Here is a 55269-nt window from a genome sequence, read left to right on the forward strand (position 1 = left end):
AACAGGCTCGGCCCTTCAAGTGGACCAAAACCGCAGACCAGATCATCGACCGCATCTGCCGCTACTGCGACCGCATCTCCGGACCGGGACACTAGTAGGACTGCGGCGGGTTCGGGGGGTACGTCGGGTACTGCGGCTGCGGCGCGTACGTCGGTTCCGGCGCGTACGTCGGTTCCGGCGCGTACGTCGGCTGCGGTGCCGGTCCGCGTCCCAGTGCCGACCGCAGCGTCACCCCCCACCGCCGTTTCAGGCGCCGTATCTCCCACACCGACAGGGCCGTCACCGAGAGCGGGCCGCCGAGGAGGAAGGTGTAGAGGACCAGGGGCGGGGCGGCCACCTCGGGGTCGTCGAGCATGCCGAGGGCGAAGAGGGACCAGACCAGGAGCGGGGAGAGCAGCGGCGGCAGCAGCTCGTGGACGTCGCCCACGCGGAAGCTGGAGTTGACGCCGTAGACGATGAGCAGCAGCGTCAGCGGCACCGCGAGGAAGAGGGCGACGAGGCAGGCCAGGCCGCCGATCAGGAACAGCAGCATCACCAGCAGGCCGACGAGGATGCCGTGGTACCCGATGTCGGCGGTGGAGACGATGTCCCCCTTCAGGCACGCGACCAGGAACCAGCACGCCCCGAAGCCCCCGAGGATCGCGCCGACGGTCATCAGCGGGCCGGCCAGGCGGCGCGCGTACACACCGGTGAGCGGGGAGCGGGCCCCGCAGATGAACACCGTCACGGCGAGGAACGCGGTCGTGAACATGATCGCGCAGGCGAAGAGCAGGTCCTCCAGCTTGCCCATGACGAACTGCTCACGGCCCTCGGTGATCGGGTAGGCCATCACCAGCCACACCGTCGCCACCAGCCCGACGACGGTACGGGCCCACTGCAGCCCGCTGACGACAGGGTCCTCGATGCGGTCGGGCCGGGACGACGCGGCCAGGCGCGTGGCGACGGCGTGCGGGTTGGGTATGGAGCGGAAGGGCGCGGACAGGGTCCGGCCGGTGCTGTTCACGCGTGTGTCTCCCCCGAGTACGTGACGGTGGTTCACGTGTTCGCACGTGCCACGGCGGGACACCTTATCCGATCTTCACCTCTCGGGTGATCATGCGTCCGTCAGTCCGGCAGGGGCCCCGCCGCCCCCGACCGGAAGGCCCGCCGGTATCCCTGCGGGCTCGTGCCCACCACTTTGCGGAAGCGTTCCCGGAACGCCGTCGGCGAGCCGAAACCCGTCTGGACGGCGATCCGTTCCACGGGGTGCGCCGTCGTCTCCAGCAAGTGCTGCGCCCGCCGCACCCGCGCCCGGTGCAGCCACCGCAGCGGCGTCGTCCCGGTCTGTTCGCGGAAGCGGCGGTTGAGGGTACGGCTGCTCATGCCGGCCCGCTCGGCGATCCGGTCCAGGGTCAGGTCCCGTCCGCAGTTGTCCTCCAGCCAGGACAGCAGCGGTTCCAGGGTGGCTCCGGCGGGCGCGGGCGGCAGCTCGTGGACGATGAACTGGGCCTGGCCGCCCTCCCGTTCCAGCGGCATGACCGACATCCGCGCCGTGTGCGCGGCGACGGCCGAGCCGTGGTCCTTGCGGATCATGTGCAGGCACATGTCCATCGCCGCGGCGGCGCCGGCCGAGGTGAGGAGCCGGCCGTTGTCGACGTACAGGACGTTCGGGTCGACGGTGACCTCCGGATACCGTGCCGCCAGGTCCTGCGCGGCGATCCAGTGCGTCGTCGCGCGCAGGCCGTCCAGGAGGCCCGTCGCGGCGAGCAGGAACGCGCCGACGCAGATCGAGGCGATGCGCGTGCCGCGCGCCGCCGCGTCGCACAGCGCCTCGGCGACGCCCGGCGGCAGCACCTCCGGCGGGTCCACGACGCCCGGCAGCACGATCGTGTCCGCCTCCGCGAGGGCGTCCAGACCGTACGGCGCGCGCACGGTGAACGCGCCCGCCCGCACCTCCCCGCCGGGGTCCGGCGAGCAGACCCGCACCCGGTAGGCCTCGCGGCCGTCGGGCAGCCTCGCCCAGCCGAAGGTGTCGATCGGGACGGACAGGTCGAACGGGATGACGCCGTCCAGCGCCAGTACGGCCACGGTGTGCATGGCGAGAGCGTAGGCACGCGGCGGCCGACCGCCCACCGCGGCCTGCCCGTGCGGCCCCGGAGGCACGGGGTGCGGCCCCGGCAGGCCCCGGCCGGTGTGCCTGGCGAGAATCCGTCGGCTCCTGGCAGTCCCGCCACTTCTCCGAGATCCGCGCGCCGCCTAGCGTCGGCCCGTGACCAAGTTCCTCCTCGCCGTCCACGTCCTCGCCGCGATCGTCGCCGTCGGTCCCGTCACCGTCGCCGCCAGCATGTTCCCGCCCGCCGCCCGCCGGTTCCTCGCCGCGCCCGAGGACGAACGGGCGGGCGCGACCGTACGACTGCTGCACCGCATCTGCCAGGTGTACGCGGCCGTCGGCGTCGCCGTCCCCGTCCTCGGGTTCGCCACGGCGGGCGCGATGGGCGTGACGGGCGACGCCTGGCTGATCGCGTCGACCGTGCTGACCGCGCTGGCCGCGGGCGTGCTGCTGGTCCTGGTCCTGCCCCGGCAGGAGGTCCTGGCCGAGGGGCAGGGGACCCGGGAGACCACCGTCCGGCTCGCCATGTTCACCGGGATCTTCAACCTGCTGTGGGCGACGGTGACGGTGCTGATGATCGTGCGGCCGGGGTCCACCACGGGCGCGTGACGTTCCCCGGGCCGGGCGGGGTGCCCGCCGTTTTCGTTATCCGCGCGGACGCCGCCCGTCTCCCTGGGCATGCACCTGACTCGACCTCGACAGATCAGCCGCCGCAGCATGCTGAAGGCCGCGGGTGTGGCAGCCGGAGCCACCGCCGTCGGTGTGGCCGCCGCCCCGTCGGCGTCCGCCGCCGGCTACGCGCACCCCGGTCTGCTGCACACCCGCGCCGACCTGGACCGCATGGCCGCCAAGGTGAAGGCGGGGGCCGCGCCCCACACCGCCGGATACGCCAAGCTGACCGCCAACCGGCACGCGCAGAGCGGCTGGACGCCGAACCCGCAGACGACGGTGGTCAGAGGAGGGACCGGCCAGAACTACGCGATCCTCTACAACGACATCCACGCCGCCTACCAGAACGGCCTGCGCTACCACGTCGGCGGCGACAGCTCGCACGCCGACACCGCCGTCGCGATCCTCAACGCCTGGTCGGCGAAGCTCACCTCGCTCGCGGGCAGCGCCGACCGCTTCCTGGCCGCCGGGCTGTACGGCTACCAGGCCGCCAACGCCGCCGAACTCGTCCGCGACCGGCCCGACTTCGAGCTGGAACGCTTCCAGAAGATGCTGACGGCGGTCTTCGCCCCGCTCAGCGAGAGCTTCCTCACCGACCACAACAACGCCGTCGTCACCAACTACTGGCCCAACTGGGACCTCACCGCCCTGGCCTGCGTCCTCGCCACCGGCGTCTTCTGCGACGACAGCGCACGGGTGGGGCGGGCCGTGGAGTACTTCAAGAAGGGCGCCGGGCTCGGCTCGGTCAGGAACGCCATCCCCGTCGTACGGGAGGACGGCCTCGCCGAGTGGCTGGAGGCCGGCCGCGACCAGGGGCACGCGCTGCTCGGGGTCGGGCTGATGGGCACGGTCTGCGAGATGGCCTGGAACCAGGGCATCGACCTGTACGGCTACGACGACAGCCGCTTCCTCAAGGGCGCCCAGTACGTGGCCAAGTGGAGCATGGGCGGCGAGGTCGGGTACACCGCCAACACCCGCGCGAAGGGTGCGATCGGCGGGTGGTCGGGGACGGAGACCGCGTCCGGCGCGGCCGGTGTCGATCCGACGATGACCCGGCCCATCTGGGCGATGATCGCCAACCACTACACCAGGCGGCGGGGGCTCTCCGCGCCCTACCTCACGCGGATCGCCGCGAAGGCGGCGCCCGAGGGCGGGGGCGGGGACTACGGGCCCAACAGCGGGGGGTACGACCAACTCGGGTTCGGGACGCTGGCGTTCACGCGGGACAGGGCGACGACGTCTCCCTCCGGGGGTTCCGCCGCTCCTTCCGCGGCACCGTCGGTTTCGGCGGCCGCGGCGGCCTCGGGCGAGAGCGGTGATCTTGCGGCCACCGGGTCCGGCGATGTCGTCGCCTGGACCGCGGCCACCGGTATCACCGCTCTCGCGGGGGGTCTGCTGTTGCTGCGCCGCCGGGGCCGGGCCGGGGGGACGGCCGAGTAGGCACCGCCCGCCGGTGCGGGCCGGGGGGGTGGGTGAGCCGCTGCCCGCTGAAAGGTGCCTCCCCCACTCTCGGCTTCGCTCGAGCGGGGGGACCCCCATCGCCCACCCGTGCCGCCCCAGCGGCACGACTGCCCGCAGCTCCGGCAGAGCACAGCCCCGGCAGAGCTCAGCTCCGGCTTAGCGCAGCCCCAGCAGAGCGGGGCGCCGGTGTAGCGCAGCGCCGGCACAGCTCAGTTCCGGCGTAGCCGCCGAACGGCTAGGCCGGCTTCGCCGGGGAGGCCGGGCCGGTCGTCGGCGCCGGCTTCGCCCTGCTCTTCGCCGCGCCCTTCGCCTTCGTCGCCGCCGCTGTCAGGGGGCGGGCGATGTCCTCCAGCGAGCGGCGTTCGGCCTTGACCGCCAGGAAGACGGCGACCAGGCCCGCCGCGCACATCAGGGCCGCGCCGATGCAGAAGGCGAGGACCGTGTCGGCGACCCTGCCGGTCTCGGTGAGGTCGGCGAACAGCAGGGGGCCGCTGATGCCGCCTGCGGCGGTGCCGAGGGCGTAGAAGAAGGCGATGGACATGGCGCGGGTCTCCATCGGGAAGACCTCGGAGACCGTGAGGTACGCGCTGGAGGCGCCGGCCGAGGCGAAGAACAGGACCGCGCACCAGCAGGCCGTCATCGTGGTCGCGGTGAGCGAGCCCTGGTCGAACAGCCAGGCCGTGCCGAAGAGCAGGAGCCCCGAGAGCAGATACGTCGAGGAGATCATCACCCTGCGGCCGACCGTGTCGAACAGCTTGCCCAGCAGCAGCGGGCCGCAGAAGTTGCCGATCGCGATCACGGCGAAGTAGTAGCCGGTGTCGCCGCTCGGGACGTCGAAGAACTTGGTCAGGATGGCGCCGAAGCCGAAGGTGATCGCGTTGTAGAGGAACGCCTGGCCGATGAAGAGGGAGAAGCCGAGGATCGCGCGCCGGCGGTAGTCGGAGAACACCGTGCGGGCGATCTCCAGGAAGGTCACGCTGCGCCGCTGGTGGATCGTGAGCTCACCCTCGGGGCGGGCGAGCGGGACGTCCCGCTCGGCCCGCACCTGCCGCTCGATGGACGTCACGATCTCCTCCGCCTCCCGGTCCCGGCCGTGGATCAGCAGCCACCGTGGGCTCTCCGGCACGTGCCGCCGTACGAGGAGGATCACCAGGGCGAGGACGGCGCCGAGCGCGAAGGTCAGCCGCCAGCCCACGTCCGCCGCGAAGATCGCCGTGTTCAGCGCGACGATCGACAGCAGCGAGCCCGCGACCGCGCCCAGCCAGAAGCTGCCGTTGATGAGCAGGTCGACCCGCCCCCGGTACCGCGCCGGGATCAGCTCGTCGATCGCGGAGTTGATCGCCGCGTACTCGCCGCCGATACCGAAGCCGGTGAGGAAGCGGAAGAGCAGGAACCACCAGGTGTCGAAGGAGACCGCGGTCAGGGCGGTGGCCCCCAGATACACCGCGAGGGTGATCATGAAGAGTTTTTTACGCCCCCAGCGGTCGGTCAGACGGCCCCAGAACAGGGCTCCGAGGCAGGCGCCCGCGACGTACAGGGCGGCCGCGATGCCGGTGACCTGGCCGGAGGTGATCGGCAGGCCGCTGCCGGGCTCGGACAGCCGCCCGGCGATGTTCCCGACGACCGTGACCTCCAGGCCGTCGAGGATCCACACGGTGCCCAGACCGATGACGATCGTCCAGTGCCAGCGCGACCAGGGCAACCGGTCGAGGCGTGCGGGAATGTCGGTGGTGATCGTGCGACCGGTCTCGGCCTGCGCGGTGGTCATGGGCTCCCTCCCCATCGAGGCGAACTCATCGAGCGGACCCGTCGAGCGAACTCGTCGACGCGGACTCATCGAGCGGACCTCGATCGGGTGCCCGGGCCGGACCGCCTTACGCCCCCAGGGCCCGCGCCACCGTGTAGATCAGCAGGCCCGCCAGCGAGCCCACCACCGTGCCGTTGATCCGGATGAACTGCAGGTCACGGCCGATGTTGGCCTCGATCTTGCGGGTCGTGTGCTCGGCGTCCCAGCTCGCCACGGTGTCGGTGATCAGGGAGGTGATCTCCTTCCGGTAGGTCGTCACGACGTGCACCGCCGCGCCCTCGACCCAGCGGTCGACCTTCTCCTGCACCTTGGGCTCGGTCGCCATCCGGCGGCCCAGCGAGAGCAGCGAGGCGCGCACCCGCAGCCGCAGCTCACTGCGCTCGTCCTCCGCCGCCGCCACGATCATGGAGCGCACGGCGGTCCAGGCGGAGGCGATCAGGTCCTGGACCTCGCCCCGGCCCAGCACCTCGCCCTTGAGCCGTTCCACCCGCGCCCGGGTGTCCGTGTCGGACTGCAGGTCGGAGGCGAAGTCGGTGAGGAAACGGTCCAGCGCGGCCCGCGCCGGGTGGGACGGCATGTCCCGCATCTCCGCGCAGAACCGCAGCAGTTCCTTGTAGACCCGCTCGCCGACCTTCCTGTCGACGAAACGGGGCGTCCAGCCGGGCGCGCCGCCCTGCACCGCGTCCATCACGGAGTCCGCGTGCAGCACCAGCCAGTCGTGCGCCCGGGACACCACCAGGTCCACGGCCCGCCGGTGCCCGCCGTCCGCGACGACCTTCTCCAGCATCTTGCCGATGCCGGGCGCGACCTCCTGGGCGTCGGCCCGCCGGGTGATCGCCTCCCCGACCACCGCCTGCACGTCCGAGTCGCGCAGCACCGTCAGGGCGCCCCTGAGCGCCGTCGCCAGCTCCGCCGTCACCCGGTCGGCGTGATCCGGTTCGGCCAGCCATGCACCCAGTCGGGTGCCGATGCCGACGGAGCGCAGCCGCTGCCGGACGACGTCCTCGGAGAGGAAGTTCTCGCCGACGAACTCGCCGAGCGAGACGCCGAGCTGGTCCTTCTTGTTCGGGATGATCGCCGTGTGCGGGATGGGCAGGCCCAGCGGATGCCGGAACAGGGCCGTGACCGCGAACCAGTCGGCGAGCGCGCCCACCATGCCCGCCTCCGCGGCCGCCGCCACATACCCCGCCCAGGGACCGGCGCCGTGGTGGGACGCCAGCTCGGCCAGCACGTACACCACGGCGACGAACAGCAGCAGCCCGGCCGCGGTCAGCTTCATCCGCCGCACCCCGCGTTGCTTCTCCTCGTCGGCGGCGCTGAACACGGTCATCGCGCGATACGACGCGCGTGCCGGGTCGGTCATGATCGGTCCCGCTTCCGTACGATCCATCAACTCCACCCGTTCCCGATCCCAGGCGTCCCGCACGCCAACATTGTCCCTGCTCGACCGACTCCTGGAACGGAACAAGAGTTCCCGGCGTCTGACGGGTGGGGGAGCTCAACGGTGAGAACTCCTGCGCATGACTTCCGGAGCCTCACCCGGCTCCCTCACCGAGGAGAACCAGACCCGCATGACCAAGCAATACGGTTATGCCCTGCTGTGCGCGCTCGTCGCGCTTGTCGTGGCCCTGTCCGGTGCGCTGTACGTCGGAGTCGCCGCCGACCACGGCTCCGGCCACCGCACGAACAGCGCGCTGGCCGCACCGGCCGCACCCGGCAATTCCGCCGCCCCGGTCTCGGCCGGCGTCTGGGCCGGCACCTGGGCCGCCGCCCCGGTCGGCGGCGAGCCGGGCACCGAGACCACCGGCATGGCGGGCCGCACGGTCCGCAACGTCGTGCACACCAGCGTCGGCGGTACGAGTGCCCGTGTCACGCTGTCCAATCTCTACGGCACCCGCCCGCTGACCGTCACCCACGCCACCCTCGCCGTCGCCGCCGTCGACGACGGCCCGGCGGCGGCCGGCGGCACCCTGCGCCGGCTCACCTTCGGCGGTGCCACCACGGTCACCGTCCCGCCCGGCGGCCAGACCGTCAGCGACGCGGTCCAGGTCGTCGTCCCGCACGACTGCGACATCCTCGTCAGCACCTACTCCCCCACCTCCTCCGGCCCGGTCACCTATCACCCGCACGGCCGGCAGACCAGCTATGTCGCCGACGGCGAGCACACGGAGGACGAGACGGGCACGGCGTACACCGGCACCACCGAGTACTGGCGCTACCTGACGGCGCTCGACGTGCTCAGCGACGAGGCCGACGGGACCGTCGTCGCGTTCGGCGACTCCATCACCGACGGGATCACCTCGACGCTGGGCGCCGATCGGCGCTGGCCGGACGTCCTCGCCGACCGCCTGCGCACCGCCGTACGGTCCGGCGCCGACGCGCCCCGCTACGGCGTGGTCAACGAGGGCATCAGCGGCAACCAGGTCCTCGCCGACGACCCCCGCCGCGGCGCGAGCGGCCTCCACCGCTTCGAACGGGACGTCCTCGGCCGTACGAACGTCAAGGTCGTCGTCATCGACCTGGGCGTCAACGACATCCTGCGCAACCCTCGGCTGGCCGACCCCGAGGCGGTCGTGGCCGGGCTGCGCACCCTCGTGGAGCGGGCCCACGCCCACGGCGTCAAGGTCATCGGCAGCACCCTGACGCCGTTCCACGGCCACCGCGGCTACACCGACGCCCGCGAGGGCGTACGGCAGCGGATCAACGAGGCGATCCGCGCGGGCGGGGTGTACGACGCGGTGGTCGACTTCGACAAGGCGCTGAGGGACCCGTACGACCCCCGCAGCCTGCGCCCCGACCACGACTCCGGCGACCACCTCCACCCGAGCGACCGGGGCTACCGGGAGATGGCGGAGACGCTGGACCTGGAGGAACTCAAGGGCACGGTCGCGTCGGCCTAGCGGTACCCACCCCGGCGGCCCCGGTACGGGCTCAGTGCCCCAGGTGACGGCCCCCGTCCCGACGCCCCTCGCGCAGCTCCGCCCGTGCGGCCCTCCGCTCCAGCTTCGCCTGGCGCCGGGCCGCCCGCGTCTCCTTGCGCTCCACACCGACCCCGCCCCAGAAGGCGAACCCGGTCACCACCACCCGAGGCGCCCCCGGGCCCGCCGGCACCCCCGTCTCCCGCTGGTCGAAACCCCCCATGATCCCGATCCCCCGGACGACGACCTCCACCCCCGGCGGCACCACGATCTGCACCCCGCCCATGATCGCCACGCAGTTGATCTCGACCTCCCCGGCGGCGAAGTCCGCCTCCCGCAGATCGATCTCCCCACCGCCCCAGAAGGCGACGCAGTGCAACCGCCGGGGCACCGTCCAGCGCCCCTTGCGCTGGAAGCCGGACATCACGGCCACGGCCCAGGCCGAGGAGTCCTCGCCACCCACGATCCGCCCGGCCCAACTCCCCTCCGCGGCGGGCTCCTTGCGCAGCGACACGACGGGCGGCGGGGGCGTGACCCCGGCGACCGGCAGGTCCCGGGTGACCGGCGCCAGCTCCCCGTACGTCCGCGCGCTGTACGTCTGCTCCAGCCGCTCCTCGAACTCGTCGAGGTCGAGACGGCCCTCGGCCAGGGCGTCCCGCAGGACCTCGGCGACCCGCTCCCGATCGGCGTCGGAGGCACGGAGGTCCGGGACTGCGTCGTCGGTCATGTCAGCAGCCTACGAGCTCTGCGCGCCGGGCACTACGGTCTGCCGTTCCGGCGGGGGCTCGGGGGCGTCCCCCGTCGGGTACAGCATCCGGGCGATCACGGCCTCGATGTCGGGCTCGCGGACCGACAGGTCCATCAGGGGATACTCCGCCGCGATCCGGGCGACCAGCGGAGCCGCCGATTCCGACGCCGGGAACGCCAGCCACTGCCGCGGCCCCTCCACCTTCACCACCTGCGCGCCGACGACCTCGATCGGCGGCAGTTCCCGCTCCAGGTCCACCACCAGGGTCCGCTCGCTCTCGCCCGCCCCGTGCAGCCCGGCGAGCGCGCCGTCGTAGACCAGGCGCCCGTGGTCGATCACCATCACCCGGGAGCAGAGCTGCTCGATGTCCTGGAGGTCATGGGTGGTGAGCAGGACCGTCGTGCCGCGCTCGGCGTTCAGCTCGCGCAGGAACTCCCGCACCCGCGCCTTGGAGACGACGTCCAGGCCGATCGTCGGCTCGTCGAGGTAGAGCACCTCGGGATCGTGCAGCAGGGCCGCCGCGATGTCGCCGCGCATCCGCTGCCCCAGCGAGAGCTGCCGCACGGGGACGTCCAGCAGGGCCGAGAGTTCGAGCAGTTCGACCAGCCGGTCGAGGTTCTGGCGGTAACGGCCGTCCGGGATGCGGTACATGCGGTGCATCAGCCGGTAGGAGTCGATCAGCGGAAGGTCCCACCACAGGGTCGTACGCTGCCCGAACACCACCCCTATGCGGTGCGCCAGACGGGTCCGCTCCCGCGACGGGTCGATGCCCGCGACCCGCAGCCGGCCGCCGCTCGGCACCAGGATGCCGGTCAGCATCTTGATCGTCGTCGACTTCCCGGCGCCGTTCGGCCCGATGTAGCCGACCATCTCGCCGCGCGACACGGTGAAGGAGATCGAGTCCACCGCCCGCACCTGCCGCACCTCCCGCTTCAGGAAGCCGGTCTTCCTGCGCACGTCGAAGACCTTCTCGACGCGGTCCACCTCGATGAACGCACTCTCTTCCACGGCTAACTCCCCGTACTCCGATACGACCTGAGCCCCGCCCGCCACGCCAGCCCCGCCAGGACCCAGCACGCCACCGCCACCAGCGGCGGGGCGAACGCCGCCCACCCGGGCAGCCCCACGGGATACGGCCGGCCCAGCACATGGGCGGCGGGCACCCAGTTGACGAAGGCCAGCGGGAACATGAACGTCACCCCGCGCACCAGCTCCTTGCCGAACACCGTCGGCGGGTACTGCAACAGCGTCTGACCGCCGTACGTGAACGCGCTCTGCACCTCGGAGGCGTCCTGCGCCACGAACTGGAAGGCCGCGCCCGCCACGAACACCGCGGAGAAGATCACCCCGCCGCAGACCACCATCACCGGCACCAGCAGCACCTTCAGCGGCGTCCAGCCGACGTCCAGCGCGGCCAGCGCGTAGCCCAGCACCACGAGCCCCTGGGTGATGCGGCCCAGCCGGCGCAGCGCGAACCGGTCCGCGGCGACCTGCGCCAGCACCGGCGCCGGCCGCACCAGCAGCGTGTCCAGCGTGCCGTCACGCACCCGCGTGCCCAGCCGGCCCGCCGAACCGATCACCAGGTCCGCGAGCCCGAACGACGTCGCCGACAGCCCGTACAGGAGGGCGATCTCGGGCAGCGTGTAGCCGCCGAGCGTGTCCACCCGGGAGAACATCAGCAAGATCGCGACAAAGTCCAGCCCGGTCACCAGCGCCCCGCCGAACGCCGTCATCACGAACGACACCCGGTAGGCCAGCGTGGAACGGATCCACATCCCGGCGATCAGCCGGTAGGCCCGCAGCCCCTCCGTGACCCGGTGGTACCCGGTGAGCCGGAACTCCTCCGCCGGCCGGATGCCGTCACCCACCCTGCACCACCACCCGCCGGGTCGCCGCCGACTGCACCAGCCGCCCGGCCGCCAGCAGTGCCAGCGCCCACACCGCCTGGAAGGCGAAGACGGGCAGCGCGTCCGCCTCCCCCATCAGCAGATCCGCGGGCATCTGCAACTGCGCCGCCCACGGCAGCGCCCGTACGACCTCGCCGAGCCCGCCCGGGAAGGCGTTCAGCGGAAGTGTCATCCCCGAGCAGAAGATGCCGGTGACCATCAGCACCTGCAACGCTCCCTGGCTGTCCATCAGCCAGAACCCGCTCAGCGCCACCAGGAAGCGGATCCCGAAACTGACGAGCATCGCGAGCAGCAGCGCCACCGCGAACGCCAGCCACGTCACCGGATCGCGCGGAAGCGCCGACGGGAAGAACAACGCCCCGAACACGAAAGGGACCACCCCGCGCCCCAGGAGCTGGAACAGCGCCCGCCCCAGGTCGTTCGCCAGCCACCACGCCTGCAGGTCGGCCGGCCGGTACAGGTCGATCGCGATCTCACCCGTACGGACGCGTTCCATGAGATCGATCTCGAAGCCGCCGCCCTGGATCGCCAGCGTCGCGTACAAGGCCTGCCCCAGCCACACGAAGGTGACCGCCTGTGCCTGGTCATAGCCCCCGAGGTGCGGCCGCTCGTCCCACAACGCCAGGTATGTGTAGACGAGGATCAGGCCGAAAACGGTGTTGGTGAACACCCCCGCGGCAGTCGCCGCCCGATAGGTCGCGTACCTTCTGAAACCCCCCGCTGCGACGGCCGCGTACAACCGCGCCGAACCCACGGCAACCTTCCTCCTCGCCCGCTCGTCCACCTCTACGACACCGAAGCGCAGGAGCCTAGTCCGCAGGCACAGTGACGTGCTACGCGTTTTCCGGCACAACGCGTGCCGATTGCCGGGAACGGAACGCTTGGTGCGAGAGTCTTCAAGAGGGGGCGCAGAAGGCGTAACGAGGCGTACGACACGTACGACGCGAAACAGGAGTCCGAGCAGCACATGAGTGACGAGCCGCAGCCGCAGCAGCCGACCGAGGGCTGGGCACCGAGCGAACCTCCGGGGGACGCCGAGAAGCCCAAGCGCCCCAAGCGCACCGGCTGGCGGCGCCTGATCCCCACCTGGCGCATGGTGCTCGGCACCTTCGTCCTCGGTGTGCTCCTCCTCGCCGGCCTGTTCTACCTCGGCTACTCCACGGTCAAGATCCCGCCGGCCAACGCCCTCGCCACCAAGCAGTCCAACGTCTACCTGTACGCGGACGGCACCGAGATCGCCCGGGACGGCACCGTCAACCGGGAGAACGTCGACCTCTCGCAGATCTCCAAGGACGCCCAGCACGCCATACTCGCCGCCGAGGACCGCGACTTCTACACCGAGTCCGCCATCGACCCCAAGGCCATGCTCCGGGCCGGCTGGAACACCGCCACCGGCAAGGGCAAGCAGTCCGGCTCCACCATCACCCAGCAGTACGTCAAGAACTACTACCTCGCGCAGGAACAGACCGTCACCCGCAAGGTGAAGGAGTTCTTCATCGCGATCAAGCTGGACCGCGAGAAGTCCAAGAACGACATCCTCGAGGGCTACCTCAACACCAGCTACTTCGGCCGCAACGCCTACGGCATCCAGGCCGCCGCCAAGGCCTACTACGACATCGACGCCGCCGAACTCACCCCCGCCCAGGGCGCCTACCTCGCCGCGCTGGTCAACGCGCCCAGCGAGTACGACGTGATCGCGCATCCCGAGAACAGGAAGGCCGCCGAGGCCCGCTGGAACTACGTCCTGGACGGCATGGTCACCAAGGGCTGGCTCACCGAGTCCAGGCGCCAGGGCATGAAGTTCCCCACCCCCAAGGAGACCTCCGGCGCCGACACCGGCATGTCCGGACAGCGCGGCTACCTCGTCACCGCGATAAAGGACTACCTGAAGGACAACAAGATCGTCACCTCCGAGGACCTGGAGGCCGGCGGCTACCGCATCACCACCACCCTGCAGAAGAAGAAGCAGGACGCCTTCGTCGACGCCGTCGACGACCAGCTGATGGACAAGCTCGACAAGAAGAACCGCAAGGTCGACACCTACGTCCGCGCGGGCGGCGCCGCCGTCGACCCCAAGACCGGCAAGGTCCTCGCCCTGTACGGCGGCATCGACTACATCAAGCAGTACACCAACAACGCCACCCGCCAGGACTTCCAGGTCGGCTCCACCTTCAAGCCCTTCGTCTTCACCTCGGCCGTCGAGAACGACTCCACCACCCAGGACGGCCGCACGATCAACCCGAACACCGTCTACGACGGCACCAACAGGCGCCCCGTCCAGGGCTGGAGCGGCGGCACCTACGCCCCCGAGAACGAGGACTACGTCAACTACGGCAACATCACCGTGCGCGAGGCCACCGACAAGTCCGTGAACTCCGTGTACGCGCAGATGGCCGTCGACGTCGGCCCCGCCAAGGTCAAGCAGACCGCGATCGACCTGGGCCTGCCCACCGACACCCCCGACCTGCAGCCCTACCCCTCCATCGCCCTGGGCACCGCCACCGCCAGCGTCCTCGACATGGCCGAGGCCTACGCCACGCTCGCCAACCACGGCAAGCACGGCACGTACACGATCATCGACAAGGTCACCAAGGACGGCCGGAGCGTCGCCCTGCCCAAGCGGAAGACCACCCAGGCCGTCAGCCGCGAGGCCGCCGACACCACCACCTCCGTCCTGCGCAGCGTCGTCCAGAACGGCACCGCCACCGCCGCCCTCGCCGCCGGCCGCCCCGCCGCCGGCAAGACCGGCACCGCGGAGGAGGACCAGGCCGCCTGGTTCGCCGGCTACACGCCCGACCTCGCCACCGTCGTCGCCGTCATGGGCCAGGACCCCGAGACCGCCGCCCACAAGTCCCTCAAGGGCGCCATGGGCCTGGCCCGCATCAACGGCGGCGGCGCGCCCACCCAGATCTGGGCCCAGTTCACCAAGGAGGCCCTGAAGAGCACCCCGGCCCACGACTTCGACCTCGACGTCCAGGCCGGCTCCGCGGAGACCGCCCTCCCCTCCGCCCCCTCCTCCCCGGACGCCACGACCGGCGGCCAGGACACCACCACCGGCGGGCAGGACGACGGGCAGACGCAGGGCCAGACCCAGGGGCAGACCACCGGAGGCTCGACGGACGGCGGCTCGACGACCTCCGGCACGGACACCTCCGGCGGTACGACCGACGGCGGCACCTCCACGGGCACCACCGACGGCGGTACGACGGACGGCGGCACCTCCACGGGCACCACCGACGGCGGCACCTCCACGGGCACGACCGACGGCGGCACCTCGGCCGGCACCACCGACGGCGGCACCCCTGGAGGCTCGGCGGGCACGACGACGGGCACGGGCACCCAGCTCACCACCCGGCGGCAGACCGGCTAGCCAACCGGGCGAAACCGACGGCGGGAGGGGCCGGTGACCATGGTCACCGGCCCCTCCCGCCGTCGGTCTGCAGGCCGACGGTCGATCTACAGGTACAGGCCCGTCGTGTCCTCCGAGCCCTCGAACCGGTCCGCGGCCACCGCGTGCAGGTCGCGCTCACGCATCAGCACATAGGCCACGCCCCGCACCTCCACCTCGGCCCGGTCCTCCGGGTCGTACAGGACCCGGTCACCCGGCTCCACGGTCCGTACGTTCTGTCCCACCGCGACGACCACCGCCCACGCCAGGCGACGGCCCACGGCCGCCGTCGCGGGAATCAGGATCCCGCCACCGGAACGCCGCTCGCCCTCGCTCGTGTCCTGCCGCACGAGGACACGGTCGTGGAGCATCCGGATGGGAAGCTTGTCGTGCTGGGGACCGCTGTGGTCGCTTCTGTTACCGCTCACGCCTCGAACCTACCTGCCTTCGCCGTACGGGAACGCCGCCGGGTGGGCCGTCACGACTTCCGGCGCCGGGTGCTCAGGGCGAGCAGCCCGACCACGCCGACCACGACGAGCGCGACCGGCACGACCCGCTCCAGCCGGGCCGCCCCGTCCTCGTCGACGAACTGCGCCCTGACATCCGTCACGACCCGGTTGACCTGCACGTAGGCCTTCCCGAGGGTGTGATCGACGTTGGCGACGACCTTGGCCTTGGCGTCTCCGACGATGGTCTTGGGGTGCACCCGCACCCCGATCTCGTCCAGCGTCTCGGCCAGCACTGCGCGGCGGGCCCTGATGTCCGCCTCGATCTGCGCCGGGGTTCTGGTGTCCGACGTGTCCGCCACGGTAAGGCCTCCGAAATCACCGATGCCTGTTGCTGATACCTGATGGTGATACCTGCTGCTGATGCTTGTTCTGCACAGTCTGTCAGTTCCTGTCGTCGCCGCACTGTCAGGACCCCCGGTTACGCTGGACCGATGAGCGAGCGACTCCAGCCCGGCGACGTGGCCCCCGCCTTCACCCTCCCCGACGCCGACGGCAACGAGGTGTCCCTGTCGGACCACAAGGGCCGCAAGGTCATCGTGTACTTCTACCCGGCGGCCCTCACCCCGGGCTGCACCAAGCAGGCCTGCGACTTCACCGACAACCTCGACCTCCTGGCCGGCGCCGGCTACGACGTCATCGGCATCTCCCCGGACACCCCCGAGAAGCTCGGCAAGTTCCGCGAGAAGGAGTCCCTGAGGGTCACCCTCCTGGCCGACCCGGACAAGACCGTCCTCGACACGTACGGCGCCTTCGGCGAGAAGAAGAACTACGGCAAGACGTACATGGGCGTCATCCGCTCCACGATCGTGGTCGACGAGGAGGGCAAGGTCGAACACGCCCTCTACAACGTCCGGGCGACCGGCCACGTCGCCAAGATCATCAAGGACCTGGGCATCTGACCGGACTGCCCGGCGAGTAGCATGGCCGGGCAGCAGCAGGCGGCCGTGGTGGAACTGGCAGTCACGCTGGGTTTAGGTCCCAGTGGGGTAACTCCCGTGAGGGTTCGAGTCCCTCCGGCCGCACCTTCCTTCCTGCGCTTATCCGAGCAGTTCCCGTACGACGGGGACCAGTTGGCGGAACGCCTTTCCTCGGTGGCTGATCGCGTTCTTCTCCTGCGCGGTCAGTTCGGCGCAGGTGCGGGTCTCGCCGTCGGGCTGGAGGATGGGGTCGTAGCCGAAGCCGTTCGTGCCGGTCGGGGAGTGGCGCAGGATGCCCGGCAGGCGGCCCTCGACCACTCGTTCCGTGCCGTCGGGGAGGGCCAGGGCCGCCGCGCAGGCGAAGTGTGCGCCCCGGTGCTCGTCCTCGATGTCGGAGAGCTGGGCCAGCAGCAGGTCCAGGTTGGCCCTGTCGTCGCCGTGCTTGCCGGACCAGCGAGCGGAGAAGATGCCGGGGGCGCCGTTGAGGACGTCCACGCAGAGGCCGGAGTCGTCGGCCACGGCCGGCAGGCCGGTGGCCCGGGCGAGGGCGTGGGCCTTGAGGAGCGCGTTCTCGGCGAACGTCACGCCGGTTTCCCTGGTGTCGGGGATGTCGGGGTACGCGTCCGCGCCGACGAGGTCGTGGGTGAGGCCTGCGTCGGCGAGGATCGCCCGGAGTTCGGTGATCTTTCCGGCGTTGCGGGTGGCGAGGATCAGGCGGGTCATGCCCCCCAGTATCCCGACTCGCCTCGCCCGTCCGTCACGGTGTGCAGACCTTGGTCAGTTCTCCCGCGGCGTCGGTGACGGGGCTGAGGTCGGGCGTGGTGTCGCCCTTGTCCACGGCCGTGCGGACGTTGGCGACCGCCGTGCTCAGGTCGTCGACGGCCTTGTTGACGTCGGCGTTGTCGGTCTTGTCGCCGATCTTGTCGAGGTTGTTCTCGATGGAGGTGAGGGACTCCTGCAGCTGGGTCGGGTCGTTCGCGGCGCTCTCCACGGCCTGCTGGAGGTCGGTGACGCTGTCGGCGATGGCGTCGGCGGTCTGCACGCAGTCCAGGGCCTTGTTGACGGCGTCGCAGCCGGTGACGGTGAAGCCCAGGGTGAGCGCGACGGCCGCGGCGCTCGCGGCGATGGTCGTACGGCGGCCTCGGCCCCGGTGTCGGCGGCTCGCGGACATGGCCATTGCTGTGTTCCTCCCCGTTGGTGGTACTGCCGAAGACGCCGGGGGGCGCTGCCGGGTTGCGTCCGGTCAGCACCCCGCTTGGCACGCCCTTTACTTTGCGAGGACGGTATCAAGTGCCCTGCGCTGCAGCGCCGCCAGCTCCGTGCATCCGGAAACGGCCAGGTCGAGCAGGGAGTTGAGTTCCTCGCGGGCGAAGGGCTCGGCTTCGGCGGTGCCCTGGACCTCGACGAAGCGGCCGTCGCCGGTGCAGACGACGTTCATGTCGGTGTCCGCCCGGACGTCTTCCTCGTAGCAGAGGTCCAGGAGGGGGACGCCGCCGACGATGCCGACGGACACGGCCGAGACGGTGCCGGTGAGCGGCCGGCGGCCGGCCTTGATCAGCTTCTTGCCCTGGGCCCAGGTGACGGCGTCGGCGAGTGCGACGTAGGCGCCGGTGATGGCGGCGGTGCGGGTGCCGCCGTCGGCCTGGAGGACGTCGCAGTCGAGGACGACGGTGTTCTCGCCGAGTGCCTTGTAGTCGATGACCGCGCGCAGGGAGCGGCCGATGAGGCGGGAGATCTCGTGGGTGCGGCCGCCGATCTTGCCGCGGACGGACTCGCGGTCGCCGCGGGTGTTGGTGGCGCGGGGGAGCATGGAGTACTCGGCGGTGACCCAGCCCTCGCCGCTGCCCTTGCGCCAGCGCGGGACGCCCTCGGTGACGGAGGCGGTGCAGAGGACCCTGGTGTCGCCGAAGGAGACGAGGACGGAGCCTTCTGCGTGCTTGCTCCAGCCGCGTTCGATGGTGACGGGGCGGAGCTGGTCGGGGGTGCGGCCGTCGATGCGTGACATGGCGCCGAGCCTAGCCGTACCGGAGGCAGGGGCTCCTCCCCGGTGGGAAGGAGCCCCTGTGCGGTGGGCCGGCGGCTCACATGAGGTCTTCGATCTCCGCGGCGATGGGGTCGGCGTCGGTGCCGATGACGACCTGGATGGCGGTGCCCATCTTGACGACGCCGTGGGCGCCGGCGGCCTTGAGGGCGGCTTCGTCGACCAGCGAGGGGTCGGAGACCTCGGTGCGCAGGCGGGTGATGCAGCCCTCGATCTCCTCGATGTTGTCGATGCCGCCGAGTCCGGCGACGATCTTCTCTGCCTTGCTGGCCATGTCGGTCTCCTCACGCACGGTTGGCCCAACTTCGCGAGCGATTGTGTCGTGCGTACCGAAAGATGACGTCACAGCAACCCAATCGTCGGTAACTGGTCTACACCACAGGACAGGTGGTCGCCAACCCATGAGCTCCGGCAGTGAGGTGAGTCCCGCCCGGGCACGGCGGCAGCGCGCGTTCCAGGGGCTGCAGAAGATGGGGCGCAGTCTGCAGCTGCCGATCGCGGTGCTGCCGGCGGCGGGCATCCTCAACCGGCTGGGGCAGCCTGATGTGTTCGGGGACGAGGGGCTGGGGTGGGACGACGTCTCGAAGGTGATGGCGGGCGCGGGCGGGGCGCTGCTCAACGGCGAGCTGGGGCTGCCGCTGCTGTTCTGCGTGGGCGTGGCCATCGGGATGGCGAAGAAGGCGGACGGGTCGACGGCGCTGGCGGCGGTGGCGGGGTTCCTCGTCTACTACAACGTGCTGCGCCAGTTCCCGGAGGACTGCCCCTCGGGGTCGGCGGCGGTCCCGAACATCGGCTGTCAGGCGACGGTGGACCAGACGGTGGTGGCGTTCACCTATCAGAACCCGGGGGTGTTCGGCGGGATCGTGATGGGGCTGCTGTCGGCGTTCTTCTGGCAGCGGTATCACCGGACGAAGCTGGTGGACTGGCTGGGCTTCTTCAACGGGCGGCGGCTGGTGCCGATCATCATGGCGTTCGTGGCGATCGCGTTCGCCGCGCTGTGCCTGTGGGTGTGGCCGCCGATCGGTGACGGTCTGGAGAGCTTCAGCGACTGGCTGGACGGACTGGACGCGTGGGGTGCGGGCATCTTCGGGGTGGCGAACCGGGCGTTGCTGGTGATCGGTCTGCACCAGTTCCTGAACGTGCCCATCTGGTTCCAGTTCGGCAGTTACACCAAGCCGGACGGGACGGTGGTGCACGGTGACATCAACATGTTCCTGGCGGGCGATCCGGACGCCGGCCAGTTCACCTCGGGCTTCTTCCCGATCATGATGTTCGCGCTCCCGGCGGCCGCGCTGGCGATCACGCACTGCGCGCGGCCGAGCCGCCGCAAGGAGGTCGGCGGGCTGATGCTGTCGGTCGCGCTGACGTCGTTCGTCACGGGGATCACGGAGCCGATCGAGTACTCGTTCCTGTTCGTGGCGCCGCTCCTGTACATGGTGCACGCCCTGCTGACGGGTGTGTCGATGGCGGTGACGTGGGGGCTGGGGGTGCACGACGGCTTCAGTTTCTCCGCCGGGCTGATCGACTACGTCATCAACTGGAACCTGGCGACGAAGCCGTGGGCGATCGTCCCGATCGGTCTGTGCTTCGCGGCGGTCTACTACGTCGTCTTCCGTTTCGCGATCACGCGCTTCGACCTGAAGACGCCTGGCCGGGAGGCCGAGGAGGAGCGGGAGGACGTCACGAAGGCATAGCCCAAAGTAGCGGTGCGAACACAGGAACTGCGGGTTCCTTATGCCGCCTTCATCGTGCTACAACATGGTCTACACCACTGAGTGGTGTAGACCACCACCCGATGGAGGAAGTCTATGAGCACCGCCACCGCGCCTACGGCGGCCCCCGCGAAGAAGTGGGGATCAGGTCTGTTCCAGGGTCTGCAGAAGGTGGGCCGCAGCCTGCAGCTTCCCATCGCCGTACTGCCGGCGGCGGGCATCCTGCTGCGCCTCGGTCAGCCCGACGTGTTCGGCAAGGACGGTCTCGGCTGGGGCAAGGTCGCGGACGTGTTCGCGACCGCCGGCGACGCCGTCTTCGCCAACCTGCCGCTGCTGTTCTGCGTCGGTATCGCCATCGGCTTCGCCAAGAAGGCCGACGGCTCGACCGCGCTCGCCGCGCTCGTGGGCTTCCTGGTCTACAAGAACGTACTGACCGCGTTCCCGATCACCGATGCGAAGATCACCAAGGGGGCGGACGTCGCCGCCACCTACAACGACCCCAAGGTCCTCGGCGGCATCGTGATGGGCCTGATAGCCGCCGTCACCTGGCAGCGCTTCCACCGCACCAAGCTCCCCGACTGGCTGGGCTTCTTCAACGGCCGCCGTCTGGTGCCGATCCTGATGGCCTTCATCGGCACCGCCGTCGGCGTCTTCTTCGGCCTGGTGTGGGAGCCCATCGGTGAGGTGATCACCAACTTCGGCGAGTGGATGACCGGCCTCGGCGCCGTGGGCGCGGGCATCTTCGGCGCCATCAACCGCGCGCTGCTCCCCGTCGGCATGCACCAGTTCGTCAACACGGTGGCCTGGCAGGAGATCGGCTCCTTCAAGGACGCCTCCGGCGCCGTCTGGCACGGCGACCTGCCGCGCTTCTTCCACGGTGACCCGACCGCCGGACAGTTCATGACCGGCTTCTTCCCGATCATGATGTTCGCCCTCCCGGCCGCCGCCCTCGCCATCACGCACTGCGCCCGCCCCGAGCGCCGCAAGGCCGTCGGCGGCATGATGGTCTCGCTGGCGCTCACCTCCTTCGTCACCGGCATCACCGAGCCGATCGAGTTCGCGTTCATGTTCATCGCGCCGGTGCTGTACGTGATCCACGCGCTGCTGACCGCCCTCTCCATGGCCGTCACCTGGTCCCTGGGCGTCCACCACGGCTTCAGCTTCTCGGCGGGCGCGATCGACTACTTCCTCAACTGGAACCTCGCCACCAAGCCCTGGATGATCATCCCGATCGGCCTGGTCTTCGCGGCGATCTACTACGTCGTCTTCCGCTTCGCCATCATCAGGTTCAACATCGCCACCCCGGGCCGCGAGCCCGAGGAGGAGGTCGAGGACCTCACCAAGGCGTAGGCGCCCGTCCGCACACGAAGGCCCCCGGAGCCCTGAACCGCTCCGGGGGCCTCGTGCATGGCCGGTGCTAGATCTCGTACGACACCCTCGGCACAGCCAGTTCCACCGGGCCGTCGTAGACCGCGCGCGCGTCGGCGAGGTTGACCTGGGGGTCGGTCCACGGCGGGATGTGGGTCAGCACGAGCTTCCTCGCACCCGCCCTGGTCGCCGTCTCTCCCGCCTCGCGCCCGTTGAGGTGCAGGTCGGGGATGTCCTCCTTGCCGTGCGTGAAGGCGGCCTCGCACAGGAAGAGGTCGGTGTCGCGGGCGAGTTCGTCCAGCGCCGGGCTGAGTCCGGTGTCACCGGAGTAGGTCAGCGACCGGCCGCCGTGCTCGACCCGGATGCCGTACGCCTCGACGGGGTGGGCCACGCGTTCGGTGTGCACGGTGAACGGGCCGATGTCGAAGGTGGACGGCTTGACGGTGTGGAAGTCGAAGACCTCGCTCATCGAGGAGGCGGAGGGGGTGTCGGCGTAGGCCGTGGTCAGGCGGTGTTCGGTGCCTTCGGGGCCGTAGACCGGCAGGGGGTCGCAGCGCCCGCCGTCGTGGCGGTAGTAACGCGCGACGAAATAGGCGCACATGTCGATGCAGTGGTCGGCGTGCAGATGGCTCAGGAAGATCGCGTCGAGGTCGTAGAGACCGCAGTGGCGCTGCAGCTCGCCCAGGGCGCCGTTGCCCATGTCGAGAAGCAGCCTGAAGCCGTCGGCCTCGACGAGGTAGCTCGAGCAGGCCGATTCCGCGGACGGGAACGACCCCGAGCAGCCGACGACGGTGAGCTTCATAAAGCAGAAACCTCCGCTGGCGGGAAATCGAGAGATAGGGGGCGACGGGGGTCGTGCGGTTCGTCGAGCGTAAGGCGCAAAACCCCGGGTCGCTCCTCCACCAGGGGCTGTTGTGGGCGAACTCACCTGAGCTGTCACCGGTTCGGCTGGAACAGCGGCGTGCGAGGTGCAGGAGAGGGCGCGCGTTGACGTGCGCGCGCCGGTAACGTCGTCGTATGGACACGTCCTGGTGGCTGGCGCTCGCGGCGGTGGTACTGCTGGCGCTCGTCGCCACGCTCGTGGACGGCTGGGGGCGGGGGCGGCGTCCGCAGGGACGCAGGACCCGGCCGCCGGGGCGGCCGGCGCGGGGGCCCGGCGCCCGGGGGCGGCCGCAGCCCGCGGAGATCTGGTGGGCGAACGTGCCGTTCGAGGACGGGCCGGCCGCGAAGGACCGGCCCTGTCTGGTCCTCGGGGTGCGCGGCGAACGGGTGACGGTCGCGAAGATCACCAGCAGGTACCGCGACGAGCGGGCCGGTGTGATCCCGCTGCCGCCGGGCGCGGTCGGTGACGCGCGGGGGCGCCCGAGCTTCCTGGAGACGGACGAGCTGCGGCAGGTCCCGGTGAGGGACTTCCGCCGCCGGGTGGGCGTGGTGGACCCGGTGCTGTGGGACCAGGTCCGGCATCTGGCGACCTGAGCCCGGTCACGGGGTGACCCGTACGGTGACGGTCCACTCCTGGACGCCCTTGCAGGAGATCTGGCCGGGCCCGGTGGCGACCGCGCACAGCGGACGGGACGCGGTCAGCCGGGCCGTCCCGGCCGCCACCGCGTCGTAGGCGGCGACGGCGTCGCCGGGCAGGACGACGATGCCCGCGTTGGCGGGTTTCAGCACGTCGCCCGTGGCGGCGACGGTCGACCAGGGGCGTTTCGCGGTGCCGTCGAGGTTCAGGCGGAGCTGCCCGCCGACGGCCAGGCAGACGGTGCGGCCGTCGTCGGCGGTGGTGAGCTCGGCGGGCGCGGACGCAGCGCAGTCCCGGTCGCCGGCCGGCGAGGACGGGGAAGACGGCGGGGCCGGCGAGGACGGCGGTGCCGCGCCACCGTCGCTCTCGGTGCCGCAGCCGGCGAAGGCGAGCGTCAGCACCGCCAGGGCGAGGGTCGTGGAACGGGTCGTACGGCGCATGGAGGCCTCCTCTCCCCCTTCGACGTACCACCCGTACGTCCGGATCCGTGCCGGACGTACGGGTGACGGGGAGACCGGCCCCGGCCCTCAGCCCCCGGGCGCCGGGCGCCGGGCGCCGGGCCTCAGCCCACGGCCGTCGGCCCGCGCGCCCCGGGCCTGTCCTAGGCCCAGAGCTGGCCCTGCAGGGTCTCGATGGCCTCCTCGGTGGTGGCCGCCGTGTAGACGCCGGTGGAGAGGTACTTCCAGCCGCCGTCCGCGACGACGAACGCGATGTCCGCGCTCTCCCCCGCCTTGACGGCCTTCCTGCCGACGCCGATCGCGGCGTGCAGTGCGGCGCCGGTGGAGACGCCGGCGAAGATGCCCTCCTGCTGGAGGAGTTCCCGGGTGCGGGTCACGGCGTCCGCCGAGCCGACCGAGAAGCGGGTGGTGAGGACGGAGGCGTCGTACAGCTCCGGTACGAATCCCTCGTCGAGGTTGCGCAGGCCGTACACCAGGTCGTCGTAGCGCGGCTCGGCGGCGACGATCTTCACGTCGGGCTTGTGCTCGCGCAGGTAGCGGCCCACGCCCATGAGGGTGCCGGTGGTGCCGAGGCCCGCCACGAAGTGGGTGATCGACGGGAGGTCGGCGAGGATCTCCGGGCCGGTCGTCGCGTAGTGGGCGCCGGCGTTGTCCGGGTTGCCGTACTGGTAGAGCATCACCCAGTCGGGGTGCTCGGCGGCGAGCTCCTTGGCGACGCGTACGGCGGTGTTGGAGCCGCCCGCGGCCGGTGAGGAGATGATCTCGGCGCCCCACATCGCGAGCAGGTCCCGGCGCTCCTGCGAGGTGTTCTCGGGCATCACGCACACGATGCGGTAGCCCTTGAGCTTGGCCGCCATGGCGAGGGAGATGCCGGTGTTGCCGGAGGTCGGCTCCAGGATCGTGCAGCCCGGCGTCAGACGGCCGTCCTTCTCCGCCTGCTCGATCATGTACAGGGCGGGGCGGTCCTTGACCGAGCCGGTGGGGTTGCGGTCCTCCAGCTTCGCCCAGATACGGACGTCGGGGGACGGCGACAGCCGCGGCAGGCGCACCAGAGGGGTGTTGCCCACCGCGGCCAGCGGGGAGTCGTAACGCATGATCGGGTCTGCCGGCCTAGGCCATGCCGCCGGCCACGGCCGGCAGGATCGTCACGGTGTCGCCGTCGGCGAGCTTGGTGTTGATGCCGTCTACGAAGCGGACGTCCTCGTCGTTCAGGTAGACGTTGACGAAGCGGCGCAGCTGGCCGCCGTCCACGATGCGGGCGTGGATGCCCGCATGCCGGGTCTCGAGGTCGGTGAACAGGTCGGCGAGGGTGTCACCGCTGCCCTCCACCGCCTTCTGACCGTCGGTGTACTGGCGGAGGATGGTCGGGATGCGGACCTCGATGGCCATGGCTCAGGGCTCCTGTCGGGAGGTGGTGTGGGCAGCGCGGGATACGTGCGTGTGAGACAGCGCCGCGGCTCACGGCCGTACGGCGAGCAAGGGCCTGCGTCAACAGATGGCGCTGGCGAGCCTGCACAGGTCGACGTGCAGCCGCGCCACGAGCAGTGCGCCCGGCGTCCTCACGCTCACGTCGTTCAAAACCATGGGCTCATCGTATCGATTCCCGTCCCGCCTCCCGGAATGTGATCCCATATGGCGGACGGAACCGGGCCACCCAGTGAGACCGGACAGGTCGGGGCGGTCAGGCGGACCGCCGTCGGACCAGTCGGGTCGGCACCACCACGGAGGCCTCGGGGCCGGTGTGTTCGAACAGCAGCCGGGCCATGCGGCGGCCCATCTCCCCGACGTCCTGGTGGACGGTGGTCAGGGGCGGGTCGGTGGTCTCGGCGATGGAGGTCAGGTCGTCGAAGCCGACGACTGCCACGTCCTCGGGCACCCGCCGGCCGCGCTCGCGCAGGGTCTGCAGGGCTCCGGAGGCCATGAAGTCCGAGGCGACGAAGACGGCGTCGAGGTCCGGGCAGCGGTCCAGCAGGGCGGCCATCGCGTCGGCGCCGCCCTGACGGCTGTAGTCGGCCCGCTCGACGAGGTGGGACGAGGCGTCCGGCAGGACGTCCCGGTAGCCGGCGAGGCGGTCGGCGGCGGAGTTCTCCTGGTCGTAGGGCCCGGCGACGGTGGCGATGCGGCGGCGGCCGAGGGAGACGAGGTGGCGGACGGCCTGGCGCGCTCCCCCGCGGTTGTCGCCGTCGACGTAGGCGTGTCCGGGGACGGTGTCGCCGTCCCGCAGCAGCGGGCGGCCGCCGAAGACGGCGGGGATGTCGAGCCGGCCGATCATCGTGTGGAGCAGGTCGCCGGGGCGCAGCGAGAACAGCACGGCGCCGTCGACATGGCCGCCGCCGAGGTAGTCGGCCACCCTGACCCGGTCGTCCGGTTCCTCCAGGAAGAGCAGGACCGCCTGGGCGCCGTGCTCGGCGAGTTCGCGGCGCACCCCGCGCAGCAGGAGGTCGAAGAACGGGTCGAGGAAGAGCCGGCCCTCCGGCGGGGTCGCGACGACCGCGATGGCGTTGGTGCGGCGGGTGACCAGTTGCCGGGCGGCCTGGTTGGGGACGTACCCCAGCGCGTCGATCACCGCACGGACCCGGGCGACGACCTCGGCGCTGACCCGGGCCTCTCCGTTGACCACCCGCGACACGGTCGACCTCGACACCCCGGCCCGCCGGGCCACGTCCTCGAGGGTGGGCCGCCGTAAGTTCGCCGTCGTCCGCTGCGTCAACACCGTCTCCGTGGGGTCCCGTTGTGGAAGCGCTTGCCGGAAACGGTAGCCGAGACGGCCGTGCGGATCAGTAGGCCTCGACGACCCGCACGTCCTCCTCCGTCACCACGCCGTCCACGATCCGGAAGGAGCGGAACTGGAAGTCGCCCAGGCCGTCGGTGTCGGCGGTGGAGACGAGGACGTAGTGGGCGGCGGGCTCGTTGGCGTAGGAGATGTCGGTGCGCGAGGGGTGGGCCTCGGTCGCGGTGTGGGAGTGGTAGATGACCACCGGCTCCTCGTCGCGGTCGTCCATCTCGCGGTACAGCTTGAACAGGTCCCCGGAGTCGAACTCGTAGAACGTGGGCGACATGGCCGCGTTCAGCATCGGGATGAAGCGCTCGGGGCGGTCCGATCCGGCCGGGCCCGCGATGACGCCGCACGCCTCGTCGGGGTGGTCCTTGCGCGCGTGCGCGACGATCTGGTCGTACAGGGCCTGGGTGATGGTCAGCATGCTGGTCAGGATAAGCAGAGGGGCCGCCCCGTACCGAAGTGCGGTACGGGGCGGCCCGTATGCCGGACGTCCTGAGCGGCTGCCACGGCGGGGCGCCACGAGTGCTCCGTGCGGCCGGACGTCCTGGGGGAGGATCAGCCGATCTTCTCCAGCTCCGGCTCGCGACGGCTCGCGACCTCCGGGTTGCGGCCCTTGAGCACGGCCCAGCCGACGCCGAGCGCGGCGGCCCAGCCGGCCATCACGTACAGGCAGACGCGGGAGTCGGCGTCGTAGGCGATCAGACCCGTGACGAAGAGCAGGAACACGATGGCGATCCAGCTGCACACCGAGCCGCCCGGCGCCGGGAAGGACGAGGCGGGCAGGCGGCCCGCGACGACCGCGCGGCGGTAGAGGACGTGGCTGATCAGGATCATCAGCCAGGTCCAGATGCCGGCCGCGGTGGCGACGGAGGTGACGTAGGCGAAGGCCTTCTCCGGGACGACGTAGTTCAGGACCACGCCGATGCCCATGAAGAGGACCGAGACCGTGATGCCGAAGGCCGGGGTCTTCGTCGAGGACAGCTTCCTGAAGGCGCCGGGGGCCTCGCCGCTGTCCGCCAGGGTCCGCAGCATGCGGCCGGTGGAGTACATGCCCGAGTTGCAGGAGGACAGGGCCGCGGTGAGCACGACGAAGTTGACGATGCCGGCGCCCGCCGGGATGCCGATCCTGGCGAAGGCCTCGACGAAGGGGGAGACACCGGGGGCGAACTCGGTCCACTTCACGACGCAGAGGATGACGGTGAGCGCGCCGACGTAGAACAGCGCGATGCGCCACGGGAGGGTGTTGATGGCCTTGGGGAGCGTCTTCTCGGGGTTCTCCGACTCGCCCGCGGTGACGCCGACCAGCTCGACGGCGAGGTAGGCGAACATCACGCCCTGCAGGGTCATCAGGGAGGAGCCGATGCCCTTGGGGAAGAAGCCGTCGAACTGGTAGAGGTTCGCGACCGACGCCGTGTCACCGGCGCTGCTGAAGCCGAAGGTGAGCACGCCCAGGCCGATCACGATCATGCCGATCAGGGCGGTGACCTTGACCATCGAGAACCAGAACTCCAGCTCGCCGAAGAGCTTCACGGAGATCAGGTTGACCCCGAAGAGGATCACCAGGAAGACCAGCGCGGTGACCCACCGCGGGATGTCCGGGAACCAGTAGTTGACGTAGATCGCGGCGGCCGTGAGCTCGGCCATGCCGGTGACGACCCACATCAGCCAGTACGTCCAGCCGGTGAAGTAGCCGAAGAACGGGCCGAGGAACTCACGGGAGTACTCCGCGAAGGAGCCCGAGACCGGGCGGTACAGGAGCAGCTCGCCGAGCGCTCGCATGATGAAGAAGACGATCGCGCCCGCGAGGGCGTACATGAGGATGAGGCTGGGACCGGCCTTGGCGATGTTCGCGCCGGCGCCCAGGAACAGGCCGACGCCGATCGCGCCGCCGATCGCGATCATCTGGACCTGGCGGCTGCCGAGGCCGCGCTCGTACCCCTCTTCGGACTCTGCGGAGGTCTTCTCCGTGTCGACCTGAGCGGAGGTCATGGTGTGGTGCGCCTTTCTCCATGCCGACCCGGGCCTCTCGTCGGCCTCGGACCGGGTTTCGATCCCCCCGGATTGATGGAGCTGGGCGGGCTGCGCGAGCCCGCCCGTGCCTGGCCGACGATGGTCGGCTCGGTGGCGCACCCGGCGGAACATACGGGTGGTGTTCGCCGGGCGGTCGTGAAGATTTATCACGGCTGAAATATTGATCGCCCGGCGCGGGAGTGGCGCACGACACAGGGAGAAGGGGATGAATGAGACACAAAGAGGACACTCCCGGCCGTCGCGTTGATGCGATCGTTATCCGGATTTGAGCGTCCTCTGAGCGAACACAAGGCGCCCGCACAACGGGCACGAAAACGGCACAGACTACGGCAGAAGGGTGGTCACGAGGGTTTCCTGGAGTCCGCCCAGCCACAGGTACGCCATCACCATCGGCTTGCGCGGGTCGTCGTCGGGAAGCCGGTAGAGGACGTCGGTGTCCTCCTCGTCGGCGATCTCCAGCCGGGCCCCGATCGCCAGCCGCAGGTCGTTGAGCGCGCCGAGCCACTGCCGGGACTCGCGCGGCGCCAGCTCGAGCACCGCGCCGCCGGCGGCGGCCGCCTCGGAGGCCAGCGCGTCCAGCGAGCGGATCACCGCGAGGGCGTTGTCGCGCTTGCCGGCCCGCAGGTCGTTCTCGGTGTAGCGGCGGAACTCGGCGGAGTGCTCCTTCTGCTCGTCCGCCTGCTTCGGCTCCGGGGTGCCCTCCGGGTCGGTGTAGGCGTCCGGGAACAGGCGGCGCAGGACGGGGTCGGCGGGGGGCTCGCTCGGCCCCTCGGCGAAGAGCTCGGCGAGCGGGTCGTCAGGGGCGTCCCCGGCGGGTCCGGGGCCGATCAGCTCCAGGAGCTGCACGGCCAGCGACCGGATGATCGAGATCTCGACGTCGTCGAGCGCGACGGCCGCGCCGCCGCCGGGGAGCGGTTCGAAGTGTCCAGGCATCAGTGAGGAGGCTACTTCCGGTCCTGCTGGAGGGTGGCCCACAGTCCGTAGCCGTGCATGGCCTGCACGTCGCGTTCCATCTCCTCGCGAGAGCCGCTGGAGACGACCGCCCGGCCCTTGTGGTGGACGTCGAGCATGAGCTTGGTGGCCTTGTCCTTGGAGTAGCCGAAGTACGTCTGGAAGACGTACGTCACATAGCTCATGAGGTTGACCGGGTCGTTGTGGACGATCGTGACCCAGGGGACGTCCGGCTCGGGGACGGCGAAGACCTCCTCCGCCGACTCGGTGCGTTCGATCTCTAGGGGAGCGGGTGACGTCACAAGGCCCATGCTGCCACGAGCCCTACAAATCGTCACACTGACGCAAAGGGGTGTAGCATCCTTGCCATGAACACAGCGGACCTTGGGCTGCCGGTGGACGTCCCCTCCACGGCGCTCTTCACGGACCAGTACGAGCTGACGATGCTGCAGGCCGCCCTGAAGGCCGGAACGGCCGAGCGGCGCAGCGTGTTCGAGGTCTTCACCCGGCGGCTGCCGGAGGGACGGCGCTACGGTGTCGTCGCGGGCACCGGGCGGGTCCTGGACGCCGTCGAGAACTTCCGCTTCGACGCCGGCGTCCTGCGCTTCCTGCGCGAGCGGGGCATCGTCGACGTGGAGACGCTGGACTGGCTGGCCGGCTACCGGTTCTCGGGTGACATCTGGGGCTACCCGGAGGGCGAGGTCTACTTCCCCGGCTCCCCGGTGATGCGAGTGGAGGGCACCTTCGCCGAGTGCGTGCTCCTGGAGACCGTGATCCTGTCCATCCTCAACCACGACTCCGCGATCGCCGCGGCCGCCTCCCGGATGTCCTCCGCCGCGGGAGAGAGGCCGCTGATCGAGATGGGCGCCCGCCGCACCCATGAGCTGGCCGCGGTCGCCGCAGCCCGCGCCGCGTACATCGGCGGCTTCACCACCACCTCCGACCTGGCCGCGGGCTTCCGCTACGGCATCCCGACGGTGGGCACGAGCGCCCACGCCTTCACCCTGCTGCACGACAGCGAGCGGGACGCCTTCCGGGCCCAGGTGGACTCCCTCGGCCGGGGCACCACCCTGCTCGTCGACACCTACGACGTCGCCGAGGCCGTCCGGATGGCGGTGGAGGTGGCCGGGCCCGAACTGGGCGCGGTCCGTATCGACTCCGGCGATCTGCTCCTCGTCGCGCACCGGGTGCGCCAGCAGCTGGACGAGCTGGGGGCGACGGACACACGGATCATCGTCACCTCCGACCTCGACGAGTACGCCATCGCCTCGCTGGCCGCGGCACCCGTGGACGCGTACGGCGTCGGGACGCAGCTGGTGACCGGGTCCGGGCACCCGACCTGCTCGATGGTCTACAAACTGGTCGCCCGCGCCGAGTCCGCCGATCCGAAGGCCCCCCTGGTGCCGGTGGCGAAGAAGTCGTCCGGCGGCAAGACGTCCGTCGGCGGTCGCAAGTGGGCGGCGCGGCGGCCGGACGCGGACGGGGTCGCGGAGGCCGAGGTGATCGGCACCGGCCCGGTGCCGGCCTCGCTGGCCGACCGCCTGCTGCTGGTGGAGCTGGTCAAGGGGGGCGCGACGGTCGCCCGCGAGCCCCTGGACGTCGTACGCGACCGGCACGCGGCGGCCCGCGCCAACCTGCCGCTGTCCGCCACCCAGCTCTCCCGCGGCGAGCCCGTCCTGCCGACCGAGTACCTCCAGGACCGCTAGGGGGTGGGGCCCCCGCGCCCGGCACTGTCGCCCGGCCCGGAAAATCTCTAGGCTTGCTTACTTCACCCTCCCTCGGGCTCGAAAGAGCCGGGGGACCCCCGTCGAAGGACACCGACCATGCGCCGCGCCTTGATCGTCGTAGACGTGCAGAACGACTTCTGCGAGGGGGGCAGCCTCGCGGTGGCCGGGGGTGCCGATGTCGCCGCCGCGATCACCGAGCTGATCGGGCAGGCCCCCGCCGGGTACCGGCATGTCGTGGCCACCCGCGACCACCACATCGCACCCGGCGGCCACTTCGCCGACAACCCCGACTACGTCCACTCCTGGCCCGCGCACTGCGTCGCCGGCACGGAGGGGGTCGGGTTCCACCCGAACTTCGCCCCGGCGGTCGCCTCCGGCGCCATCGACGCCGTCTTCGACAAGGGCGCCTACGCGGCCGCGTACAGCGCCTTCGAGGGCGCCGACGAGAACGGCGTCAAGCTGGGCGACTGGCTGCGGGCCCGACAGATCGACGAGGTGGACGTGGTCGGCATCGCCACCGACCACTGCGTCCGGGCCACCGCCCTGGACGCGGCCCGCGAGGGCTTCCGCACCCAGGTCCTGCTCGACCTCACGGCCGGAGTCGCCGCGGAGACGACCGAGCGGGCCCTGGAGGAGCTGCGCGAGGCCGGGGTGGAGCTGACCGGGAAGCCGGTCGTGCACTGAGCCCTCCGGGAGCGGCCGGCCAGGGCCTGCTGCGAAAGTGGCGCCGCCGCCCGGAGTGCGGCCGCGCGGCGCCGTGCGGCCCCTCCCTAGGCTGCCGCGCCTCTCAGCAGTGACCTGATCGGCCGCCACAGTTCCGGGGCCGTCACCGGGGTGAGCGCCGCGTCCTGGGCCGCGCGCCATATCAGGCCGTCCGGGTGGTGCAGTACGGCCGTGATCTCGTCCGGCGTCGGCGGCGCCCCGTTGCCGCGGAGGTAGACCGCGCGCAGACCGAGGTTGCGCAGCCGGGTCAGGGCCCGCGCACGGTTCTGGGCATGGACGAGGACCCGTACGCCCGAGGAGTCCGGGTGGGCGGGGCTGGGGAGGTTCAGGGCCACCACCACTCTGCCGTTCGGCAGCTTGCAGAACCCTCCTGCGGCCATGCGGTCACACCCCCGTGCGAGTCGGTGTCGAGGTCGGCGTCAATAAGGGAAACACAGGAGGCACCTAAACACGATCGGCGGCAACCCGCCAGGGGTTGCCGCCGATACGCTTCTGACCTGCGATTACGCCGACTACTTCGCCGACGGGCCGACCTTGACCGTGACCGTCGAACCGCTCAGCGGCTCGCTGACGATCTTGATCGAGGTGTCGGTGTCAGTGATCTTGACGCCCGCGAGCGGGTTCGACGCGTCGTAGTACGTCGACCTGCCGTCGTCGAAGACCGGGACGCCCGGACGGGACTTGATCTTGGTCGCGACGTCCGCCTTGTGCAGCGTGATCGCGTCCGTCGGGTACCAGCTGAAGGTGGAGTCGAAGGCCTGGATGCGGTTGCGCATCAGGGTGCCGTCGGACCACTTCAGCGGGGTCGGGTGCGAGTCGACCGGGAGGATCAGGCCCTCACCCGGGTGGGCGCTGGTGTTGTCGTCCGCCTGGGAGGTGTCCCACTTCCAGATCAGCAGACCGTTCTGGTACGCGTAGTGCTCCACCCAGTCCGGACGGGTCGTCGAGAAGCCGTAGTTGTACGGGCCGACCTTGAGGGTCTTGTCGTACGACACGTACTGGCGGTTCTCGGCGATGTAGTACTGCGCGTAGTCGTCCGTGATGGACGCGCCGATGCGGGAGAAGCCGTTCGCCGTCCAGGCCGCGTCGGCGGTCTCCGCGTTGTCGGAGAACAGGGTCGCGCCGTCGGCGGTCACCGTGATCTGGTCGGCCGCGAAGCCCTTCTGGGCCACGCCGCCGTCGGTGGCGTAGCGGAAGCGCAGGCTGATCTGCTTGCCGGCGTAGGCGTCCAGCGGGAACGTCAGCTTCTGGTAGGCGGCCACCGTGCCGGTGAGGGCGGGCTTGTCGCTGCCGTCACGCGGGATGGCGGTGCCGTCGGCCAGGGTGCCGTCGATCGGCGTGTAGCTGGCGCCGCCGTCGGTGGAGACCTCGGTGTACAGGTAGTCGTAGTCCTGCTCGATGTCCCACCAGCCGTCGAGCGTCAGGGACGCCGCCGACTTGCCGGTCAGGTCGACCGTGCGGGTCAGCGTGTTGCGCAGGTCGTCGCCGCTGCCGCTCCACCACTGCGTGGCACCCTGCGCCGGGGCGACCACCTCGGTCGTGACCGTCTTCTCCGGCAGCTGGACCACGAGGGCCTGCGGGTTCTTGGTGTTGTACTCCGCGACGCCCAGCTTGTGCGTGGACTTCTTGCCGGCCGCCGCGACGTCGTAGTCCAGCCAGCCCAGCTGCAGCTTGTCCCAGGCGTTCATGTCGCCGGGGAGGTCGCCGATGGACTCCTTGCCGGTGCCCAGCCAGGAACCGGAGGACATCAGGGTCCAGAAGCCGGTGGAGTTCTCGCCGCCGCCGGTGGTGTCGTACTCGTCGGGCAGGCCGAGGTCGTGGCCGTACTCGTGGGCGAAGACGCCCAGGCCGCCGTTCTCCGGCTGGATGGTGTAGTCGCCGACCCAGATGCCCGTGTCGCCGATCTGCGTGCCGCCGAGCTTGTTGGTGTCCGGGCCGGTGGCGCCGGCGTCGGTGCCGAAGGCGTACCAGCGGTGCGCCCAGATGGCGTCCTCGCCCTGTGCGCCGCCGCCCGCGGACTCGTCCTCGCCGGCGTGCACGATCTGGAAGTGGTCGATGTAGCCGTCGGCCTCGTTGAAGTCGCCGTCGCCGTCGTGGTCGTAGCGGTCCCACTGGTCGAACTCGGCCAGCTCCGCCTTGATCTCGGCGGCCGTGTCACCGGCGGCCTCGCGCTCGGCGACCCAGGCGTTGACACCGTCCTGAACGGCGTACCAGGCGCCGGTGGGGGCGTCGTTGGAGCCGTAACGGGCCTCGTTGTAGGGGACCTTGACCCAGTCGGTCACTGCGCCCTCGACCGAGTAGCGGCCCGAGGACTGCTTCTCGTAGTACTTCTTCAGCGACTCGGTCTTCTTGCCGGTGCCGAAGTACAGCTCCTCGAAGTGCGCCTGGTCGTAGTCCGCCTGCCAGGCCGTGGAGTTGTCCTTCGCGCGGTCCGGCGCGGCTATCTGGTTGTGCAGCGGGCCGACGGTGCCGCCGTAGCGGCTGTCGATCTGGTCGCCGAACTCGACCAGGATGGTGAAGATCTTGTCGGTCTTCTCGCGGCCGAGCTCGACGTACTTGCTGTCGCCCTTGCGGCTGTCGAGCCTGACCACCTTCGAGCCGTCACGGTCCTTGACCGTGGCCTCGCCGGATATGACCTGCTTGAGGGCCTCCTCGCGCTGCGCCTCCTGCGTCTTGCTGAGCGGGCCGTCGAAGTCGTGCTCCTTGGCCTTGGCCGGCTGCGGGTCCTGCCGGTCCACCGCCGCCGCTCCCGCCGCACTGCCCTCGGCGGCCTGCGCCACGGCGAACGTCGTGAACGTCGCCGAGGCCGCCGCGAGGGCGACGACCGTCGCGGCCGTCCTGAACGTCCAGGATCTACTGGTCACTTGATGTCCTCCCACTCACGCGCCCGTCCGCGCGGAAGGGGGTCCCCTGTCAAGGAAAATCCGCGCGCGGTTATACGCGTGTAGTCAAGTGACGCCATTTGACTACTGGTTTACGAGAAAAAACAGACCTTGACTTGGACAGATCAAGTGCATTAATGAGAGCCGGTGTTCGCATTGCGGACACATGACCGTAACGTGACCGGCCGCCGGCGGGTTCGAACGGGCGCGCGGGACAGTCCACTTGCTGGACGCCATGACTCCGTGCGCCCCCTGTGCACCGGCACCGTGGGTTAGGTCACGCTTACCGTTCGTTCCGCTCGGGCATGCAGCCGATAGAGTCGAGATCTCCCCCGCTTCCGAGGACACGATTGCCATGCCTCGTCCGACTGTCGCACAGCTCACGTACGGTTCCTGCACCGTCATCTTCTCGACGCTCGCCATGCTGCTGCTGTCACAGACGAGTTCGGGACCCGGGATCGCGGTCGTCGCCGTCGCCGCGCTCGCGCTCGGCGTGCTCGTCGCGCTGACGGTGCCGGTGACGCGGTCGTCGCCCGCCCCCGTGGCCCCGCAGCAGCCGGCGGCGCCCGAGCCGGTGCCCGTACCCGCCTCCGTCGCCGCGGCGTCCGGCGCACCCGAGCCCGTCCGGGAACCCACGGCGCCCTGAACGACCCGGTGGAGGGCCCGTGCCGTGCGGCGCGGGCCCTCCACCGTGCCGTGGCCCGCCCGCCGGTGTGTCAGGTCGTGCTGACCACCACCGTCTTGGCCGCCTTGTCGTGCAGGCCCTGCTTGTAGGGCTTGTCGAAGAAGCTCCAGCCGCCCGCGATCGCGGTCCAGACGCAGGCGCAGCAGAACGCGAACGGAACCCACAGCACCAGGGCGCGGATCAGCGAGGTCTGCACGGAGGGCGTGGAGCCGTCGTCCAGGTTGGCGACCCGCATCCCGAACCACTTCTTGCCGAGGGTCTGGCCGGTGCGGGCGATCAGGATCGTGTCGTACGCGACGTAGAGGACGACCGTGATGACCTCGCGTCCGAAGGTCTTGCCGAACTCGATCTCGTCGGCGTCGACGGTGTACTGGTCGACGCGGAAGGCCCACACCAGCAGCGCCACCACGATGTACACGAGGACCATGTCGATGATCCGGGCGAGCGTGCGCTTGCCGCTGTCGGCGAGCGGGGCCATACCGGCGAGCGGATCGGGCGGGTAGCCGCCGTACGCGTCACCGCCCTGGCCCCCGTAGGGGCCGCCGCCCGCGTAGGGGCCGCCGCCCCCCGAGTAGGGCGGGGGCGGTTCCCCGTCGTACGGGCTGTCGTACGGCGAGCCGCCCCGGCCCTGGCCGGACGAGGGCGGCGGGCCCTGCGGGGGCTCCTGCGGCGGCTCCCGCGGGGGCTGTTTCCGGAGCGGGTCCTCCTCCGGCGGGCCGCCGGAGCCGGGGGGCGGTTCGGTGGTCATGGCCCGAGTGGAACCCGCGGCCCGGGGCGCCGCATCCGGCGAGCGGCCGTACGGGTGTCGCCGCGGGGGCGTGGCGGCGGCGGTCGGCGGCGGCTGGTCCGAGCAGCAGCCGCCGCCGGGTGCGCCCCTACGGCTGTCAGCCCGCCACGAACGTGTGGGCGGCCTTGTCGTGCCAGCACTGCCGCCACGGCTTGTCGAACAGCCCCCATACGACGCCCACGACACCGATCAGGAGCAGCCCGGGCACGCTGTAGACCAGCCAGCGGCGCAGGGCGGCCCCGAAGGACGGGGGCTCGTGACCCTCGATGTCCCGGACCTCCAGACCGAGCAGCTTCTTGCCCAGGGTGCGCCCCCACCGGGCGGTGGGCACGGCCTCGTACACGATCCCGAAGACGAGGAGGACCGCGAGGACGATGCCGAGGTAGACGGAGGTGGTGCCGTCGAGCAGCCACACGGTGACGGTCTGCCCGGTGAGCTCGGCCTCGTCGATCTTGTCGTTGACGTGGTCGACGGCCTTCAGACCGAGCGGCACGGCCGCGGCGGAGGTGACGGCGGCGAGGACCAGCGTGTCGACGAGCCGGGCGGCGAACCGCTTCCCGAGCCCGGCCGGCCGGGCGGCCGCCTGCCGGCGCGCGGCGGCCTGGAAGATGTCCTCCACGGGCGGCTTCCAGGGCGCGGGCTGCTCGTCGGCCCCCGCCAGCCGGTGCACCTGCTGGGCCCACGAGGACTGCCCGCCGCCCGGACCGGCGGCCATGGGCGTGGACGCGGAGGCGGGCGCGGGTGCCGGGGCGGGTGCCGGAACGGACTGCTGCGGGACGCTCTGCGCGGCCTGCGGGGCCCCGGACAGACCACCGGTCTGCCCGGCGGCGGGCGGGAATCCCACGGGACCCTGCTGGGCGGGGCCCTGGAGTCCGGGGGTGCCCTGCGCCTGGGCCGCCTGAGCGGCGGCCGCCCGCTCGGCGGCGGCCTTGCCCGCGGCGAATCCCGGCTTGGCGGTGGCGGGAGCGGGGTGGGCGGGGGCCGCCGCGTCCGCGCCGCCCGGAGCCGTGCCGGGTCCCGCCGGACTCCCGCCGCCCGCGCGCGGGTTCGGGGGGCCGAACGTCATCGTGCTCGGGTCGGGGGCGGTGCCTGCGGGCGAGCCCGCGGCCGCGTCCCTGGAGGTGGGGCGGCGGAAGACGAACGTGCCGCCCGACGCCACGTCACCCGCGCCGGCCTCCGGCTCCGCCGGGGGGATCGTCGCCGTACCGTCCGTGCTGGCCGACCGGCCGTCGGGCTGGGCCGGAGCCGCCGGACCCGGAACCCCGGGCCGCTCCGCGGACCCCGGCTGGGGACCGCCGGTCAGCCGGGATCGCGGATCGGCGTCGGGTGCCGCGCCCCAGGAGATCCGGCGGTCCTGGTCGCCGCCGAAGCCGGACTGGTGGGAGCGGTCGGCGCCCCAGGCCGAGGCGGGCTCGGGGCGGCCGCCGCCGTACTGCTGCGCCGGGTCGGGGTCCTCGTCGAAGAAGTGCGGGCCGGTCTCCTCCACGGGCGACGCCGGAGGGGTGAGCGGCGCGCCGTCCGACGGGGCCGGGCGGCTGGTGCCCGGTACCCAGGCGGAGCCGTTCCAGTACCGGACATATCCGGGAATGGACGGGTCCGGGTAATACCCCTCGCGGGGCCTGTCGTCGCCGGGTGCCGGGGTTGGGGCGCTCATGTCCGTCGTCCCGTATCTGCTCGGAGGTGGGATGGGGGCATCCACATCTATCAGACGGACGCAACCCCCACCGCCACTCCCGCCGTACCCGCCCCTTTCCGGGCAACCCCGTGCACTCCCTTCACACGTTCGGAACCGTCCGCCGCGGGTTCAGCCGTCGGAACTCGCGAAAAAAGTTCGGCGAACCCGCGTAATACTCCGCATCCCTCGCGCTCTCTCCCTCCGTACACATCCGTACCGAGAGGAGAACGACCATGCATCACACCGTGGTGGAGCGCGAGCTGGAGCTGAAGCTGATCCTGTCGCCGGAGCGCAGCATCCCCGTCCCGGCCCGGCTGGGCTACCGGGTCGACGACCCGTTCGCCGTGCACGTCACCTTCCACATCGACTCCGCGCACCCCGTGCACTGGACCTTCGCCCGCGAACTGCTGGTGGAGGGGGTGTTCCGGCCGTGCGGGAACGGGGACGTACGGGTGTGGCCGACGAAGGCGGAGGGACGCAGCGTCGTGCTGATGGCGCTCAGCTCTCCCGGCGGCGAGGCCCTCCTTCAGGCTCCGGCCGCCCAGGTCTCGGCCTGGCTGGAGCGGACGCTGCGGGTGGTGCCCCCGGGGTGGGAGGGCGAGCGGCTCGGTCTCGACGAGGGGCTGGCCGAGTTGCTCGCGCCCACCCCGGCGGACGATCCGTGGCTGCGCGAACCGTGGCCGGCGGACGAGGCGAAGGAGGGTGAGTGAGCCGTCCGTGTCCGGGAACCTCAGAACAGCTTGCCCGGGTTGAGGATCCCCAGCGGGTCGAACACCTGCTTGACCGCCCGTTGCATCTCCACCCCCACCGGGCCGATCTCGCGCGCCAGCCACTCCTTCTTCAGGACGCCCACGCCGTGTTCGCCGGTGATCGTGCCGCCGAGCTCCAGGCCGAGGGCCATGATCTCGTCGAAGGACTCGCGGGCACGGCGGCACTCGTCGGGATCCTGCGCGTCGAAGCAGACGGTGGGATGCGTGTTGCCGTCGCCGGCGTGGGCGACGACCCCGATGGTCAGCCGGTGCCTCTCCGCGATGCGCTCCACGCCCTCGATCATGTCGCCGAGCCGCGACCGGGGCACGCAGACGTCGTCGATCATCGTCGTGCCCTTGACGGCCTCCAGGGCGACGAGCGACGACCGGCGGGCCTGCAGCAGGAGTTCGGACTCCGTCGCGTCGTCCGCGGGGACCACCTGGGTGGCGCCCGCCTCCTCGCACAGCGCCCCCACGGCGGCGAGGTCGGCGGCCGGGTCGGAGGTGTCGAAGGCGGCCAGCAGAAGGGCCTCGGTCGACTCCGGCAGGCCCATGCGCGAGAGGTCGTTGACCGCCTTGACCGTCGTACGGTCCATCAGCTCCAGCAGGGACGGCACATGCCCGCCCGCCATGATCCGGCACACCGCGTCGCAGGCGGCGGCCGCCGAGGCGAACTCCGCCGCCAGCACCAGCTGCCGGGGCGGCTGCGGCCTGAGGGCCAGGACGGCCCGTACGACGATGCCGAGCGAGCCCTCGGAGCCCACGAACAGGCGGGTCAGGTCGTAGCCGGCGACGCCCTTCGCGGTACGGCGCCCGGTGGACATCAGCCGTCCGTCGGCCAGCACCACGTCGAGCCCCAGGACGTACTCGGCCGTCACCCCGTACTTCACACAGCACAGGCCGCCCGAGGCCGTGCCGATGTTGCCGCCGATGGTGCACATCTCCCAGCTGGAGGGGTCGGGCGGGTAGCACAGGCCGTGGTCGCCCACCGCGCGGGAGAGTACGGCGTTGACGACGCCCGGTTCGACGACGGCGATGCGGTCGACCGGGTTGATCTCCAGGATCCGGTCCATCTTCGTCAGCGACAGCACGATGCAGCCGTCGGTCGCGTTGGCGCCGCCGGACAGACCGGTGCGGGCGCCCTGCGGGACGACCGGGACGCGTAGCCCGGTCGCGGTGCGCATGACGTGCTGGACCTGTTCGACCGTGCGCGGCAGCACCACGACGGCCGGGCTGCCGGCCGGACAGAAGCTCGCCATGTCGTTGGCGTACGAGACGGTGACGTCCGGGTCGGTGAGGACGGCGTCGGCGGGCAGGCCGGCGAGCAGACGGTCGACGAGGTTGCCCGTGACCTCGTCGCGTGGCGCTTCGATACGGCTCATGATCACAGGTTCGCACCCGGGGCCATCGGTGTGAACCCCGTCCCCGGCGGCCGTCACCTGCCCGGGTGCGGTGCGGGCGCTGCCGCACAGTGAGCGCCATGGACAGCGTCGTACCGAAGGAAGAGAACACGGGCGAAGAGGACGTGACGGAAGCGAGCGCCGTTGAAGAGGGCGCCGGCGGCGAGGGCGCCGGCGGCGAGGGCGCCGGCGGCGAGGGCGCCGGTGACGGGGGTGCCGTGGAGGGGAACGCCGGTGGGAAGGACACCGCCCCCGCACCGCGAGAGGCTTCCCGGACCGCCCCCTGGTACCGGCGGCGGGCGCCGGTCTGCTCGCTCGTCGGGGCCCTCGTGCTGGCCGGCGGGGCGGTGCTGCTGTGTCTGCCCGGGGAGCGGGCGGGACGCGGGACGGCGTCGGCACCGGCTCCCGGGGCTCTGGCGCACGCGGCGGTGGGGGCGGGGGTGCCGGCCGCGCTGCCCGGGCTGAAGGTGCTCATCGACCAGCGCGAGAGCCGGGTGCGGGAACATCCCCGGGACGCCGGGTCGTGGGCGGTGCTCGGCGCGGCCTACCTGGAGCAGGGGCGGCGCACCGCCGGGGCGGACGTCCTCTACCCGAAGGCCGAGCGCGCGCTGCGCACCTCGCTGAAGGTGCGCCCGAAGGACAACCCCGAGGCCCTCGACGGACTCGCCGCGCTGGCCAACGCGCGCCGGGACTTCCGGACGGCGCTGGCCCGGGCGGAGGACGCGCGCCGGCGGGCCCCGGCGCGCTGGACGACGTATGCGCAGCTCATCGACGCGTACACGGGCCTCGGCGACTACAAGAAGGCCGGCCGGGCGCTGGAGCGGCTGAGGGAGCTGCGGTCCGGGCCGGCCGTGCTGGCGCGGGCGGCCGGCGTGTACTGGGAGCAGGGCCGGCGGGAGGACGCGCAGGCCGCGCTGGCCGACGCGGCGGCCGGGGCCTCCTCCCCCGCCGAGGAGGCCGCCTGGCTGGAGCGGGCCGGGCAGCTGGCCTGGGAGCGCGGCGAGCGGGAGGACGCGCTGCGGCACTTCCGGGCGGCCCTGCGGCGGGACCCGGACCAGCGGGCCGCGCAGGCGGGCCGGGGACGGGCGCTGGCGGCGCTGGGCCGGAGCGCGCAGGCGCTGACCGCGTACCGGGCGGCGCTGGAAGGGCAGCCGCTGCCGCAGTACGCGCTCGAACTGGGCGAACTGTACGAGTCGTTGGGGCGGACGTCGGCGGCCAGGGCGCAGTACGGCCTGGTGCGCGAGCGGGTGCGCGCGGACGCGGCGGGCGGGGTGGACGGGGAGCTGGTGCTCGGTCTGACGGAGGCGGACCACGGTGATCCGGCGTCGGCGGTACGGCGGTTGCGGGCGGAGTGGCGGCGCCAGCCGGGCATCGCGGTCGCGGACGCGCTGGGCTGGGCGCTGCACCGGACCGGTGACGACGAGGAGGCGCTGCGGTTCGCCGCGATCGCCACCGACCGGGTGCACGGCGGCGCGGTGTTCAGCGCGTCGTACGCGTACCACCGGGGCATGATCGAGCGGGGCCTGAAGCGGACCGCGTCCGCCCGCCGTCATCTGCGGGAGGCGCTGGAGATCAACCCGTACTTCTCCCCGCTGCACGCGCGTGCGGCGCGGGCCGCCCTCAAGGCCCTGGGCGAGCCCGCGGACGTGCCGCTGCCCGCACCGCCCCCGTCCGGGTGAGCGCGCCGGCCGACGACGTCTGCGCTGGCGGCGGTGGGCGCCCCCGCGGTCCGCGGGGGCGCGCCCGGCCGCCTACAGGTTGCCCCGCTTCGCCTGCTCGCGCTCGATCGCCTCGAACAGGGCCTTGAAGTTGCCCTTGCCGAAGCCCATCGAGCCGTGGCGTTCGATGATCTCGAAGAACACGGTGGGACGGTCCTGGACCGGCTTGGTGAAGATCTGCAGCAGGTATCCGTCCTCGTCGCGGTCGGCGAGGATCTTCAGCTCGCGCAGGGTCTCCACGGGCACCCGGGTGTCGCCGACCCACTCGCCGAGGGTGTCGTAGTAGGAGTCCGGGGTGTCGAGGAACTGCACCCCGGCCGCGCGCATGGTGCGCACCGTCGCGACGATGTCGTTGGTGTTGAGCGCGATGTGCTGGACGCCCGCGCCCCCGTAGAACTCCAGGTACTCGTCGATCTGGGACTTCTTCTTGGCGACGGCGGGCTCGTTGATCGGGAACTTGACCTTGAGCGTGCCGTCCGCGACGACCTTGGACATCAGGGCGGAGTACTCGGTGGCGATGTCGTCGCCCACGAACTCCTTCATGTTCGTGAAGCCCATGACCTTGTTGTAGAAGCCGACCCACTCGTTCATCCGGCCGAGCTCGACGTTGCCGACGCAGTGGTCGATCGCCTGGAAGGTGCGCTGGGCGGGCGGTGCGACGATCGGGTCCGCGGCCACGTAACCGGGCAGATAGGGGCCGTCGTAGCCGGAGCGGTCGACCAGGGTGTGACGGGTCTCGCCGTAGGTGGCGATCGCGGCGAGGACGACCGTGCCGTGCTCGTCCTTCAGCTCGTAGGGCTCGGCGACCGAGCGGGCGCCGTGCTCGATCGCGTAGGCGTACGCGGCGCGGGCGTCGGGGACCTCGATGGCGAGGTCGATCACGCCGTCGCCGTGCTCGGCCACGTGCCGGTCGAGGAAGTGGCCCCAGGTGGTGGTGGGCTTGACGACGGAGGTGAGGACGAAACGGGCCGAGCCGTTGGTGAGCACGTACGACGCGGTCTCGCGGCTGCCGGTCTCCGGGCCGCTGTACGCGACCAGCTTCATGCCGAAGGCGGTGGAGTAGTAGTGCGCCGCCTGTTTGGCGTTGCCCACGGCGAAGACGACCGCGTCCATTCCCTTGACCGGGAAGGGGTCGGCCTGCCGGGCGGTGTCGGGAGCGTGGTGTGTGGTCTGCGTCATAGCGGAAGCCTCACTCCGGGGCGCAAGGTGCGCAACAGTTCGCTGTAGGGCTGGGCAATGTGTTCAGCGGTACGGCGGTTTCGACGGGCTTTCTGTACAGGGTGACCATCTCGGAGGCGGGCGTGGCGATCGATCATCTGGACGCGCGGATCATCGTGCTGCTGGCCCGGGAGCCGAGGATCGGGGTCCTCGAGATGTCCCGGCGTCTGGGGGTGGCCCGGGGGACCGCGCAGGCACGGCTGGACCGTCTTCAGTCGAACGGAGTCATCCGGGGATTCGGGCCCGAGGTGGATCCGGCGGCGCTCGGCTACCCCGTCACGGCGTTCGCCACCCTGCAGATCCGGCAGGGGCAAGGGGCGGACGTACGGGCTTACTTGGCGACCGTGCCGGAGGTGCTGGAGCTGCACACCACCACCGGCAGCGGGGACATGCTGTGCCGGCTGGTGGCCCGCTCCAACGCCGATCTCCAGCGGGTCATCGACCGGGTTGTCGGTTTTGATGGAATCGTCCGGGCCTCCACCGCGATCGTGATGGAGAACGCCGTTCCGCTGCGGATCATCCCGCTGGTGGAGCAGGCCGCCTCCGAGGGCCGGGAGAGGACATAGCCGACCTGGGGTGGTGAGGGCCTGTGAGCTTCCGGGAGCACCTGGAGATCTTCCGTGCCGGCGCCTTCCCGGGAAGCGTCGGCGGCCCCACGCGGGCCTGGGCCCGCACCCGGAACAGGAGGGGGCGTGTCGGCGCCTGAGCTGGAGGAGGAGCGGGAGGCGTCGCCGTCCGCCGGGCCGGCCCGACGCGTCACCTGGCGCAAGCTGACCGTCCGGCCCGGCTTCCTCGTCGCCCTGCTGCTCGGCACCTGGCTGTGGTTCGGGCAGGCCGGGCTCGACCCGGTGTCGGCGGAGGCGCTGTCGGGCGGCCGGGTGCCGCAGGCACTGTGGCGGCACGTGGAACTGACGCTGCTCGCCACCCTCTTCGTGCTCGTCATCGCGATCCCGCTGAGCGTCCTGCTGGTCCGGCCGGTGTTCCCCCGGGCCCGCCCGGTCGTCCTGTTCCTCTCCACCAGGCGTGGGGCGGCCCCGGCGATCGGTCTCCTCGCCCTGCCGCTGATCTGGCTGGGCACCGGCGTGCGGGCGGCCCTCGCCGGCATGGTCGCCTGCGCGATCCTGCCGGTCCTCTCCCGCACCCTCACCGGCGTGCGGGCCGGCGACCCGGCGCCGACGGAGGCGGCGCACGAAGCCGGGACGGCACCCACGCGAGCCCTGACGCGCTTCGCACTGCCCCTCACCGGCGTGCGGGCCGGCGACCCGGCGACGACGGAGGCGGCGCGCGAAGCCGGGACGGCACCGACGCGAGCCCTGACGCGCGTCGCGCTGCCTCTCGCCGCGCCGCTGATCCTCGCGGCCGTCCGCACGGCACTCGTCCTGAACGTCGCCACGGCGACACCGGCGGCGTTCGCCGGAGCCGGCGGCCTGGGCGTCCTGATCCGCACGGGCCTCACCGCCCACCGCACCCCGGTCCTCGTCCTGGGCGCGATCCTGACCCTCGCCCTGGCCTTGCTGCTGGACTGGCTGGCCTCACTTGCGGAGCTGCTGCCGGAGCCGAGGGGGGTGGGCGCGAGGGGCGTCGAGGAGCGGGGGGCCTCGGTCTGACGAGGCCTTCCGCCCGGCACGCCGAGAGCACGCACACCGGACGCCGCGAGGCCCGCCGTGCGGGCGAACGAGGGGACCTTGCGGGCACGACCTCAGGGCCAGTTGCCGACGGGGCGGCGTCGCCCGCAGGGCGGCCGCGCGGCGTCGCGGGGCCCCTCCCGCGCGAGCGAAGCCGAGCGTGGGGGAGCCGTGCCGGGCGTCGCGAGCCCGGTGAACCCTTCCGGTCACAAGCACCAGGGCCCTAGCAGCGGGGCACGGAGCCCTTTCCGCTCTGCAGGGCCGTGAGCGCGTTCACCGCTCCCTCGAGGGTGGTGACGGGGATCAGGCGGAGGCCCTTGGGCAGTTCGGACTTGGCGTCGCCGCACTCGTCCTTCGGGACGAGGAAGACGGTCGCCCCGTCGCGGCGGGCGGCCTGGGTCTTCAGGGCGACGCCGCCGACCGCGCCGACCGTGCCGTCCGTCTCGATGGTGCCCGTACCGGCGATGGTGCGTCCGCCGGTGAGGTCGCCGCCCTCGCCGTTGCCGTCGAGCTTGTCGACGATGCCGAGCGAGAACAGCAGTCCGGCGCTGGGACCGCCCACGTCGGCCAGCTTCAGCGTGACCTTGATGCCGTCGTCGGTGCGGTCGAGGTACTTCAGGGCGGCCTCGGTCGCGGCGTCCTGGGACTGCTCCATCTGCTCGGTGTTGTGCCGCTCGATCTCCTTGGTGGTCTGCCCGCTGGGGTAGACGGAGTCGCGCGGCATGATCGCCTGGTCGCCGCGGAACCAGCCGTCGATCACATCGCCGAGCCTGACGTCGGCGTCCGGGCCGGTCGCCTCGATCGTCGTCATCCGCAACTGCCCGGACGTGTCCCGGGTGGACGCGCCGGAGATCGTGATGACGGGGGTGCCCTCGTTCTCGCCGAGGACGTTCGCCGTCATGCCGGGCTGCGCCACCGTGAACGGCAGGGGCGCGACCACCGCCGTGGCGAGGAGACCCACGAAGGGCACGGCGCAGACGGCGAGGGCCTGGAGGCGAGAGAGGCGAGAGAGCACGGGGTCAATGTAACCGGCGCGGGTGTGCGGACCACCGCGAGGTGCTCGCGCACCCGGCCGTCGGCGGCCCCGGGAGGTCCCGCGGCCGGTACGGCACTCAGCGCAGCGCCTCCGCCACCTCACGGGCCGCGTCCATCACCCTCGGCCCCACCCGCTCGGGCACCGCGTCGGCCAGCATCACCACGCCCACACTGCCCTCGACGCCCGTCACCCCGAGCAGCGGCGCCGCGGCACCGCTCGCCCCCGCCTCCAGCTCCCCGTGGGTCAGGGTGTAGCCGGGCTCGCCCGGCAGCTTCTGGCGCGCGGCGAGGATCGCCCGGCCGGCCGCCCCGCGGTCCAGCGGATGCCGGAAGCCGGCCCGGTACGCCACGTGGTAGTCCGTCCAGGACGGCTCGACGACCGCGACCGCGAGCGCCTCCGCACCGTCCACCAGCGTCAGATGGGCGGTCGCCCCTATGTCCTCGGCCAGCGACCGCAGAGCGGGCAACGCCGCCTCGCGGACCAGCGGATGCACCTGACGGCCCAGCCTCAGCACCCCGAGACCGACCCGGGCTCGGCCGCCCAGGTCACGTCGTACGAGTGCGTGCTGCTCCAGCGTGGCGAGCAGCCGGTACACGACGGTCCGGTTCACGCCCAGTTTCTGGGACAGCTCGGTGACGGTCAGCCCGTGGTCGGTGTCGGCCAGCAGCTTGAGGACCTTCAGGCCCCGGTCGAGCGTCTGGGAAGTCTCCGCGGTCACGACGCCCACTCCTTCAGTGGTGAGGTCGGCAGCCCCGGCACGGCGGATGCGTCACCGAGTCCCGTCAGTGACGCGCGTCAGAGGCCGCCGATCGGCAGGAGGGCCAGGCGTGTCCGGGCCCAGTCGCTTCACGGCTGCGCTCCGCGGCGGCGCTGCCACGGGGCGTGTGCGTAGCGGGACAGTAGCGAAGCAGGTTCGCTGAGCGGAAGAGAACGTCCAGAATCCGGTCAGTGGCCGGTATGGACTGCTAGTGTTTGCCTCGCTTTTGCCCTGGTACGTCACCCCGCGCGGCCCGCCTCACTTCATGCGGGTCGCCCACTCCTGCACCTTGGCGATGCGCTGGCGCAGCTGCCCGGCCGTCGCCTCCGCGCTCGCCGGCCCCCCGCACACCCGCCGCAGCTCGGTGTGGACGACCCCGTGCGGCTTGCCGCTCTGATGGACGTAGGCGCCGACCATCGTGTTGAGCTGCCGGCGCAGTTCCATCAGCTCCTTGTGCGAGACGACGGGCCGCCGCTCGGCGGGCACCTCCAGCAGGTCGGCCTCGCTGTCGGGCCGCTTCTTGCTGTGCGCGATCTGCTTGGCCTGCCGCTTCTGCAGCAGCAGTTGCACCTGCTCGGGCTCCAGCAGCCCCGGGATGCCGAGGTAGTCCTGCTCCTCCTCGCTCCCCGGGTGGGCCTGCATGCCGAACTCGGCGCCGTTGTACATGACCCGGTCGAAGACGGCGTCGGACTCCAGGGCCTCGAAGGGCAGCATGTCCTGCTCGCCGGTGTCCTCGTCCTGCTGCTTCTCCGCCTCCTGGAGAAGCTTCTCCTCCTCGGCGTACGGGTCCTCCTCGCCCTCTTTCCTGGGCTTGTCGAGGACGTGGTCGCGCTCGCGTTCCATCTCGCCCGCGAAACCGAGCAGATCGGGCACGGTCGGCAGGAACACGGACGCGGTCTCGCCGCGCCGCCGGGACCGCACGAAGCGCCCCACGGCCTGCGCGAAGAAGAGCGGCGTGGAGATGGTGGTGGCGTACACCCCCACCGCCAGCCGGGGCACGTCGACGCCCTCGGACACCATCCGGACCGCGACCATCCACCGGTCGTTGCCGTGGCTGAACTCGTCGATCCGGTCGGAGGCCCCGGCGTCGTCGGAGAGCACCAGGGTCGCCTTGGTCCCGGTGATCTCGCGGATCAGCTTGGCGTACGCGCGCGCCGAGTCCTGGTCGGAGGCGATGACGAGGGCGCCCGCGTCCGGGATGGCCTTCCTGACCTCCGTCAGCCGCAGGTCGGCGGCGCGCAGCACGCTCGGCATCCACTCGCCGCGCGGATCGAGCGCCGTACGCCACGCCTGGCTGATCGCGTCCTTGGTCATCGGCTCGCCGAGCCGGGCGGCGATCTCGTCACCGGCCTTGGTGCGCCAGCGCATGTTGCCGCTGTAGGAGAGGAAGATGACGGGCCGGACGACGTGGTCGGCGAGGGCGGACCCGTAGCCGTAGGTGTAGTCGGCGGCGGACCGCCGGATCCCGTCCGCACCCTCCTCGTAGGTCACGAAGGGGATGGGGTTGGTGTCGGAACGGAAGGGGGTGCCGGTCAGGCACAGCCGCCGCGTGGCGGGCTCGAAGGCCTCCAGGCACGCCTCGCCCCACGACTTGGAGTCACCGGCGTGGTGGATCTCGTCGAGGATGACGAGGGTCTTGCGCTGCTCGCTGCGGTTGCGGTGCAGCATCGGCCGTACACCGACGCCCGCGTACGTCACCGCGACGCCGTGGTAGTCCTTGCTGAGCGGGCCCGCGCTGTACTCGGGGTCCAGCCGGATCCCTATCCGCGCCGCCGCCTCCGCCCACTGCTTCTTGAGGTGCTCGGTGGGCGCGACCACGGTCACCTGCTGCACGACGTGGTGGTGCAGCAGCCAGGAGGCGAGGGTCAGCGCGAAGGTCGTCTTGCCGGCGCCGGGCGTGGCGACGGCGAGGAAGTCGCGCGGCTGCTCCTGGATGTACTTCTCCATCGCCCCCTGCTGCCAGGCCCGCAGCTTGCTGGCGGTACCCCAGGGGGCGCGGCCTGGGAAGGCGGGAGAGAGGTGGTGGGAGTGGGAGTGCGAGGAGGTTGCGGCGGGGGTAGTCACGGTCTCCGTGGGGGTCGGGCGGCTCGGTTCTCGGCTGGTTATGACAACCGGGCCACCCTACCGGCGGGCCTCCTGCGTCACGGCGCGAACGAGGCCGGGTCGCCGGTGGGTGGGACCCACATCACAGAGAGCGCGGCAGAATCAGCGTGCGAAACGTGGCAGCTGGGCCGCGATCTTGGGTACGTCCAAGGCGCCTTGGCAGACGTCAAGGACGAACCGCTCCGCTTCGTCCACATCGAAGTCTGCGTCCAGAGGATGCCCGTTCATGTGGAGGAAGACCCAGGTCGCATACCAGGCGATGCGCTTGTTCCCGTCGACGAGCGCGTAGTTGCGGGCGAGGGACTCCATCAGCGCCGCGGCCTTCTGCCATACGTCAGGGTAGGCGTCCTGCCCGAAAACGCTCGCCTGTGGACGCGCCACAGCCGAGTCCAGCAGCCCATAGTCACGCACCTCGTCCGCCCCGAGTCGCTTCGCCAGGTTCAGCAGCTCGGGCAGGGTGAGGTAGTGCATCAGGCGAGCCTCCGGTTCAGCTCGGCACTGGCCTTCAGCACGTGCTCGGCGGCCTCGTTGAACAGACGCGAGTGCTCATTGACGGCCGCGATGACCGCGTCGTGCGCGAAGGCTTGCATGCTGCGCCCCTCAGCAGCGGCACGCTCACGCAGAGCATCGATCTCTTCGTCCGTGAAACGCAGGTTCAGTCCGGCCATGCTTCGACGGTACCATTTGGTACCACTTGGTGTCGTCCCGCATCCGTCACCGGGCCTCGACCTTCGTCGCCCGCAGCCGCGTCGTCACCCAGGCCCCCACCAGCGCCACCCCCGCCATCGGCAGGAAGACCGCGGCGAAGGCCGCCGGATGCGAGGAGCCGCCGGCCGCCGCGGCCGTGTGCGCCACGCTCCCCCCGCCGAGCGCCGCGAAGGCCGCGCCCCCGCCGGCCAGCAGCAGCACGTTCGACAACCCGTCGGAGATCTGCAGCGCGGCCGAGTTGGCCCCTGCCTCCTCCGGGGCGGACAACTGCAGCAGAAGCACGCTGGTGGAGGAGATGACGAGCCCCATCCCGAAACAGCCGAAGCCCCAGGCGACGGCGACGGTCCAGGCAGGCACGGAGTGGACCAGCACACTGGGCGTGGCGGCGACGGCCGCGGCCACCAGCACCATCCCCGCCGTCATCAGCCGTTCCCGGTACGGCTCCACCCGCGCCCGCGCCTGCAGCCAGGAACCCAGCGCCCAGGTCCCCCCGCCGGCCGCGAGCGAGAACCCGGCGAGGGTGGGGCTCAGCCCGCGTTCGGTGACGAGCATCAGCGGCACGAAGGACTCGGCGGAGACGAAGGCACCGGCGGCCAGCCCGCGCAGCAGCACCACGGACGGCAGGCCACGGGCCGCCCGCCAGATCCCGCCCGGGAGCAGTCCGCGCGCGGCGGGCAGGAGCAGCGCGAGCCCGGCCACGACGGGCACCGCGGAGACGGGTCGCAGATCCTGGGCGCCGTACTGCAGCAGACCGGCGCCGAACGAGATCCCGAGGGCGAGCCGAATCCGCCGCCGGTCGAAGGACGAGGAGCCGGCGGAAGAAGAGGAGGCGTCACCCGAGGTGCTGCGAACGGCCCCGCCGGCCCGCCGCCGTATCTGGGGCAAGGCAAGGGCGAGCGGGAGCAGGACGAGGACGGGCATCCCGAGGAACACCCAGCGCCATCCGAGGTGCTCGGTCACCGTCCCGGCGGCCAGCGGGCCGACCACGGACGGCACGACCCAGGCGGCGGCGAAGGCGGCCATGATGGCCGGCCGGAGCCGCTCGGGATAGGCCCGGCCCACGACGACGTACAGGGCGACGATGACGAGCCCGCCCCCCAGTCCCTGCACGGCCCGCCCGACGATGAACGCCCACATCGCCTGGGCGGTCCCGGCCACCACGAGCCCCGCCGCGAAGGCCGCGATGCCCGTGCTCAACGCCCCGAGCGGCCCGCGCCGGTCCGACCACTGTCCGGCGAGCACCATCCCGAACAGGCTGGTGGTGAAGTACCCGGAGAACGCGAACGCGTACAGCGACACCCCGCCCAGTTCCCGGGCGGCGACCGGCATGGCGGTCCCCACCGCCGTCGCCTCGAAGGCGATGAGCAGCACCACGGAGACGATCCCGACACTGAGCGCCCGGTACGCCCGCCCCAGAACGGACTCACCCGGGCCCGGGCTCGGACTCTCACACGCGTCGGCGACACCAGCGTCGCGGGGTTCCAGGACAGCCATGCCCGCCAGCGTAAGGTCCACGACTGACATTGACCCCTGTCAGGAGGCGGACCCCGGCCTCCGACCTTGGTCGTACGCCCGGCCCGTTCATGAACGGCGCATGGCAGTCCCGTCGCAGCCCCCCGGCCCCCCTTGAACCCCCCTCCACCCCGCCCATACGGTCATTCCACCAAGCCGGAACGGAACAGGTTCCACCCCGGGCGTGTGCACGGACGAGCGCTTGGTGAACGGCCGTGTGCCCGAGTGGTTCAGGGGCTCGCCTGCGCCGCGTTCTTCAGCGAGCTCCGCTCGCAGGGAGTTACGTGGGTTCGAATCCCGCCACGGCCTCCCTCGGGGCGCGGCTTCCGGCAGTGCGGGACGTCGGGGCCGCGCCCGGGGCGTGGCTGACGTGGCGCCAGTCTTCTTGCTGTTCCCCGGATTTAACCTACGACCCCTTGGCGACCCTGTCTCTACGCGCGTAACTTGAGCCGACCTCCCCACAGCACCCAGCCGTGCACGACGACGTACGAGGAGATCGGCAGCGTGTCCAGTCCCGCAGGCAGCAGAGTCCCCAGACCCACCGGAACCCCGGGCGTCCGCAGCAGCCGCCGCTCGGCCCGCGCGCTCATATCCGTGGGCGTCGCAAGCGCGTTCGCCATCGTCTCCCTTCCCGCCGCGTACGCGACGCCGTCCGCCACGGCGGTGATCTCCGAGGTGTACGGCGGTGGCGGGAACTCGGGGGCGACCCTGACCCGGGACTTCGTCGAGCTCGGCAACGCCGGGTCGGCGGCCTACGACCTGGCCGGCTTCAGCGTCCAGTACCTGCCCGGCTCGCCGTCCTCGTCCTCGGCGTGGCAGGTGACCGCGCTCAGCGGGTCCCTCGCGCCGGGCGGGCGGTTCCTCGTCGCCGAGGCGGCGGGTTCCGGCGGGACGACCGCCCTGCCCACGCCCGACGCCACCGGCTCCATCGCCATGAGCGGCACGAGCGGCACCGTCGCGCTCGTCTCCGGCACCGCCGCCCTGACCTGCAAGACCGCCGCCGACTGCGCGTCCGACAGCCGGATCGTCGACCTGGTGGGATACGGCAGCGCCGTCGTCCGGGAGGGAAGCGGGCCGGTCACCGGTGCCTCCAACACCGCGTCGGTCGCCCGCGGCGCCCTGCTCGCCGACACCGACGACAACGCCGCCGACCTCGCCTCCGGCACGCCCTCCCCCGTCAACTCGGCAGGCCAGACGCCCGGTTCGGGCGACGGGGGCGGCGACGGCGGCGGGGACGACCCCACCCTGCCCGGTACCGTCCGCGTCCACGACCTTCAGGGCACCACCCGGCTCTCCCCGCTCGCCGGGCAGACCGTCACCCGTGTCCCGGGCGTCGTCACCGGTGTGCGGACGTCCGGGTCGAAGGGGTACTGGATCCAGGATCCGGCAGCGGACTCCGACCCGCGCACCAGCGAAGGCGTCTTCGTGTACACCGGGTCCGCCGCGCCCACCGTCGCGGTCGGGGACTCGGTGCTCGTCAGCGGCAAGGTCAGCGAGTACCACCCGAGCAGCACCAGCCAGTCCGTCACCGAGATCACCGGGCCCACCACGACCGTGCTCTCCAGCGGCAACGCGCTCCCCTCCGCCGTCACCCTGGACGCCGCGAGCGTGCCGTCCGCCTACATCCCCACCGCCGGCGGCGGCAGCATCGAGTCGCTGCCCCTCGAACCCACCATGTACGCACAGGACTTCTACGAGGCCACGGAGGGCATGCGCGTCAGCTTCTCCGACGCGCGGGTCGTCGGCGCGAGCGACGCCTACGGCGAGCTGTGGGTGACGGTGAAGCCGGACGAGAACGCCACCGTGCGCGGCGGCGCCCTCTACTCCTCCTACGACCGGCCCAACACCGGCCGGCTGGAGGTGATGTCGCTCGACACCACCGCCTCCTTCCCCGCCGCGAACGTCGGCGACGAGCTGTCCGGCACCACCACCGGGCCGCTCGACTACTCCGCCTACGGCGGCTACAACGTCCAGGCCACCCGGCTCGGCGCCCTGGCCGGTCACGGGCTGGAGCAGGAGGTGACCCGCCGGCAGAGGGGCGACGAGCTGGCCGTCGCCACCTACAACGTGGAGAACCTGGACGCGCTGGACGGCCAGGAGAAGTTCGACCGGCTCGCCCAGGGCGTGGCGGTCAACCTCAACTCGCCCGACGTCGTCGCCCTGGAGGAGATCCAGGACGACAACGGCGCCACGAACGACGGCACGGTCACCTCCGAGGCCACCCTCACCCGCTTCACCGACGCGATCCGTGCCGCCGGCGGGCCCCGCTACCAGTGGCGCTACATCGCTCCCGCCGACGGACAGGACGGCGGCGAGCCCGGCGGCAACATCCGTCAGGTCTTCCTCTTCAACCCCAAGCGGGTCTCCTTCACCGACCGGGCCGGCGGTGACGCCGGCACGGCCACGAGCGTGGTGAAGACGCGCAAGGGTGTCCGCCTCACCTACTCCCCCGGCCGGATCGACCCGGCGGACGACGCCTGGGACAGCAGCCGCAAGCCGCTGGTCGGCGAGTTCGTCTTCCACGGCGAGACCGTCTTCGTGATCGCCAACCACTTCAACTCCAAGGGCGGCGACCAGCCCCTGCACGGCCGCTACCAGCCTCCGGCCCGCAGCTCCGAGACCCAGCGTCAGACGCAGGCCGCCGAGGTGAACACCTTCGTCAAGTCGCTGCTCGCGGCGGACAGGAACGCGAAGGCCGTCGTCCTCGGTGACCTCAACGACTACGAGTTCTCCCGGACGGTCACCACGCTCACCGACGGCGGTGTCCTGACCCCGCTGATCACCACCCTGCCGGCCGCCGAGCGCTACACCTATGTGTACGACGGCAACTCGCAGACCCTGGACCACATCCTCACGAGCCCGGCCGTCACCCGCTTCGACTACGACGTGGTGCACCTCAACGCCGAGTTCGCCGACCAGGCCAGCGACCACGACCCGCAGATCGTGCGGATCGACGTCAGCAGGTGCCGGCGCTAGACGTCAGCGCACAGGCCGCCACCCGGCTCGTCCTCGAACATCCCCGGCCAGTAGCGCCAGCCGTCGTCGGCGGGGGTGGCCGGGGTCGGGTCGCAGGCGACGGGGTCGACCCCGGCCAGGGTCCAGGACATCGTCTCGGCCAGCTGGTCGTAGGCCTCGGTCAGTTCGTGCACCGCGTCCAGGGCCCGCTCACGCCGTATCAGCCACAGGGTGAACGCCAGGGTGGAGACGTCGGCGTTGAGCGGGCGCAGGGCGAGGTCCGGCTCACTCCAGCTCAGCACCGCTCCCGTGGCGCCGTCCACGACGAGGCTGGTTTCCTCGAGCAGATGGCCGAGGCGGATCAGCCGGTCCGCGTGCGCCGGGAGCCGCTCCTCGGCGCAGACCCCCTCGGGGGCGTCGGCGCAGTACTCGGCGAGCGTCTGCAGCGGCATGTCCGTGTCCAGGAAGAACCAGGCGACCTCTTCCGGCAGGCCCGTCTCGCGCAGGAAGCGACGGGTCGGGGCGTGCGTGAGCGCCTTGGGGAAGTCGACGTCCTCGAAGCGGACGATCTCGGAGGCGCCGAACTCCTCGTCGAGCAGACGGGCCGGCAGGTCCAGGGTGAGGCCGGAGGCGGTGCCGGGACCGGCCACCAGGGCCAGCGGGCGGAGCACCGCGGCCAGCTTCCAGAAGAGCTCCGGCTCGCCGCCCGTGCCCCCTGCCTCGAACACCGCCAGCAGCTGCCGGGTGGCCTCCGCCACCGCCTGCGGGCCCAGCCGGCCCGCGTAGGAGGCGAACTGACCGCGCAGGGCCGCGAGTTCGTCCACCGCCGTCGCGCAGCGCACCAGCCTCTCCAGGCTGGGCGCGAGGGGGCGCGGGTCCATCAGGTCGGGCCGGTCGTGCAGGAAGTACGTGGTCGAGATCTCGCCCGTCGTGCCGTCCAGCAGGACGGACTCCCGCTCCCGGCCGTCCGCGCCCAGGATGCCGCCGATGACCAGCCGGTCGCGCAGCTCCGCCGCCAGGCGGCCGTCGGGGTCGCCGGTGGAGTCGCCGACCGTGCGCAGCCCGTCCGCGCGCAGCGCCTCGAACGTCAGCAGGCCGCCGTCGCCGGGCAGTCCGGGGCCGGTCAGCCAGCGGCGCGTCGGCGCGTGCGTGACGTACGGGTCCAGTTCGTCCTCGGTGAGGGTGATCGTCGTCGTGCCGGTGAGGTGTGCGATGTTCGTGGCGGTGGTGGTCCTGGTCGTGCTCATCGGGTCCCCCGTGCGGATAAGTGCGTGCGCCGTCCCACTGCTCCGCACCCTACGCGGAGCCACTGACAACGCCTCCTGACCGGCGACGACGCCGCAGCGACTCCGACAGCGCCCCGCACCACCGACACCGGCCCACACTGAGGAGACGTCACACCACCCTCGCGCGTTCCCTTCCCGCCCGCATCGCCACGACCGCCTCCCCCGGACGACCACGTACACGGGGCGGGTGCGGACCCTTCCGACGTACGTCCGCGGGGCGGGGCCCAGCACCACGTCCTGCACGGGAAGACGCACCTCATGTGAAGTGGACGCCGCCCGGCGCCGCCACCGCGGACACCGGGATCCGCGGCTGCGGCCTGCCCGCGCTCGGCGGGGGCTCGTGGCGCCGCGGATCGCTCACTGGCCGGTGACCACCGCCGCCTGGGGGCGGATCGGGAGGCGGTTGACGGGGCGGCCCGTGGCGGCGCGTACGGCGGAGGCGATGGCCGCC

At 71.6% G+C, this 55269-nt stretch carries 55 protein-coding genes and 2 tRNA genes (1 of these 57 only partly in view); 18 read left to right on the top strand and 39 right to left on the bottom strand.

The features are described 5' to 3' along the window. Positions 1–91: 91 nt before the first annotated feature. Positions 92–1003: a hypothetical protein gene (locus ACFY30_RS35245; protein WP_390849214.1), complete on the bottom strand. Its 912-nt coding sequence runs from the start codon at positions 1001–1003 to the stop codon at positions 92–94. 101 nt (positions 1004–1104) lie between these two features. After that, positions 1105–2076: a GlxA family transcriptional regulator gene (locus tag ACFY30_RS35250; RefSeq protein WP_390849215.1), complete on the bottom strand. Its 972-nt coding sequence runs from the start codon at positions 2074–2076 to the stop codon at positions 1105–1107. A 172-nt stretch (positions 2077–2248) separates the two neighbouring features. On the opposite strand from ACFY30_RS35250, the gene ACFY30_RS35255 reads away from it, so the two are divergent. Together ACFY30_RS35255 and ACFY30_RS35260 are read left to right on the top strand one after the other, a co-directional pair. Then, a complete protein-coding gene (locus ACFY30_RS35255; protein ID WP_390849216.1) occupies positions 2249–2698 on the top strand; it encodes a hypothetical protein in 450 nt (149 codons plus the stop codon). Positions 2699–2767: 69 nt separating this feature from the next. Then, positions 2768–4198: an alginate lyase family protein gene (locus tag ACFY30_RS35260; protein WP_390849217.1), complete on the top strand. Its 1431-nt coding sequence runs from the start codon at positions 2768–2770 to the stop codon at positions 4196–4198. Positions 4199–4454: 256 nt separating this feature from the next. Here the strand turns inward: ACFY30_RS35260 and ACFY30_RS35265 are convergent, their stop codons facing one another. Together ACFY30_RS35265 and ACFY30_RS35270 are read right to left on the bottom strand one after the other, a co-directional pair. Then, positions 4455–5987, bottom strand: a complete 1533-nt coding sequence (locus tag ACFY30_RS35265; RefSeq protein ID WP_390849218.1) for an MFS transporter — start codon at positions 5985–5987, stop codon at positions 4455–4457. A 106-nt stretch (positions 5988–6093) separates the two neighbouring features. Continuing rightward, positions 6094–7389, bottom strand: a complete 1296-nt coding sequence (locus ACFY30_RS35270; protein WP_390849219.1) for a DUF445 domain-containing protein — start codon at positions 7387–7389, stop codon at positions 6094–6096. Between the two features lie 208 nt (positions 7390–7597). Here ACFY30_RS35270 and ACFY30_RS35275 point away from each other — a divergent pair, with 208 nt between their 5' ends. Next, positions 7598–8926, top strand: a complete 1329-nt coding sequence (locus tag ACFY30_RS35275; RefSeq protein WP_390849311.1) for an SGNH/GDSL hydrolase family protein — start codon at positions 7598–7600, stop codon at positions 8924–8926. 31 nt (positions 8927–8957) lie between these two features. Here the strand turns inward: ACFY30_RS35275 and ACFY30_RS35280 are convergent, their stop codons facing one another. The 4 genes from ACFY30_RS35280 to ACFY30_RS35295 all read right to left on the bottom strand — a co-directional run bounded on the left by ACFY30_RS35280 (position 8958) and on the right by ACFY30_RS35295 (position 12353). Then, positions 8958–9671 (bottom strand): DUF1707 domain-containing protein, encoded by a 714-nt coding sequence (locus ACFY30_RS35280; RefSeq protein WP_390849220.1) that lies wholly within the window; start codon positions 9669–9671, stop codon positions 8958–8960. Positions 9672–9680: 9 nt separating this feature from the next. After that, positions 9681–10700 carry an ATP-binding cassette domain-containing protein gene (locus ACFY30_RS35285; protein ID WP_390849221.1) on the bottom strand — a complete coding sequence of 340 codons (1020 nt, stop codon included), beginning with the start codon at positions 10698–10700 and terminating at the stop codon, positions 9681–9683. A gap of 2 nt (positions 10701–10702) precedes the next feature. After that, on the bottom strand, positions 10703–11467 hold the full coding sequence (locus ACFY30_RS35290; protein WP_390849312.1) for an ABC transporter permease: 765 nt from the start codon (positions 11465–11467) through the stop codon (positions 10703–10705). An 85-nt stretch (positions 11468–11552) separates the two neighbouring features. Next, positions 11553–12353, bottom strand: a complete 801-nt coding sequence (locus tag ACFY30_RS35295; RefSeq protein ID WP_390849222.1) for an ABC transporter permease — start codon at positions 12351–12353, stop codon at positions 11553–11555. Between the two features lie 213 nt (positions 12354–12566). On the opposite strand from ACFY30_RS35295, the gene ACFY30_RS35300 reads away from it, so the two are divergent. Then, positions 12567–14969: a transglycosylase domain-containing protein gene (locus ACFY30_RS35300; RefSeq protein WP_390849223.1), complete on the top strand. Its 2403-nt coding sequence runs from the start codon at positions 12567–12569 to the stop codon at positions 14967–14969. Between the two features lie 86 nt (positions 14970–15055). Here ACFY30_RS35300 and ACFY30_RS35305 read toward each other — a convergent pair whose 3' ends face one another. After that, positions 15056–15358, bottom strand: a complete 303-nt coding sequence (locus ACFY30_RS35305; RefSeq protein ID WP_390849313.1) for a GroES family chaperonin — start codon at positions 15356–15358, stop codon at positions 15056–15058. Between the two features lie 107 nt (positions 15359–15465). Then, positions 15466–15795 (bottom strand): DUF3618 domain-containing protein, encoded by a 330-nt coding sequence (locus tag ACFY30_RS35310; protein ID WP_390849224.1) that lies wholly within the window; start codon positions 15793–15795, stop codon positions 15466–15468. Between the two features lie 132 nt (positions 15796–15927). Between ACFY30_RS35310 and bcp the strand changes: the two genes are divergently transcribed. Beyond that, complete coding sequence (gene bcp, locus ACFY30_RS35315; protein ID WP_390849225.1) at positions 15928–16395, top strand: thioredoxin-dependent thiol peroxidase; 468 nt, start codon at positions 15928–15930, stop codon at positions 16393–16395. Between the two features lie 39 nt (positions 16396–16434). Then, positions 16435–16518, top strand: a tRNA-Leu gene (locus ACFY30_RS35320). Positions 16519–16533: 15 nt separating this feature from the next. Here ACFY30_RS35320 and rdgB read toward each other — a convergent pair. From rdgB to ACFY30_RS35340, 4 genes are all read right to left on the bottom strand, one after another. Then, complete coding sequence (gene rdgB / locus ACFY30_RS35325) at positions 16534–17136, bottom strand: RdgB/HAM1 family non-canonical purine NTP pyrophosphatase (RefSeq protein WP_390849226.1); 603 nt, start codon at positions 17134–17136, stop codon at positions 16534–16536. Between the two features lie 34 nt (positions 17137–17170). After that, a complete protein-coding gene (locus ACFY30_RS35330) occupies positions 17171–17584 on the bottom strand; it encodes a hypothetical protein (protein ID WP_390849314.1) in 414 nt (137 codons plus the stop codon). 96 nt (positions 17585–17680) lie between these two features. Next, positions 17681–18418: a ribonuclease PH gene (gene rph, locus ACFY30_RS35335; protein WP_390849227.1), complete on the bottom strand. Its 738-nt coding sequence runs from the start codon at positions 18416–18418 to the stop codon at positions 17681–17683. A 76-nt stretch (positions 18419–18494) separates the two neighbouring features. Continuing rightward, positions 18495–18728 (bottom strand): glucose PTS transporter subunit EIIB, encoded by a 234-nt coding sequence (locus tag ACFY30_RS35340; protein WP_147999538.1) that lies wholly within the window; start codon positions 18726–18728, stop codon positions 18495–18497. Positions 18729–18855: 127 nt separating this feature from the next. Between ACFY30_RS35340 and ACFY30_RS35345 the strand changes: the two genes are divergently transcribed. Together ACFY30_RS35345 and ACFY30_RS35350 are read left to right on the top strand one after the other, a co-directional pair. Continuing rightward, positions 18856–20148: a PTS transporter subunit EIIC gene (locus ACFY30_RS35345; protein WP_390849228.1), complete on the top strand. Its 1293-nt coding sequence runs from the start codon at positions 18856–18858 to the stop codon at positions 20146–20148. A gap of 114 nt (positions 20149–20262) precedes the next feature. Next, on the top strand, positions 20263–21516 hold the full coding sequence (locus ACFY30_RS35350; protein ID WP_390660184.1) for a PTS transporter subunit EIIC: 1254 nt from the start codon (positions 20263–20265) through the stop codon (positions 21514–21516). Positions 21517–21583: 67 nt separating this feature from the next. Here ACFY30_RS35350 and ACFY30_RS35355 read toward each other — a convergent pair whose 3' ends face one another. Continuing rightward, positions 21584–22336, bottom strand: a complete 753-nt coding sequence (locus ACFY30_RS35355) for an MBL fold metallo-hydrolase (protein ID WP_390849229.1) — start codon at positions 22334–22336, stop codon at positions 21584–21586. A gap of 215 nt (positions 22337–22551) precedes the next feature. Here ACFY30_RS35355 and ACFY30_RS35360 point away from each other — a divergent pair, with 215 nt between their 5' ends. Beyond that, the gene (locus tag ACFY30_RS35360; protein WP_390849230.1) at positions 22552–23010 is read left to right on the top strand and encodes a type II toxin-antitoxin system PemK/MazF family toxin; all 459 of its coding nucleotides are present in this window, start codon (positions 22552–22554) and stop codon (positions 23008–23010) included. Between the two features lie 6 nt (positions 23011–23016). Here the strand turns inward: ACFY30_RS35360 and ACFY30_RS35365 are convergent, their stop codons facing one another. The 9 genes from ACFY30_RS35365 to clpS form a co-directional block, all read right to left on the bottom strand. Continuing rightward, entirely contained in the window at positions 23017–23493 is a 477-nt protein-coding gene (locus ACFY30_RS35365; protein ID WP_390849231.1) for a hypothetical protein, read from the bottom strand. 161 nt (positions 23494–23654) lie between these two features. Beyond that, positions 23655–24605 (bottom strand): PLP-dependent cysteine synthase family protein, encoded by a 951-nt coding sequence (locus ACFY30_RS35370; protein WP_390849232.1) that lies wholly within the window; start codon positions 24603–24605, stop codon positions 23655–23657. Between the two features lie 16 nt (positions 24606–24621). Continuing rightward, entirely contained in the window at positions 24622–24900 is a 279-nt protein-coding gene (locus ACFY30_RS35375) for a MoaD/ThiS family protein (RefSeq protein WP_390849233.1), read from the bottom strand. A gap of 99 nt (positions 24901–24999) precedes the next feature. Next, positions 25000–25095: a putative leader peptide gene (locus ACFY30_RS35380; RefSeq protein ID WP_390849234.1), complete on the bottom strand. Its 96-nt coding sequence runs from the start codon at positions 25093–25095 to the stop codon at positions 25000–25002. A 97-nt stretch (positions 25096–25192) separates the two neighbouring features. Then, positions 25193–26221, bottom strand: a complete 1029-nt coding sequence (locus ACFY30_RS35385; protein WP_390849235.1) for a LacI family DNA-binding transcriptional regulator — start codon at positions 26219–26221, stop codon at positions 25193–25195. Between the two features lie 67 nt (positions 26222–26288). Further along, the gene (locus tag ACFY30_RS35390; protein WP_390660192.1) at positions 26289–26711 is read right to left on the bottom strand and encodes a Mov34/MPN/PAD-1 family protein; all 423 of its coding nucleotides are present in this window, start codon (positions 26709–26711) and stop codon (positions 26289–26291) included. A gap of 134 nt (positions 26712–26845) precedes the next feature. Beyond that, positions 26846–28279: an amino acid permease gene (locus ACFY30_RS35395; protein WP_390849236.1), complete on the bottom strand. Its 1434-nt coding sequence runs from the start codon at positions 28277–28279 to the stop codon at positions 26846–26848. Positions 28280–28645: 366 nt separating this feature from the next. Further along, positions 28646–29254, bottom strand: coding sequence for a DUF2017 domain-containing protein (locus ACFY30_RS35400; protein ID WP_390849237.1), 609 nt, complete (start codon positions 29252–29254; stop codon positions 28646–28648). An 11-nt stretch (positions 29255–29265) separates the two neighbouring features. Continuing rightward, positions 29266–29583 carry an ATP-dependent Clp protease adapter ClpS gene (clpS, locus tag ACFY30_RS35405; protein WP_327320744.1) on the bottom strand — a complete coding sequence of 106 codons (318 nt, stop codon included), beginning with the start codon at positions 29581–29583 and terminating at the stop codon, positions 29266–29268. A 57-nt stretch (positions 29584–29640) separates the two neighbouring features. On the opposite strand from clpS, the gene ACFY30_RS35410 reads away from it, so the two are divergent. After that, positions 29641–30978 carry a nicotinate phosphoribosyltransferase gene (locus tag ACFY30_RS35410; RefSeq protein WP_390849238.1) on the top strand — a complete coding sequence of 446 codons (1338 nt, stop codon included), beginning with the start codon at positions 29641–29643 and terminating at the stop codon, positions 30976–30978. A 117-nt stretch (positions 30979–31095) separates the two neighbouring features. Beyond that, complete coding sequence (locus ACFY30_RS35415; RefSeq protein ID WP_390849239.1) at positions 31096–31683, top strand: isochorismatase family protein; 588 nt, start codon at positions 31096–31098, stop codon at positions 31681–31683. Positions 31684–31769: 86 nt separating this feature from the next. Here the strand turns inward: ACFY30_RS35415 and ACFY30_RS35420 are convergent, their stop codons facing one another. Further along, entirely contained in the window at positions 31770–32102 is a 333-nt protein-coding gene (locus tag ACFY30_RS35420) for a hypothetical protein (protein WP_390849240.1), read from the bottom strand. 132 nt (positions 32103–32234) lie between these two features. Beyond that, on the bottom strand, positions 32235–34586 hold the full coding sequence (locus ACFY30_RS35425) for an immune inhibitor A domain-containing protein (protein WP_390849241.1): 2352 nt from the start codon (positions 34584–34586) through the stop codon (positions 32235–32237). Between the two features lie 373 nt (positions 34587–34959). Here ACFY30_RS35425 and ACFY30_RS35430 point away from each other — a divergent pair, with 373 nt between their 5' ends. Further along, complete coding sequence (locus tag ACFY30_RS35430) at positions 34960–35250, top strand: hypothetical protein (RefSeq protein ID WP_390660199.1); 291 nt, start codon at positions 34960–34962, stop codon at positions 35248–35250. A 70-nt stretch (positions 35251–35320) separates the two neighbouring features. Here the strand turns inward: ACFY30_RS35430 and ACFY30_RS35435 are convergent, their stop codons facing one another. Both ACFY30_RS35435 and ACFY30_RS35440 read right to left on the bottom strand, forming a co-directional pair. After that, complete coding sequence (locus ACFY30_RS35435) at positions 35321–36037, bottom strand: RDD family protein (protein ID WP_390849242.1); 717 nt, start codon at positions 36035–36037, stop codon at positions 35321–35323. A gap of 136 nt (positions 36038–36173) precedes the next feature. Then, on the bottom strand, positions 36174–37730 hold the full coding sequence (locus ACFY30_RS35440; RefSeq protein WP_390849243.1) for an RDD family protein: 1557 nt from the start codon (positions 37728–37730) through the stop codon (positions 36174–36176). A 254-nt stretch (positions 37731–37984) separates the two neighbouring features. Between ACFY30_RS35440 and ACFY30_RS35445 the strand changes: the two genes are divergently transcribed. Continuing rightward, on the top strand, positions 37985–38461 hold the full coding sequence (locus tag ACFY30_RS35445) for an SsgA family sporulation/cell division regulator (protein WP_390849244.1): 477 nt from the start codon (positions 37985–37987) through the stop codon (positions 38459–38461). A gap of 20 nt (positions 38462–38481) precedes the next feature. On the opposite strand, the gene ACFY30_RS35450 is transcribed toward ACFY30_RS35445, so the two are convergent. Continuing rightward, the gene (locus tag ACFY30_RS35450) at positions 38482–39888 is read right to left on the bottom strand and encodes an FAD-binding oxidoreductase (RefSeq protein WP_390849245.1); all 1407 of its coding nucleotides are present in this window, start codon (positions 39886–39888) and stop codon (positions 38482–38484) included. A gap of 92 nt (positions 39889–39980) precedes the next feature. Here ACFY30_RS35450 and ACFY30_RS35455 point away from each other — a divergent pair, with 92 nt between their 5' ends. Continuing rightward, complete coding sequence (locus tag ACFY30_RS35455) at positions 39981–41579, top strand: tetratricopeptide repeat protein (RefSeq protein ID WP_390849246.1); 1599 nt, start codon at positions 39981–39983, stop codon at positions 41577–41579. A gap of 72 nt (positions 41580–41651) precedes the next feature. On the opposite strand, the gene hppD is transcribed toward ACFY30_RS35455, so the two are convergent. Next, positions 41652–42797 carry a 4-hydroxyphenylpyruvate dioxygenase gene (hppD, locus tag ACFY30_RS35460; protein ID WP_390849247.1) on the bottom strand — a complete coding sequence of 382 codons (1146 nt, stop codon included), beginning with the start codon at positions 42795–42797 and terminating at the stop codon, positions 41652–41654. Between the two features lie 122 nt (positions 42798–42919). On the opposite strand from hppD, the gene ACFY30_RS35465 reads away from it, so the two are divergent. After that, positions 42920–43402: an Lrp/AsnC family transcriptional regulator gene (locus ACFY30_RS35465; RefSeq protein WP_390660285.1), complete on the top strand. Its 483-nt coding sequence runs from the start codon at positions 42920–42922 to the stop codon at positions 43400–43402. A gap of 126 nt (positions 43403–43528) precedes the next feature. Further along, positions 43529–44443 carry an ABC transporter permease subunit gene (locus ACFY30_RS35470; protein WP_390849248.1) on the top strand — a complete coding sequence of 305 codons (915 nt, stop codon included), beginning with the start codon at positions 43529–43531 and terminating at the stop codon, positions 44441–44443. 241 nt (positions 44444–44684) lie between these two features. Here the strand turns inward: ACFY30_RS35470 and ACFY30_RS35475 are convergent, their stop codons facing one another. The 6 genes from ACFY30_RS35475 to ACFY30_RS35500 all read right to left on the bottom strand — a co-directional run bounded on the left by ACFY30_RS35475 (position 44685) and on the right by ACFY30_RS35500 (position 50559). Further along, positions 44685–45476, bottom strand: a complete 792-nt coding sequence (locus tag ACFY30_RS35475; protein WP_390849249.1) for a S16 family serine protease — start codon at positions 45474–45476, stop codon at positions 44685–44687. 97 nt (positions 45477–45573) lie between these two features. Beyond that, positions 45574–46215, bottom strand: coding sequence for an IclR family transcriptional regulator (locus ACFY30_RS35480; RefSeq protein WP_390849250.1), 642 nt, complete (start codon positions 46213–46215; stop codon positions 45574–45576). Between the two features lie 297 nt (positions 46216–46512). After that, positions 46513–48318 (bottom strand): DEAD/DEAH box helicase, encoded by a 1806-nt coding sequence (locus tag ACFY30_RS35485; protein WP_390849251.1) that lies wholly within the window; start codon positions 48316–48318, stop codon positions 46513–46515. A 141-nt stretch (positions 48319–48459) separates the two neighbouring features. Next, positions 48460–48828, bottom strand: a complete 369-nt coding sequence (locus ACFY30_RS35490) for a type II toxin-antitoxin system death-on-curing family toxin (protein ID WP_390849252.1) — start codon at positions 48826–48828, stop codon at positions 48460–48462. Beyond that, the gene (locus ACFY30_RS35495; protein ID WP_390849253.1) at positions 48828–49025 is read right to left on the bottom strand and encodes a hypothetical protein; all 198 of its coding nucleotides are present in this window, start codon (positions 49023–49025) and stop codon (positions 48828–48830) included. The genes ACFY30_RS35490 and ACFY30_RS35495 overlap by 1 nt, the downstream gene beginning before the upstream one ends. Before the next feature lie 46 nt (positions 49026–49071). Next, positions 49072–50559 carry an MFS transporter gene (locus tag ACFY30_RS35500; protein WP_390849254.1) on the bottom strand — a complete coding sequence of 496 codons (1488 nt, stop codon included), beginning with the start codon at positions 50557–50559 and terminating at the stop codon, positions 49072–49074. Positions 50560–50788: 229 nt separating this feature from the next. Between ACFY30_RS35500 and ACFY30_RS35505 the strand changes: the two genes are divergently transcribed. After that, positions 50789–50886 (top strand) — tRNA-OTHER (locus ACFY30_RS35505). 122 nt (positions 50887–51008) lie between these two features. Here the strand turns inward: ACFY30_RS35505 and ACFY30_RS35510 are convergent. Then, positions 51009–51167 carry a hypothetical protein gene (locus tag ACFY30_RS35510; RefSeq protein ID WP_390849255.1) on the bottom strand — a complete coding sequence of 53 codons (159 nt, stop codon included), beginning with the start codon at positions 51165–51167 and terminating at the stop codon, positions 51009–51011. A 4-nt stretch (positions 51168–51171) separates the two neighbouring features. Here ACFY30_RS35510 and ACFY30_RS35515 point away from each other — a divergent pair, with 4 nt between their 5' ends. Next, positions 51172–53553 (top strand): endonuclease/exonuclease/phosphatase family protein, encoded by a 2382-nt coding sequence (locus tag ACFY30_RS35515; RefSeq protein WP_390849256.1) that lies wholly within the window; start codon positions 51172–51174, stop codon positions 53551–53553. Here the strand turns inward: ACFY30_RS35515 and ACFY30_RS35520 are convergent. Beyond that, a complete protein-coding gene (locus tag ACFY30_RS35520; protein ID WP_390849257.1) occupies positions 53550–54779 on the bottom strand; it encodes an SUKH-4 family immunity protein in 1230 nt (409 codons plus the stop codon). The genes ACFY30_RS35515 and ACFY30_RS35520 overlap by 4 nt on opposite strands. Before the next feature lie 396 nt (positions 54780–55175). Next, on the bottom strand, positions 55176–55269 hold the final stretch of the coding sequence (locus ACFY30_RS35525) for a xanthine dehydrogenase family protein molybdopterin-binding subunit (protein WP_390849258.1). It continues 2216 nt past the right edge of the window; 94 of the gene's 2310 nt are visible here — the last part of the coding sequence; its start codon lies off the right edge, out of view — the gene reads right to left on this strand; its stop codon occupies positions 55176–55178.

The sequence above is a fragment of the Streptomyces sp. NPDC000345 genome (genome assembly GCF_042898825.1).
Lineage (GTDB): Bacteria > Actinomycetota > Actinomycetes > Streptomycetales > Streptomycetaceae > Streptomyces.

What these genes read in the sequence shown, in the direction of transcription:
- ACFY30_RS35250 (WP_390849215.1), bottom strand. Translation starts at nt 2,076, where the DNA reads ATGCACACCGTGGCCGTACTGGCGCTGGACGGCGTCATCCCGTTCGAC.
- ACFY30_RS35260 (WP_390849217.1), top strand. Translation starts at nt 2,768, where the DNA reads ATGCACCTGACTCGACCTCGACAGATCAGCCGCCGCAGCATGCTGAAG.
- ACFY30_RS35265 (WP_390849218.1), bottom strand. Translation starts at nt 5,987, where the DNA reads ATGACCACCGCGCAGGCCGAGACCGGTCGCACGATCACCACCGACATT.
- ACFY30_RS35270 (WP_390849219.1), bottom strand. Translation starts at nt 7,389, where the DNA reads ATGACCGACCCGGCACGCGCGTCGTATCGCGCGATGACCGTGTTCAGC.
- ACFY30_RS35275 (WP_390849311.1), top strand. Translation starts at nt 7,598, where the DNA reads ATGACCAAGCAATACGGTTATGCCCTGCTGTGCGCGCTCGTCGCGCTT.
- ACFY30_RS35280 (WP_390849220.1), bottom strand. Translation starts at nt 9,671, where the DNA reads ATGACCGACGACGCAGTCCCGGACCTCCGTGCCTCCGACGCCGATCGG.
- ACFY30_RS35290 (WP_390849312.1), bottom strand. Translation starts at nt 11,467, where the DNA reads ATGTGGATCCGTTCCACGCTGGCCTACCGGGTGTCGTTCGTGATGACG.
- ACFY30_RS35300 (WP_390849223.1), top strand. Translation starts at nt 12,567, where the DNA reads ATGAGTGACGAGCCGCAGCCGCAGCAGCCGACCGAGGGCTGGGCACCG.
- ACFY30_RS35305 (WP_390849313.1), bottom strand. Translation starts at nt 15,358, where the DNA reads ATGCTCCACGACCGTGTCCTCGTGCGGCAGGACACGAGCGAGGGCGAG.
- bcp (WP_390849225.1), top strand. Translation starts at nt 15,928, where the DNA reads ATGAGCGAGCGACTCCAGCCCGGCGACGTGGCCCCCGCCTTCACCCTC.
- rdgB (WP_390849226.1), bottom strand. Translation starts at nt 17,136, where the DNA reads ATGACCCGCCTGATCCTCGCCACCCGCAACGCCGGAAAGATCACCGAA.
- ACFY30_RS35330 (WP_390849314.1), bottom strand. Translation starts at nt 17,584, where the DNA reads ATGTCCGCGAGCCGCCGACACCGGGGCCGAGGCCGCCGTACGACCATC.
- rph (WP_390849227.1), bottom strand. Translation starts at nt 18,418, where the DNA reads ATGTCACGCATCGACGGCCGCACCCCCGACCAGCTCCGCCCCGTCACC.
- ACFY30_RS35340 (WP_147999538.1), bottom strand. Translation starts at nt 18,728, where the DNA reads ATGGCCAGCAAGGCAGAGAAGATCGTCGCCGGACTCGGCGGCATCGAC.
- ACFY30_RS35345 (WP_390849228.1), top strand. Translation starts at nt 18,856, where the DNA reads ATGAGCTCCGGCAGTGAGGTGAGTCCCGCCCGGGCACGGCGGCAGCGC.
- ACFY30_RS35350 (WP_390660184.1), top strand. Translation starts at nt 20,263, where the DNA reads ATGAGCACCGCCACCGCGCCTACGGCGGCCCCCGCGAAGAAGTGGGGA.
- ACFY30_RS35355 (WP_390849229.1), bottom strand. Translation starts at nt 22,336, where the DNA reads ATGAAGCTCACCGTCGTCGGCTGCTCGGGGTCGTTCCCGTCCGCGGAA.
- ACFY30_RS35360 (WP_390849230.1), top strand. Translation starts at nt 22,552, where the DNA reads ATGGACACGTCCTGGTGGCTGGCGCTCGCGGCGGTGGTACTGCTGGCG.
- ACFY30_RS35365 (WP_390849231.1), bottom strand. Translation starts at nt 23,493, where the DNA reads ATGCGCCGTACGACCCGTTCCACGACCCTCGCCCTGGCGGTGCTGACG.
- ACFY30_RS35370 (WP_390849232.1), bottom strand. Translation starts at nt 24,605, where the DNA reads ATGCGTTACGACTCCCCGCTGGCCGCGGTGGGCAACACCCCTCTGGTG.
- ACFY30_RS35375 (WP_390849233.1), bottom strand. Translation starts at nt 24,900, where the DNA reads ATGGCCATCGAGGTCCGCATCCCGACCATCCTCCGCCAGTACACCGAC.
- ACFY30_RS35380 (WP_390849234.1), bottom strand. Translation starts at nt 25,095, where the DNA reads ATGGTTTTGAACGACGTGAGCGTGAGGACGCCGGGCGCACTGCTCGTG.
- ACFY30_RS35390 (WP_390660192.1), bottom strand. Translation starts at nt 26,711, where the DNA reads ATGCTGACCATCACCCAGGCCCTGTACGACCAGATCGTCGCGCACGCG.
- ACFY30_RS35395 (WP_390849236.1), bottom strand. Translation starts at nt 28,279, where the DNA reads ATGACCTCCGCTCAGGTCGACACGGAGAAGACCTCCGCAGAGTCCGAA.
- ACFY30_RS35400 (WP_390849237.1), bottom strand. Translation starts at nt 29,254, where the DNA reads ATGCCTGGACACTTCGAACCGCTCCCCGGCGGCGGCGCGGCCGTCGCG.
- clpS (WP_327320744.1), bottom strand. Translation starts at nt 29,583, where the DNA reads ATGGGCCTTGTGACGTCACCCGCTCCCCTAGAGATCGAACGCACCGAG.
- ACFY30_RS35410 (WP_390849238.1), top strand. Translation starts at nt 29,641, where the DNA reads ATGAACACAGCGGACCTTGGGCTGCCGGTGGACGTCCCCTCCACGGCG.
- ACFY30_RS35415 (WP_390849239.1), top strand. Translation starts at nt 31,096, where the DNA reads ATGCGCCGCGCCTTGATCGTCGTAGACGTGCAGAACGACTTCTGCGAG.
- ACFY30_RS35420 (WP_390849240.1), bottom strand. Translation starts at nt 32,102, where the DNA reads ATGGCCGCAGGAGGGTTCTGCAAGCTGCCGAACGGCAGAGTGGTGGTG.
- ACFY30_RS35430 (WP_390660199.1), top strand. Translation starts at nt 34,960, where the DNA reads ATGCCTCGTCCGACTGTCGCACAGCTCACGTACGGTTCCTGCACCGTC.
- ACFY30_RS35435 (WP_390849242.1), bottom strand. Translation starts at nt 36,037, where the DNA reads ATGACCACCGAACCGCCCCCCGGCTCCGGCGGCCCGCCGGAGGAGGAC.
- ACFY30_RS35440 (WP_390849243.1), bottom strand. Translation starts at nt 37,730, where the DNA reads ATGAGCGCCCCAACCCCGGCACCCGGCGACGACAGGCCCCGCGAGGGG.
- ACFY30_RS35445 (WP_390849244.1), top strand. Translation starts at nt 37,985, where the DNA reads ATGCATCACACCGTGGTGGAGCGCGAGCTGGAGCTGAAGCTGATCCTG.
- ACFY30_RS35455 (WP_390849246.1), top strand. Translation starts at nt 39,981, where the DNA reads ATGGACAGCGTCGTACCGAAGGAAGAGAACACGGGCGAAGAGGACGTG.
- hppD (WP_390849247.1), bottom strand. Translation starts at nt 42,797, where the DNA reads ATGACGCAGACCACACACCACGCTCCCGACACCGCCCGGCAGGCCGAC.
- ACFY30_RS35490 (WP_390849252.1), bottom strand. Translation starts at nt 48,828, where the DNA reads ATGCACTACCTCACCCTGCCCGAGCTGCTGAACCTGGCGAAGCGACTC.
- ACFY30_RS35495 (WP_390849253.1), bottom strand. Translation starts at nt 49,025, where the DNA reads ATGGCCGGACTGAACCTGCGTTTCACGGACGAAGAGATCGATGCTCTG.
- ACFY30_RS35500 (WP_390849254.1), bottom strand. Translation starts at nt 50,559, where the DNA reads ATGGCTGTCCTGGAACCCCGCGACGCTGGTGTCGCCGACGCGTGTGAG.
- ACFY30_RS35510 (WP_390849255.1), bottom strand. Translation starts at nt 51,167, where the DNA reads ATGAGCGCGCGGGCCGAGCGGCGGCTGCTGCGGACGCCCGGGGTTCCG.
- ACFY30_RS35520 (WP_390849257.1), bottom strand. Translation starts at nt 54,779, where the DNA reads ATGAGCACGACCAGGACCACCACCGCCACGAACATCGCACACCTCACC.